Here is a 57,671-nt window from a genome sequence, read left to right on the forward strand (position 1 = left end):
GCTTTTGTCTTTTGCTAACCCTGTAATAATGACTTTCGTATCAAAAGTCTTGGCAATTTGTGCCACAAGCAAACCGATTGGACCAGGTCCTAATACTACTACGACATCATTCTTTTTGATGCTGCTCTTTGCCACCGCATGGTGTGCACAAGCTAATGCTTCGGTAATAGAAGCAGATAAATAATCAACATTTTCAGGCAGTTTATGAATACTGTTTTTATTTGCTATGATGTATTTAGTAAAAGCACCATCCTGCTGTGTTCCCAAACCTTTACGATCTTTACATAAATTATAATTTTTTGATTTACAATATTTACATTCACCACATATATAAAATGTAGTTTCTGAAGTTACGCGCTCACCCACATGGATATCGGTTACATTTTCTCCTACTTCTACTACTTCTCCGGCAAATTCATGACCTAATGTTACAGGAACCTTAACTTTATATTTACCTTCATAGGTGTGCAAATCAGAGCCGCATATCCCTGCATATTTGACTAAGATTTTCACTTGATCCTTACCAGCTTTTGGTTCTTCTTTGTCAACAATAACTAAATTCCCATGACCCAATTCTGTTTTAACTAATGCTCGCATTCTTATTCCTCCTCATTTCAAAAATTTATGCTAGATGACATCTTGAGCTAACATTTCTTATCACGAATCATAATTATGTTAGCTCAAGACAAGAATCACATTTAAACCGTGTCTATATTAATTAAATAGTGTGAAAATTTTGTATATCACATAGTGAATTACGTTACCACCTTGGTCAATACTAGAAATCGTCGTTGCACCCGCTGGCATTTTAAAATGAGCATCTACTGCCATTTGCGTATGGAATGCTGCAACATCAGTCGCCATGTATAATGACATTCCAATTACAACAGCTCCAACAAGAACCGAATGAACGATATTGCCTCTAGCTGCTCCTACGATAAAGCAGACGATAAAGGGAATGGTTGCCAAATCACCAAAAGGTAATACATTATTTCCTGGTAAGACAACTGCTAAGAGGATTGTAATCGGAACTAAAATTAGGGCTGTAGCGATTACGGATGGATGCCCAATTGCAACAGCAGCATCGAGTCCGATATAAATATCTCTATCGCCAAATCTTTTGCTTAAGAATTCTCTGGCAGATTCAGCAAGCGGGATAAGACCTTCCATTAAGATCTTAACCATTCGAGGCATCAACACCATAACGCCACCCATTGCTATACCAACTTTTATGGTCTGACCTGCTGGATATCCAGCTAGTGCACCTAGTACAACTCCTAAAAATACTCCCATGAAAAGTGGTTCACCAAATACCCCAAATCTTTTTTGAATGGTTTCAGGATCTGCATGTAAATCTTTAATAATTGGGATTTTCTGTACCAATTTTACAAGAGGAATACCAATTGCATAGGATACAGTACTACCAGTTGGAACAGAAATACCAGGTAGATCAAAATACTTTTCCAGCATTGGCGCTGTCCAGTCAGCAATTTTTAAGACAATAATTTCAAAAATAACTGCTGCTAGCAACCCTTGTACAAGGCTTCCAGTTGCTGAATATACAAAGGCTCCCATAAAAGTGAAATGCCAATAATTCCAAAGATCAATATCCATTGTTTTTGTAGTTTTGGTAACTAACATAATGACATTAACCAATAAACCTAATGGAAGAACAAATGCTGCAATGGGAGACGCCCATGCTATACTTGCAGCTCCTGGCCAGCCAATATCAATGATATTTAGCTGCACCCCAAACCTTGCTACCATACCTTGTGCTGCTGGTGCAAGATTCGAAACCAGTAAATCGACCACTAAAAAGATACCTGTAAAACCTACGCCAATCGTCAAACCAGAACGAAAGGCTTTACTTGCCGGCTGACCAAATGCTACTCCCAGCAAAAACACTGCAACTGGCAGAATGACCGTTGGTCCTAGCCCTAGAAAGGCCTGAAAAATTTGAACTACATCCATAATAATACCTCCTCAGCTTTTTATTATTTCTTAAGTTCTTCTAAGATCTGCTCTTTCAATTTATCTAATCCTATTCCAGTTAAGAAAGCTCTTGCATTAATGATTGGGAAGGGATATTCTTTGGAAACAATCGTAGTGGTAACAAGCAAACTTGCCCGTGATTCATATGCAGGAACTTCTGTCACTTTACATTGAACAATTTCAACTTGAATATTATTTTCTTTAGCCATCTTCTCAATGGCATCCGATACAACAGTAGATGTTGCAATTCCGGTCCCACAAGCTACTAATACAGTTTTTTTCCCTTTTTTTACTTCACTCACTTTATTCACCTCCCTTCACATTGTTTAAATTAAGTCGTTTACTTACCTCTTCTTTGATTTTCACTTCGCTTTCCTCGTTTGCTAAATATAACAGAATCTCTTCATCTTGAAAGATTCCCATTAAACTTTGCAGCATTTTTAGCTGGGAGTGACTATCATGCATCGCCAGCATAAAAATTAATTTCACAGGAGTTTTTTCTGTCTCCTCACCCATAATGCCAAAATCTACAGGTTCCTTTAGAACTCCAACACTAATGGCTGACTGGTTAACATGTTCAATATCTGTATGTGGTATGGCAACACCACAGCCCTTGGTCGGCAGCCCTGTTGCAAATTTTTTCTCTCTTGCAATAACGGCGTCGGCATAACTTTCTTTTACAAAACCTTTCTGATATAAGTTGGCTGCCATATGCTTTAAAATATCTGAACTATTTTCACCTTCTACATTTCTTATCACTAATGTTTCATCAAATTTAACATGATTCATGTAATAGAGCCTCCCTAATTTCTTCTTCTGATTTTGCTTGCTGCATTTGTGCAATAAATTTTTCACTTTTAAATTTGTTATATAAAAACCGTACTCCATCTTTACCATCAATATCTAAGGCCAATAAACAAATCAATGATACCGTGTTCTCATGATCCCAAGAAATCGGCACCGCCGCTTTGGCAATTACAATTACAGGATGATTTACATAACTGCTGTCAGCATGGGGCAAAGCAACTTCTTGATTAATTACATAACTCCCCATATTTTCCCGCTCCATAACAGCCTCATAATATCCTTCTTTGACATAACCTTCCGCTAACAGGCTGTTACAAATACGCTGCAGCACTTCTTCTTTCCCGCCTACTTCTGGCAGCATGATAAACTTTGCCTCTCGTACGACATGAGGAATCAGTCCGCTGTAACTTTTCATACGATAATGATTGTTACATTCAATTAAGTTCATAATTTGATTTTTTCCTGTTTCGTTAAATAATGCTTCTAAAGATAAGAAAGGAATGCCGTGGTATTTAGGATCAATACTGCCTATGATCGCAATGATTTCATAGGTATTGATGGTATCTTGGATTTGCTTATGAAGATCACGTTTTCCAATAACCCCCATATGGATTAATTCTATGTCATTTAGTTTTTCACCAAATATTTTCTTCAAATGACTTCCGCACTGAAGAGCTACCCCTTCTCCGGTCAAGCAAACGGTAATAATTGCTTTTTTACGTTTTAAAACTTTATGATCCACTCGCGTTTTCTTAAAAGTATAATTTAAATTTTCTACCGCATACACCACATCTTTAATATGGGATCCAGGTAAAATACTTCTGCGAATGGCTTCGATTACCATTACTGTATCCACACGGTCAATCGTCTCGATCTGGATACCTGTTCTTTCTGAAATGATTTCTCCAAATGTCAGTAAAGAACCCATATCCACCAGCATTAATACGCCTTTACCTTCGTCAGTTGCTTGTATGATCGTAGCTAAACGTTCTAACACTTCACTAGGATTCTCATCTAAGGTCATGACTACCGCTTTGCCATGATTCATATTTAGCAGCTTATTCGCAATTTCCAGCATGCCAACACTTACATTGCCATGAGTAACAACCAGAATACCAACTTTACCTTCTTTTTCTTGTTTATTTCCTCTAAGATAGAGTGCAATAAAACCAACTTCGTCTTCTGGCAAATGAATTCGATAGTATTTTTCAATATGTGCGATCATTTCTTGGGCTACAGCATATTCAATGCTGTATTTTCTTTTGATTTCTTCTAAGTTGGGGTTAATAATTTCTCTTCCTTGCTTAATACGCTGAAATGTAGCATTCAAATGAATGGCTAAACAATAGAATATGGAATGATCCATCTTTCCTAATGTCATTTCAGCAATTTTGAGGAGTTCTTCCACAAGGGAAATAATCTCAACTCCCACAACTTTAGCAATCTCATCAGGAGATAAAGGATGCAAATTATCTTTAACATGTTTGATAACATTCTGTAATTTGCGTTCAATCTCAATCCCGATAATACGATTAATTTCTTCTGTATTTATTCCTTGCTTTAGATATTCGGTATACGTTTTTTCGATATCGCTATAGAACTCTTTTGGAAAACTATAAATGTCATTTTCAAGCTCAGCGATTTTTTTATACTTTTTAGGGCTAAATCTAAAATCTTGCCAGACGAGGTTTTCAATTTCATCCCGCATACTTTTTATTTTCAAAAGTCCCTTTTTAACATGAAGATTTAAATCTCTCACATCAATTTTCACACAGTCTTCTTTATCCATAACGTAAGTTAAAAAGCTTTTGGCACAAGCTACTTGAATATCACTTTTTAGTTGTCCAATATTCCCATAACACTCATACAGCAGGTAGGATTTCATTACATCTAAAGCCACATGAATTGGTGCATTCATTCGCGTTGATTCATAACCAAAGAAATTCTTAACTAATTTCAATCTTTCATTTAAGGGCCGTTTACTTAAAGGCGGAACCTCAATGATCATGGGAATTCGCCTTTTAAAGGTTGCTAATAATGTAGTCTCAATATTTTCTGTAGTGGCAGCAATGAGCTGCACAACTGCTTTTCTAGTAAAATCAGACTCTCCTAACCTACGAAAGCACCCCTTATCGATGAGTTGAAACAGCATTTCTTGTCCTTCTGATGTAAGGCGATGTACTTCATCTAAAAATAAAATTCCGCCGTCTGCCTGCTCGATTAATCCTCTCTTATCTTGCACGGCTCCTGTATAAGCACCTTTTACGCTCCCAAACAGGTGAGATATTAACAGTTGTGAATTTTCGGCGTAATCGGCGCAGTTAAAAACAATAAACGGAGATTCTTTGGTCAGCCTGCCGCTTTCGATGGAGAATTTGTACATAGACTCTGCCAACTCGCTTTTGCCTACACCTGTTTCCCCTAATATCAAGCAATGCAACCCATTTGGCGGATACAACACTGCAGCTTTAGCTTGCTGTATTTGTATTTCTAAACTTCCTTTTCCACCAATCAGATTTTGAAAGGCTTGAATTTCCCGACTCTCTTCTTGCTTTTTATTACCATCTTCCAGCAGCGAAACCTCATCTATGATCTGTTTATTACCTCGCGAACCTCTGATTTCTTCTAAATATTTGACTACCAAGTAGCGAGATAATTTATATCCGCTATTTTGCAGCATCTTCGTCAGTTCACGGTAGGAAATATTCTCATTTTTTTGTAATATCTGAGATATTTCCTCGCAAATATAGATCTTCTTTCGTTCCCGAGAGTCTGCAATTTTTAGTTCCTTGCGCAGTAGCGTCATATATTCTCTGCTTACTAATAAACTTTCACCTAATTGCAGATCCGTTAGCGGTTCTTTTTTATTTTCTTTTAAAAGGATACTGCGGAGTTTATTTTTCACATCTAACCCTCCTGTCTTTTATTATTGCAAAAACCGTGCCAACTAGTGGTCAATTATGTTAGTGATGAGAGAGAAGCTTGGATAATAGTGAGTTAAATAGATTTTTCAAAGTGGAATCTAATCACACTTTTTGTGTTTATTTACTTTTTTTAAAAATTCACTTACGTTTTTTCATTTTCTTTCTTACACTTTTGTGAATTTTTAAAATACGTAAAAATAACTGAATTTTATATTTTTTCATACAATCTTAACAAGCATAAAAATGTTATTCATTCCTTAGCAGATAAAACGAATTGAACCACAAAGGCACAAAGTACACAAAGGGTTATTTATACATTGTGCTTTTGTGGTTCGTAATTCTTTTATTTTTCTGTTTACAAAACATATAAGCACTATTATAACAAGGAAAGAGGCTTTTCTTATTAAAAAAGCCTCTTTCCTTGTTACCATCCTTACCCTTCTTCTATAGTATTCTTTCGCCGCTCCATTTTAATAATCTCAATTAGATGACAAATTTCTTCATCATTTACATTCACAGTGAATTGTTCTTCCAGAGCGTTGCTTACTTTTTTTAACACTGAATATTCAAGAGGATGCTCAGCAATAAATGCAGCGGTTTCTGGATAACTGATTCCTGCATTAGTAAGCAAGCGTTCCACCATACAGGCAGAATGTACTAACATGCGTACCAGTCCAGAAGAAGAAAACTCCACTTGCAATTCATCTTCCAGCTTTCTAATGCAGATCATAAGAGTATCCATCACTTTACGCGGATTCACAAAAGTCAGAAATTCATCCAACATGCCTACAACCATACCACGCATCACTTCCCAGTCCATGCCCCTGTCTGTATAACGATCTGCAATATCAGAAGCCTTTAAACCATCCGTAAGCAGACGGCGCAGTTCACTGCCGGCTCCCCCCTGCATAAGCTCTTCAATGGCAATATGAGGTCTATCCTCCATTTGAGGATCAATACTACCTACACTAGCTACGATATCATAGGAATGCTGCAAAGACATCAAACGAGTTTGTAACATTTCCTGATTGCCAGCTTCTACAGCAATTACACGAATATTAAATAACTGCCATTGATTTAACAGTTTTTCTAATAAGCCCTTAATTTTGGCCGCTGCTCCCTGCCCTGTAAGGCAAGTAGTCAAAATAGCTTTATCTTTACCATTCATAAAATCAGTCGGGTTATTTGCCTGTACTACCGTTTGAACCATACTACGTGCTGTCCAAGCAGACCGATAGACAATATTAATATCATTTTTCGGTAATATGGCTTTATGTAATACATGAAGTACCATTAATGTACTTACCATTTCTACACTCTTTACCATGATACCCGTTCGATTCGTAAGAGCTTTCGCTACACCTGATAATGATCCCATATCAACCAGCAGAATTATGCCTTTCCCTTGGTCAATTTCTTTTGCCACCTGAACGGCTTTTTCTATTGCCCAATCCACATTGGCTTCCAGAGGCATATCAATTGCTTTGGCATGGGTAACTCCTAGCAGCTTATTTGCAAAATCGACCATACTGGTAGCAGTCGAATTACCATGTGTAATCACCAAAACACCAACTTTTCGTTCTTCCCTGCCTTGGCGGTCGTCAAAGGTTGCCAGCATTAAAGCAATAAATCCGATTTCATCCAACGGGATCAAGATGCCCATCTGTTCACCAATACACTGCGCCATTTTTTCTGCTACAATATATTCCTTAGGATGCTGCTCAGCCACAGATCTAACATTAGGATTTACAATGGGCAAACCGCTGCGAATTCGTTCTACCGTAGCAGCAATATGAATGGCTAAGGCATAATATAATCTACGGCTCAGTGCTTTTCCCATTTTTTCAGCTAAGCTGCAGGCTAGGTCAAAAACACTGAGAAATTCTTGTGGCAAAATACTTTGTAAATATTCCTGGGATATTTCCAGTTGTTCAGGACCTAATCGCTGGAAATAGTTTTCAAAATCCATCTCAATGCATTGAATAATCTCTGCCTGTCCAATTCCTTGGGACTTAAGAAACTGCATGCGCTCACTAATGGTCTGATAAAAATTCTTTGGCAAGCTCCGATCTGCCTCTTCATCCGCCGCTGTTCCATTTGGCTGAATGAACAACTCACTGCCTAATGTACATAAAATTTTGCTAGTCTCCAAACGGGCTTGAGGATCATAGACAATGGCTTGTTTGATCTTAGGCGGCAGCTCTTCGTAAACCAGACGAACAGGTGCAACCTTATCCCCCCGATGCAAGAAAGCTTTTGCACATATTAGCTGTAAGTCATTACGCAGCTGCCCAATATTTCCCTGGCATCGGTATAACAGCAATGCCCATAAGGCTTCCTGGCTTACAATCAGCTTTGATTGAATATGTACTGCTTCACGTGCCAGTAAAAATTTGATGAGTTCAAACCGTTCGTGTAATGGTCTCATGGATAAATCAGGCAGCGATATGACCACAGGTATACGGCGCAAGAATGTTTTTAATAATGCAGAATCTGGATTCTCGGTAGTAGCTGCGACTAACCTTATGGTAACATGGCGAATTTTATCAGTATCACCCATGCGGCGAAAATCACCACGGTCTAGCAGATAAAACAACATTTCCTGTCCTTCTGGCGGCAAGCGATGTACTTCATCTAAAAATAACATGCCCCCATCCGCTTTTTCCACTAAGCCTGCTTTATCTTTATCAGCCCCAGTAAAAGCGCCTCGTACATGACCAAAAAGCTGGGACATCAAAAGCTGAGGATTATTTGCATAGTCAGCACAGTTAAATACAATAAACCGTCCACCATGAGCAATTTTCCCCTGACTGCAGGCAAATCTGTACATATATTCAGCAAATAAGGTTTTTCCCACACCTGTAGAACCAACTAAAAGCGTATCTAAACCTTTTGGGGGATATAGAGCCGAAGCCTTTGCCTGCTCAACTGCGACTTTTAAACTATCTTGGGCACCTATTAAGCCATCAAACGAATCATAATTCTGAGCATTGTCATATAAGGCATTATCATTTTTCAGACTCGTGGTATCAGATACCTCTCCCGTCCTTCCTGATTGGGAAAATTCATTTGCAGCCAACTCTTCGATTTGCCGCTGGTGCCGTACCACTTCAGGAACCTTTCCCTTCAGGGCGGGATAGAGACTTTCTATCCATTTCACTGTGACATAATAAGTAGATCGACTTACTAATTTTACTACTAACTTCTCCCGATGTAAGGCATTTAAATCACTGCTGACATTACTACGAGAAAATCCCGCTAAAATTGCCACTTCTTCTGCTGTAAAACCTAATGGTTTATGCTGCTGCATCATATTCTTATCTAGTTTTTTCGTGCATAATTCATCTAAAATTTCTAAAATTTTTAATTGACGTTTCATTTTTCGCTCTCCTTTAAGACAGCATAAGCTAGTAGTCCGCCAAGACTAAAGCTATGGGATGAATATCGCGACAAGAGCACCATGGATTTAGGCTTGGTGGACTACTATTCATTTCTAGTACATTATAAAACGTTATAATCTGTAATACAAATTTTTTATGATTTGCTAATTCCAAAAACGCTTTGCGTCCTTTAAAAACATATAAAGCGAACCAAACCGCAGAGGCGCAGAGAACGCAGAGAAAAATTATGATTAGAGTTAGAATATCCCCCTCAGTGCACTCTGCGTCTCTGCGGTTCAATCATTCTTTCCTTGCTCTCTTTCACACCAAGCATCCTAATTATATTTTTTCACGTACAAAACTTATAAACTCTGATACTAAAAAAATAAAAGCATGGTTTTTATATACCGATGCTTTTATCGCTTTATCAGACGATCAATTTATGTTATTAGGACTCTAACTCTAACCCGCAGTTTCTTGTCTTTGTTACTTGGACAGTAATGTTGCCAGCCGAAATGTAGAGGTATCAATTGTCCGTTTATGCCCAATGGCATCAACTAAATCAATTGCAACAACTGCACCGTTCTTCGAACCGAATAATACATTGGATATACCGGAAATCAGGGCCATCACTGCATGTTCTGCTAGTGTACTGGCTAAAATACGATCAAATACACTCGGAGATCCTCCTCGCTGTATATGCCCCAATACGGATACGCGGGTATCAAGACCCGTATCCTTAGCAATCTTCTCACCAATGGTTACAGCACTGCCTACACCTTCTGCCACAACCACAATGCTATATTTCTTCCCTGCATCCCGCGACTTGCTTAACTTGGTGCATAGATCATCTAGATTAACAGTCATTTCCGGAATCAGTATCTGCTCTGCACCACCAGCAAGTCCAGCGGTCATAGCAATCCATCCTGAGTTTCGTCCCATTACTTCAAGAACCATTACCCGTCCATGTGAAGAAGCTGTATCCCGCAGCTTATTAATCGCTTCTACGACTGTATTAATAGCAGTATCAAAGCCAATGGTATAATCCGTCCCCCAAATATCATTGTCGATTGTACCGGGCAGGCCAACTACAGCAATGCCTAATTCAGATAACAATTGAGCACCTGTAAGAGATCCATCGCCACCGATAATAACTACACCTTCGATTCCTCGGCGTTTCAGATTTTCGGCAGCTTTTTGTCGTCCTTCCAACGTTTTAAAAATTTCACAACGCGCAGTTCCTAAAAAAGTTCCCCCCCGGTGCAGAATATCTCCTACTGAGCGAGATTCCAATTTTACCATGTTATCTTCATACATGCCTGCATAGCCATTGTAAATTCCCCATACTTCTACGCCTTCATGAATAGCTACACGAACAACAGCACGAATAGCTGCATTCATACCAGGAGAATCACCGCCGCTAGTCATGACAGCAATACGCTTTAACATCACACATTCCACCTCTTTCTTGCTAATTCTCCAGAAAGGGCGAAGACTGCGCTCCGCCCTGCTTTCCTTAGAATGTAATTAAATTTCAAATTGTAAGGCTATTTCTTCTAATCTTTTCTTAATATCAGATGCAGTACGCAGGCTTAATATATCATCAGCCCATTTTTGCGTCTGCTTTATGTCAAGTTGACGTATACGATGCTTCACTACAGGAACGGCACGCCCGTTCATGGATAATTCTGTTAAACCAAGTCCCACTAATAATGGAGTTGCTAAAGGATCTCCTGCCATCTCACCACACATACCTACCCATTTACCAGCTTTTTGTGCAGCTTTAGCAACATTGCCAATTAAGCGAACGACTGGCGGTTGAAAATAATCACTCAGATATGCTACATGTTCATTCATGCGATCTGCCGCCATTGTATATTGAACAAGATCATTCGTGCCAATACTAAAAAAGTCAACCTCTTCTGCCAATATATCTGCAATCGCAGCTGCTGCAGGGACCTCAACCATAATCCCTACTGCCACATCGCTTTTATAAGGAATTCCTTCTTGCGTTAATTCTTTAGCAGCTTCGTTTAATAATGCTTTTGCGCTTAACAGTTCATCAACGGTAGCAATCATAGGAAACATAATATGCAGATTTCCTGCTACACTTGCGCGCAATAAAGCACGCAATTGCGTTTTAAATACGTCCTGGTACACCATACACAAGCGGATGGCTCGTAACCCAAGGGCCGGATTCGCTTCTGGCAATCCGCCAATAAAAGGCAGCTGTTTATCACCACCAGCATCCAGAGTACGAATGACAATCTTTTTATCAGGCATTGCTGCAAGTACAGCTTTATAAGATTCTACCTGTTCTTCTTCAGTTGGCACACTGGTTTTATCCAGGAACAAGAATTCAGTACGAAATAAGCCAACACCTTCTGCACCTGCAGCAATTACTTTTTCCATATCCCCAGGTGTACCAATATTACAAGCTAACTCGATATGATGACCGTCTAATGTCTCGCTGGGCAGATGGCCAACAGATGCTAAAAGTGCAGCTCTCTCCTGCTCTTTTTTAATACGCAAGCGATAGTCATTTAGTATATCCTCTTCAGGATTTACTAAGACCTCTCCCACATGTCCATCAACAATCACATTATCTCCATTATTTAATTTCTCTAATGCACTGCCAACCCCTACAACAGCGGGTATACCTGCTGCCCTAGCCAAAATGGAGCTATGAGAAGTCTTTCCTCCTAGCGCAGTAATAAAACCTGATACATAATTTAAGTCAAGAGCAGCAGTATCAGAAGGCAGTAAATCCTGAGCTGCCAAAACTCCTGTATAGTTAACTTCTGCTGTACCACCCTGCAATATGCGTACTAAGCGTTTGCCAATATCCTTGATATCAGCTGCTCTCTCCTGCATATATTCACTATCAAGACCAGCAAACATCGCAGCAATTTCATTAGCTGCATCTTCTACTGCTGCTTCAGCGCTAGCCTGGTGATTGTCAATATGATTTAAAACGACTTCAACAAAAGAAGGATCTGTGACCATTAACTTATGAGCAGCAAAAACTTCTGCCTGCTGTTCTCCCATATTGATTGCTGTACGTTCTTGCAGTATCTCTAGTTCTTTTTCAGCAGCCTGCTGCGCTGTATAAAAACGTTCTTTTTCAGCTGGGGCCTGTGATGCATCTACCAAGCGACAGAAATCATGTACCGCCTCTTGCATATGCACAATTGTTCCAATAGCAATTCCTGCTGATGCTGCGATTCCTTTTATTTTCCACATAGTATCACTCTTCCCCAAATTTGTCATCCACTAATTTTTTCAGGGCTGCACCTGCCTCAGCAGCATCTGGACCATCAATTTTGACAAGTAACGTATCCCCTTTTTTTACCCCTAATCCCATAATACTAATGATGCTTTTTGCATTACCGTTTTTCCCATCTTTAAATATTAAAATGTTGGATTTAAAGGAAGAAGCTTTTTGTGCGAACATAGCCGCTGGTCTAGCGTGTAACCCCGCCTGATTTTTAATTTGTAAATTGAATTCCATGTTTTTTACACAACCTTTCTTTTTGTTAAATATATTATTACACTACAATAGCAGTGGATACCCCTTAATTTATCTCGAGCATAAGGTCTAGTGGAATATCATGAGGCAATAATTGAATCTGCAAATCAATACCATGTTCATGAAGCTCTTTAAAAGCCTGTTTATCAGTATCAGATATCGATACAGCTTTTGTCACCGGGGTTTTGCCTTGACTGAAACTCATCCCGCCAATATTGACCTTACTAATCGCTAAGCCATTTTCTACTAAATTCAATATAGTAGTTGGGTTGGTAGCTAATAAAAGTAACTTTTCTTCTGCAAAAGTGTCCGTTTTCAAGCTTTCTACCCCTTGAATCACATTTAAAACCGAAACGTTGATACCAGGAGGTGCTACGGTTTCGAGAAGCATCTTACGAATGAAATCTAACGCCACTTCGTCATCAATCACGACAATACGTTCGATTGGCATGGTCTTACACCACGCCATAACAATCTGACCATGAATGAGACGATCATCAATTCTTACTAATTCAATTCCCACCTAATCTCTTCCTTCTTCTATGGTTACTTCATGATATCGAAATTACGAATGCCATCATGACCTCCTTTTAAGGCGGCATTTGTTACATTCATCAATTTATCATTCCTGACAGGTAATATTTCTAACAGCATGGGCATATTTACACCTGCAACCATCTCAATCCCTGACTGCTGCATTGCCACTATAGCTGCTGCCTGATAAGGGCTTCCTCCTAGTAAATCAACGAATATGATAGTACCTTGACCAGTGTCTACGCTTCTTGCGGCTTCTTTAATGCGCAGCTGCAAATCAGCTGTATTTTCACCCGTTGTAAAATTAAGAGATATAACCTGTTCCTGTTTCCCTGCAATCTCTTCTGCAGTAGTAAGCAAGGCACTTGCGAAACATCCATGTGCAACAATTACCACACCAACCATCTTGTGCCCTCGCATGTATTTTTATATTTTTATCTTCTTAATATTCTTGCAATAATCATGCCAAAACCTGTCTTATTCAAAATAAAAGTTGTACTACAGCTATTTGACAGACAATTCCTAGCTTTTCCCCATAGAATGAATTGCTTTTGTTGTTATACCAAACAATACAATCGAACTTGTTTTGTTTGTGTTTTAACCGTGTTGTAATTGTGTGTTTATTTTGATTTATGTAACAATTCATACTATTTCCATCTATATCCATAAGAAAAACGCTACGCGTCCTTTAAAACATAGAAAGTAAACCGAACCGCAGAGGCGCAGAGAACACTGAGAAAAAAGCCTTATCTTGCAGATAAAGCCTTTTACAGGTTGAGGTAATGCTATTTTTTATAAACTTCCCAAGCTTCTGAAACTCTCTTACGATAGGATTCCAAACGATTAGCCAGTACCTTTTCTTCTTTACGTCCAGCTTCTATGGATAAATCATATAAACTATTATTCATAGCATATATAACCGCTTTCATCAAATCGAATATAGGATCTGGAGTTTTCTCACTACTTTCTGTCTTATCCTGCAGTTCTTTGATTAGAGTAATAGCAATGGCAACTTTTTCTTCTGGCAATTGCTGAATGAGTTCAACTAACTCAGCTTTAGAATTCATTTTATATTCTCCCCATTTCCCTTAGCTTATTCTTCTTCATTAAAATACACTTTATAAAAGTGCATACCTTTTTCATCATCAAAACCTCGTTCAATAAACTGCATATTGCCAGTCTCTGTTGTAGGGCTTTTTACTTTGATTTCAATTTCAGTATCTAGTTTAATCATATTTTTAAATTTCTTTTTTACGCTCTTTACTGCAGGAGTGGAAATCGTAAATCCTTCTGCAGGCACAAATCCTTGATTTGTCTCATAATTTTGTTTATGCTCTATAAACTGCTCAATTAATTCCGGCTCTTTTACAACAGATTGTACAAATTCTTCTAAATGAAATTGGTTATGTTTATCAAAATACGCGACTGCTTCATTGACAAACACTACCTGATCCTTTTTATCGGCCTGATATATTTCACCATAAATATTTTCTGCAAAATCTCTGCACACCTGCAAACAATTTTCCGTATGAAAGTATTCATCCTGCACATTGGTCAAGCGTAAGAATTCATCCTTCCAATATAAAGCTTGATTATCGCCTTTATTTACTGCATCAACAATGGCAACCCGATAGCCATCATCTGAATTGGCGTTAAAAATAATACATCCCTTATCCAGCTTTTTAACGTTGATCCCTTTATCACTGCCAATCATAAACTCATCTGCATATTTGGTAACTTTTAAGTAGGTTTCCTTTTTTTCTGTTTTAAAAATACCAATTCCATCAGCTTTTTGATCATTGATTATGCAATCTTTAAAATACGCCATATAGAATTCTCCGCCTTTAATTTGCGGATGAGAAGATTTCTCATACAGATGTTTTAAGATACTAATGGATTGTTCATAAAAAGTTTCAGGTTCTATAAAAATACTGCTTACATACATGTATAATTCGTTCAAATGAATATCTGTTTCATGGAAAAACTTATACAATACTTTTTCTTTAAAGGATGATAAAAAATATTTTAGCAACAGTTCCTCTACATTGCCATCTTTCATATCATAAGAACTTGGTGAAAGAAAAACACCTTCATCCCGCAACTTATTCCCTACTTTATGTATTACTAACTGCTCTAAACTCATACACGAAAAATCAAACAACCTATTTCATCCTTCCTGCTACTGACAAACTTAGTATTTTATTATTGTATCACACTTTTATACATTTTCAATCTACATTATGGCTGATAAAGATAAGAAGACCCGCTCTGTGTCTTCTTAGTACTCAGTGCTCTCTGTGCTCAACGTCCCAAAAGTTATAATTTTTGATGTTATAAGAAAGAAAACAGCCTAAATCTCAGGATAAGAGACTTAGACTGCTTTTGCTTATGATTCAGCAATTGTACCAAGTAGTACGACTTTTCCAGGATTCATAATGTTATTTGGATCAAAAGCTTCTTTCACTGTTTTTAGGACTTTCTTTTGTCCTTCAGTCATGTGCTTATACATGGCTGATATACGTTTTGCACCAATACCATGCTCCCCTGATAAGTTACCTTCAAGAGCATATACAGCATCATAGATTTCAGCTAAAACAGAATCTTTCAAATCATGCCAAGCATGTTCATCACGATCTTCACGCAAAATGGTGGCATGAATGTTTCCATCACCAGCATGTCCAGCACTAGGGATTTTGCACTCAAATTTTGCTGCAATTTTTTCAATCGCATCCAGGGCTGCAGGAATGTTTGCAATTGGCACTACAATATCTTCCATGCAATATACTGGGCTCAGCATACGAAGTGCTTCCGCATAGGCTTTACGTGATTTCCAAATGCGGTCTTGTGTCGAAATATTATCTGCTACGAATACTTCCAGCGCACCATTTTCTTTACATAGCTTTCCAATGGTTTCATAATCTTCTTGTACTTGCAGTTCAGTATTGCCATCCACTTCACAGATAATGTATGCGCCTGCATCACTAAATGGCAGCTTTTTATTCAAATACAATTCCGCTGCTTTAATCGACAAACTATCCATAAATTCAACAGCAGTCGGGATTATACCAGCAGTCATAATCTTAGGTACTACTTTGATAGCAGATTGCATATCTGGGAAAGGAACCAATAAATCGGCAACATATTGAGGCAATGGCATTAACTTCAGCCAGATTTTTGTAATAATTCCTAGCGTACCTTCTGAGCCAACCATTAAATGTACCATATCATAGAAAGTAACATCTTTTACGTTCTTGCCACCGTAAACAACGATTTCCCCATCTGGCATAACCACTTCTAAACCATATACATGACGTCCTGTTACACCGTATTTAATTGCTTTGTTACCACCAGCATTTGTTGCAACATTGCCCCCAATGAAGGAAGATTCTGCAGAACAAGGATCACCAGCATAAAAGAGATTTAACTCTTTCGCTTCTTTTTGCACTTCTCCTGTTGTAACACCAGGCTCTAAGACCATGAATAAATTTTCTTTGTCGATTTCTAGAATTTTATTCATTTTTTCTAATGATAATACCATACCACCATGGAGTGGAACAGCACCTGCTGCAAGTCCAGAACCGCCGCCTCTAGGCGTAATGGGGACCAATTCACGATTTGCCAGCTTCACAACTTCAGCAATCTGCTGGGCATTTTCCGGTTTTATAACAACTTCAGGCATTTTCTCCCAAAGTTTATCAGATGTTTCATCACGAGAGTACATTTCCATTTTTTCTTCATCTACAACTACGTTGGCTTTACCTAGAATTGCTTCTAATTGTTTAATAATGTTCTCTGTTATTTTGTTAAATTGCATTACTACCCCTACCTCCTTATGCACTCGCTTTTATTTTTTTGACTGTTTCAATCAGCATAGGCATCACTTCAAATACATCGCCCACAATACCGAAGTCGGCCACTTTGAAGATTTGTGCTTCAGGGTCTTTATTGATTGCCACAATAACATCCGAGGTCTGCATACCTGCTAAGAATTGAATTTTACCTGCTATACCTGCAGCAATAATTAGTTTAGGAGACACGGTCTTACCAGATAGGCCAACCTGATGGGGATACGTAGACCAGCCAAGCTCAACTGCATCACGAGTAGCACCCACAGCAGCTCCCATTAGCTCTGCCAATTCTTCTATTAATTTGAAACCTGCGGCATTTTTCATTCCCTTGCCACCGGCAATAATGATATCTGCTTCTTCAATACTTACTGCTTGCGTAGTATCGATTATGAACTCCAGGAACTTTTCAACTGTCATTGTTGTTGCACCTGCATAATTTTTAACAATGATTTGACCGGTTCTAGAAGTATCTACAGGAGATTGCTTGGCAGATCTTGGACGTACGGTTGCCATTTGTGGACGTGTATCAGGCGTCTTAATGGTAGCCATAATATTGCCGCCAATCGCTGGACGAGTTTGTAATAACAGCTTTGTATCAGGATCGACAGTAAGTTCTGTGCAGTCAGCTGTTAAACCAGTATTGGTTTTAGCTGCAACTAAAGGCATTACCGTACGGCCCGTAGTTGTTGCACCAGCGATGATAACTTCTGGTTTTTCTTCATTCACTAAACGAGTAATTGCATTACTGTAAGGCTGGGTTAAGAAGTTCTTGAAAATAGGATCTTGGATGAAAAATACTTTATCAGCACCACGAAGAATGACTTCGTCCATATTCTCAATTTCATCACCTAGTAGTACACAGGCAAGTTCACAGCCAAGGTCATCGGCAATGCCCCGTCCCCAAGTTAAGAGTTCAAAAGTAACGGCTTGAATTTTACCATCCCGTTGTTCACCTAGTATAAATACACCCTTAAAGTCGGAAAGATTCTTAGCTTCTGCTATGCTGCAATTTACATACATTGACATCTTTATTGTTACCTCCTTTTATAAAACATCCTTTTGAACTAAGAACGACATCAATTCATCAATTGGCTGCATTGTCGCATTGGCTTTAACCATAATCGTATCCCGAGATAGTTTAGGGCTGAAAATTTTAACCACGCGAGTTGGTGATCCAGTTAGACCAAGCTCACTTTTATCAAAACCAAGTTCGGCATTCCCAAGCATTGGAACTTCAACTTTCTTTGCTTTCAACTTACCGTCTAATGTAGGGAATCCTGTATCACTAATATCTTTATTTACAGAAACTAATACTGGGAAAGTAACTTGAACTCTTTCAAAACCACTCTCAACAGTACGTTTAACAATAACACCATCTTCTAACACTTCTAAGGCAGAGACATAGGTTTGGGCAGGGACCCCTAGGTAGTGAGCAATCATGGCGGCGGTCTGACCAGTTTCGCCATCAGTAGCCCGCTCTCCACAGAGAATCATATCAAAATCGCCGGTCTTCTTGATAGCTGCAGCAATAACTTTGGCTGTTGCAATGGTATCGGAACCAGCAAACTCTCTGCCTGATACTAAAATCCCATCATCAGCCCCCATTGCAATTGCTTCTTTGATTGCTTTCATTGCTGAGATTGGCCCCATGCTAACAGCAGTGATTTTGACATCAGGATAGGTATTCTTAATTCGAATTGCCTCAGCCAATGCATTTTCATCTAAGGGGTTAATAATCGTATCTTTACCAGTACGCACCATGACACCGGTTACAGGATCTAATTTGACCGAATCAGTTCCGGGAACCTGTTTGACAAGAACTATAATTTTCAAATAAATACACCTCCTATTATATTCTGTGAAATTACGGGGAATTTTACACTTGCATATATATTTCCACAATATTGTTTAAATATTGCAAAAAGCCAAAATAAACTGTATTTAGTGAATTTAGTATTTAATCGGACAATTCTTGTTTTTTATTTTACAACAGAAAATACAGGAGGTAAAATCTTTTATAGTAATCGAACCCATGCGTTTTAGCTATATGTAATTGTGAAGTAATTCTCATGTAGAATGTTACTTTTTTAACTTACTTAATTCTAAATCGTTACCATTGCCGGAGCCTGATCCTTACTCACTTTCCAGCAAAATCAACTTTGTTCGGTGATTTCACAATCTAAAAAATGGTTGTTTTCTGTTTTCCAGAAAACAACCATTTTTCACATATTACGTGAAAATTAAATTTTGTTAATCATAATATTTGTGAGTGTAAGAGTCGTATCCTCAATACTTTTTCGAATGTCTGGCAAGCTTTGCTTAAATTCACTAATTGCTTCCGTATCAGGAAAGATGACTCGCAAATCTAATTTATTTTCTTCATATAAACGAAATACGCTATCCACAATACCAATATTTTGCGTATCCACACTTACTCTCATCCATGTCTCAAATTGTCGTTTTGTACCCTGATTATTATTTTCTTTTTCTTGATGATAAATATGAATATGAGTAGGGTAGGATGTTCCATCGGCAAAATAGAGTGGTACGGAAAAGGACAATGTTTTATGATCGACTTGTCTTTCCGTCTCACCGGCGATTGATTTATACAGAGAATGAGCTAATTCTTTTATGATACTTGCCGACCTTTGCAAATTTTGTGAATCCGCATTTTGCCATGGCTCAGCTCCTGCAGCTTTTAATAACACCCATATTTTCGATAATTCAGGCAGTTTACTTTTAGCTGCCATATCCTGCAATGCTTGGGGTATATTTTGCTCCATGGTCTTTGTTAGTTGCTCTAATCCAGACTGAGCCTTCTCCAATAGTTTCCCTTGATTGAAAGACAGCTGTTGATTAATCTGCTTCATAAGTGTTGTTAATTGCTCAATCGTTGTAGTGGCCCCTGCTAATTGCTTTGCAACTTGCGCCAGTAAATCTGCTGCTGGAGATGCCAAAGATTTCGCCGTCATATTTTCGGCCAAATTTGATACAAGGTTTTTGACTTGTTCCGATATTTTTCCGTTTAATAGCGCTGCATTCTCAAGAGTTTTACCTAAGGTCACTAGACTTTGTTCTGTTATCCCCTGCTTAATGAGCTGCTGCACCGCTTTGCCAATTTCCGGCGGCAAACTTTGCCCAAAAGCTTCTAGCTTTGCAGCCACCGCACTTTTGTCAGGCGATGCTTTCATCTCCTGTAGAAGATCCTCTAATGCATTTGCAGCTTGCTGAAGAACCTTTGGTGCAATATCCTTAAATTGCTGAGCATCCACCGCTTTTGCAACTGACCAGATCTCAGGTAGATCGGGCAAGCCGCTTTCTGCTGCTTGCTGCTGTGTCAGCGGTATCTTACTTTCCAACATTTTCATCAATTGGATAACAGCCTTCTGGTCATTTTCCGTAAGCTGACTCATATTCTCTGGCATAATTTGCTGCAATAATTGTTTTGCGATCTGTTTTACATCACCTTGTGATAAACTGCTGCTCCCAGTTAACTGTTTAGCTAGCTGCAATATTATATTTTCTTGGCTATCGCTGCCGAATTGCTGCAGTTTTTTTGAAGAGAGCTGCTGTAAAAATTGTTCTACAGCCTGCTTAAGATTGCTTTGAACCAAAACCGTTCCTTCTTTTGCTAATAACAGCAATTGATTGGCTAATTGATCAGGGGACATTCCATCTTGCCCTTTTAGAAATTCTGCTACTTTATTTAAAAAAAGTTTTATATCTTGATACTTATCCTGCTGCAAGGTTAGAGCTAATTCTAAGCTATTTCCTAAGTTGTGGAGCTGCTCTGCGATATTTTTTTGTGCTTTTAATAAGTAATCCATCCCCTGGGATACATCTTTTGTTGACGACATTTGCTGCAAAAGCTGCTGGACGATTTTCTTTATATCCTCTGGCAATGATTGCAGTAATTGTTCCCGATTTTGCAGTGATTTTGCTAAGTCCGCCAGCTTTGTCTTTATACTATCTTCTAAATTAACTTGAAAATCCTTTTGTACCAATTGATTGCTACTCGATAATTCACTCACTTCTTGAGATCGTTGAGCATTCCCTACTTGAGCAGTTTCTGTAACCTTTCCAGGCGTCTGAGGAGTCTTCCCGATTTCCATGTATCCACCTCTATTTCAGCATCCATTATATTATAATACCAGTATACGGTAAACGACTGTAGAATCCTAGTCTAAAATTGCGAAAACCCTAAAGCGTCTAAGAAAAAAGCCTTTTGAACCGCGAAGACACAAAGATCACGAAGAACACTAAGATGAATATTCCGCCCCGTCTTTTAAAAAGATAAAACATTATGGAGGCATAAAGAAAAGATCAATATCCCTTCGCGTTCTTCACATTTCTTCGTGACCTTCGCGTTTATTATTGCTTTTTATCTTTCTCTATTTATAAAAAAACCAGCCTGCAGGATGAATGCAGGCTGGTTTATAACTACAAATTGATCTACGATATGATTAGCTTAATTTTCTTTGAGGAACTTTTCTCATCACAGCAATTGCCACAGCAAGAAGAACAATAAAGATGATTACGCCAATCATAAAAGTATTGGAGTAAGTCTTAATTAGTTCAATTGCTTGTGGACCGTAATAAAAGATCAAGATTCCCTCCAAGAGAAATCTTTTTCCTCTTCCAAATACGGAAGCGATTAAAAAGACTACCATATTAATGCGAAAGACACCGGAACTAATGCTGACAAATTTATAAGGAATTGGTGCCAGAGCAGCAAGAAAAATAGCCCATCCCCCATACTGCTCCAGCCAGCCGTTAATTTTCTCTACGTATTTATTTGGAACATATTTTTTTACAGCAATAATCCCGTACTTATTACCAATAAAGTATCCAACAATTCCACCTAATACTGAACCGACAGTCGCAATGATCGAATAATAAATCGCTTTTTCAGGAACTGACAAAGCCATAGGGACTAATAGCAGGTCAGGTAAAATCGGTGAGAAAATCGATTCGATAAAGGATATGATAAAGAGTCCCAATACCCCAAAATTCTGAAAGAATACTATTAATTGTTCCACTACTACACCTCAATAAAAATATACGTTATAGAAGTATTATATACTAAATCCAATTAGAATGTATATAATACGCATTATTTTCCTAAATTCTATTACTCATTTTTCTCGATTTACGATATACTATAGACTTAAACTATTTGTACATCATACATGAAGAGGTGATACTGATTGCAAAACCTACTAAAAACAGCAGGGCAAATATTCTTATTATGGTTTATTTATTTTATCAGTACGTGGACAGTAGAGTTCTTTCACTTGCCAATACCAGGCAGTGTGCTGGGCATGCTTCTTTTATTTGCGCTGCTCTCTGGGGGAATCATTAAAGAACAATGGCTTGCTCTCGGCGCAAATCCATTACTTAAACATTTGTCTTTTTTCTTCATTCCTATCGCTGTCGGACTCATGGAATGGGGAGATTTATTTACTCAAAAAGGACATCTTCTCTTCTTGCCTTTAGTTATCAGCGCTTTAGTCGCTTTAATTGCAACTGGAATTGTCGTTCAACTTCTAACTAAATCTTGCGAAAAAGAGGGAGGAGCGGACTAATTTGCCTACTACAATGTTGATTTTTCTTACGATTCTTCTTACTGTTATATTATATCTCATTAGCCGAAAAATATTTTTACACACTAAAAATCCCATATTCAATCCAGTATTATTAAGTACTACAGTCATTATAATTGTTTTCCATTACACAGGCATTACCTTTGAACAATACACACCAGGTAAAGATATTATGACCTTTTTGCTGGGTCCTGCTACCGTGGCCTTAGCTTTGCCTCTTTATTTAAATCGCGCAGTACTGCTCCAAGCCTTGTTTCCAATACTATTTGGTATATGCTTTGGCGCTCTGGCAACCCTGACAACAGCTGTTTTACTGGCAAAATTTAGTGGCCTTGATGCTCTTATCGTTGCATCCATCGCTCCAAAATCCATAACAGCTCCTATTGCGATTGAGATTTCTCGCCTAACCGGCGGCGATCCAGCTATTGCTGTTGCCTTCGTAGTCTTTACAGGCACCTTAGGTTCTATCATTGGACCTAGTCTTCTTTCTTCCTGTAAAATAACAAATCCAATCGCCAGGGGATTAGCCATGGGAGTTACTTCTCATGGGCAAGGTACGGCCACCATTCTCCAAGAAGGGGCACTTCAAGGCGCTATGGCAGGAGTAGCCATGGCTGTAGCCGCTATCTTCATTTCTTTTATCGCCCCTATATATATTCCTTGGCTAGTTCATTTATAAAGAAAGAGGCAGCTAGTGAAGCGTCCTGCTTCTCCTAGTTGCCTCACTCACTTATTGTTACCAATCCTTATAAAGAGTAATTAGCAACTAATTCCTTTACTTCTGCTTCTTTCTCTTTTATAAATTCATCAAAACCTATACACTTTGAATTTACTTTTAAATTAGCTAAATCCACCAGAAGGCTTGCTATTTTTTCAGCAGGCACATCTCCATATACATCTCCAAATCGTACTGCACCAGGACCGACTATTCCATTAAAAGACATCGCATAGGTTGGAATTACTCCTTTTTCCGTACGACCTCTTTTTCCAGTAAATCCAATTAACCCCTTTTGATGTTGTCCACAGGAATTATGACAGCCCGAGATAAATGCCCTTGGTAATGCAGCCTTAATATCCTCTGGTGCATCCTTAAAAGTTTCCAGAATGCTGTCTAATAACTCATGAGAATTATTAAGTCCAAAATTACAAATCGTAGGTCCTACGCATGCAACTGTATTTTCTATATTAAATATAGATGAAAATTTAGACGTTATCGCAAGTACATTCTGCACGTCTTTTTCTTTTACATCTCTTACAAAAAGCCCTTGCGTTAAGGTTACACGTATTGATGTCTTATAATCTAATTTTGTTAAGAAAGCCAATAATTCATTTAGATCATGGGTAGTAATTGTCGCTTTTTTAGGGTGAATATATACAGAATAGTATCCTGCTTGTTGTTGTGGGAATATTACATTCTTATATTGCTTATCCCATGGAAATTGTTTCTCCTGGGTAGTTTGCACGTTTTCTTCTTCAGAATCAATATGAAGTGCTAAGTCCTGTCCGGATTTTTTTAATTCATCCAATTCTTTTCTAAACATCTTAATAAACTCTTCTTCTCCCAATCTTAAAAGAACAAATCGCAATCTAGCCTTGTGTCTGTTCGTTCTATCGCCTTCTCTTGCGAAAACTCTTTTCATTGCTTCTACATAATATAATGCTTCTGTATCCACAATAAAATCCTCAAGCTTTATGCCCACTTTAGCATTGCCACCAAGTCCACCGGCCCCATATACTTCAAAGCCTCTTTTACCATCAACGATTTTAGCAATAAACCCAATATCAGCTATGGTTGCATTCGCAGTGTCTTCTAAACTATTTGAAAATGCAATCTTATATTTTCTTGGTAACTTAAGATTAACAGGATCTGTCATCATGAAATTCGTAACAGCCTTAACATATGGAGTGACATCAAAAATCTCATCTTGTGCGACTCCGGAAAGAGGCGAACAGGCAACATTTCTTACACCATCACCACCCGCTCCTCGTGTAATTAAGCCGCATTGTAACAAGTCATCCAGCACATTGCCTAAATCCCCAACTTTTACGGAATGAAGTTGAATGTCCTGTCTTGTTGTAAAACGCATATCAACACCGTATTTCTCAGCAATCTTGCTTAACCCCTGCAACTGATTTGCAGTTGTTACTCCACCAGCAATTCTGGGTCTTACCATATATGTATCTTTGGGTCCTTCTTTATAAATTCCCATAATAGAACTAAAGGCTTTCAAGTTTTCTAATTTGCCTTCATGATATTGCTGTAACTTTTCTTTAAAGTTCTCAACACTTTTTAAAATATCTTCTGTAATTGTTATCATATCTGATTACCTCTTTTATCCGTATTCTTATCCCATGGAATGATTATAACAACTTAGTATTGACATTTCAAGAAAAATACAGGTACTAAGTGATCTATCCAACTGATCTTTAATTATATTATCTTATACTTGCTTGCATCTGGATTTAAACTGCAAGGTAAAAAAAAGTACGCAGAATACCGTATTCTGCGTACTTTTTATTACATTTACTCTTTACAAAACATAACCAATATTTTATTGCAAAGGGGTACGTTCTATAGGAAAATTTACAGAACTAGAACTAAGTGAGGATTGTTGCTCCAACAGTTTCTCATTATTCCTTTCTTTTAAGGAAACACGCCAGGCTGTGAGTGCCAATAGAATTCCCAGTGAAGCAGCTGTTAGATCGACACTGACAGTCATCCAATCGTTGCGAGCGATTGCTGGTAATAAACCGACGTTAGTTGTGAGTGCGTTAAGCGCTGGCAATCCGATGCAAAGTCCTGCTGCGATACGCAGCTGTTCGATCCAGGCACGTAATGGAGGGCGTAAAAATGCATGAAACAACGTAATGAGCCATACGCTGAAAAACGCTGTTATTTCGGCGTCAGCCCGTTCTTTGATGTCAAAGGGCAGTAACCGGTTAGCCCACAAATAAGCAATGCAGGCAATGATAATACCGATAATAGCCGTAATGTTCAGTCCCTCAATGGCACGATACATCCATTGAGCCATCTGACTATTACGGGCATAGCGGCTGCGGCGTTTGATGGTAAAAAATATCAGGCCGGCGGCAATCATGATGCAACTAATCAAACCAGCGGCAAAATACAGCCAAGCTATGGGATATCCGCCAAATCTGGCAATGTGTAAACCGACCAGTGAACGATAAATATGAACATATTTACTCCAGGTTGTCTGGCTGCCAAGCAATTCACCGGTAACCCCATCAAAAATAGCTCTATTGCTGATTGCAACAACGGTGTCATCAATCGTTCTAAAAAAAGTAACTACCGCCTGCTGGTCACCGGGATTACTGACTCGGATGAAGGAGATTTTTCCTTTTCCCAGTTCTGCCTCAGCTAGTGGCAAAAGACTGGTCAACGGTACTAATTCTCTCGGCAGATTGGCACGGGGACGTTCAAAATTCTTAGCTGCAACAGATTGCGGTCCTTTCCAGGAACTACCGTACAATACCTGAGGAACTACAGGCAGCAGCATTAAAAAGGTGACAGTCAGTCCCGTATAAGTAATTAAAAGGACAAAGGGAAGGGTGAAGACTCCGGTCATGGTATGAACATTCAGCCAGTTTTTTCGCCAACGAAGACGGAAAAAATCTTTGAAGACCTGTCGGCGGATGGCTATACCGGATACAAGTGCAGCCAGCATGACCATAGAAGCTAACGTAACCAGCCATAAGCCGACCTTGCCGCTGTGCAGCTCAAAATGAAAATGAGCAAGGAAGTGACCACCCTCAGTCTCCGGCGTCTTAATGATTGCCCCACTTTGAGGGTTCAGATGCTTCTCTACTGCTTTTTTGCCTTTTATCCAGGTAATTTCCAGATCCTGGTGACGTTGTTGCGGTAAAGCAATCATCCAGGTGTCCGCCTTTGGCGAAAGCTGCCGCAGCTTTTTTTCAGCCGATGCCAGCGCCTGAACCGGCTCAACCTCGCTGATCCTCACATTAGGCTGCATCCAGTGGGTCAACTCTTGTTCAAATACGGCTAACGTACCGGTAAAAAAGATAACAAATAACAGCCAGCCAAATACCAGGCCACCCCAAGTGTGTAATTCACTCATCCCCCGGGTAAAGCTTCTCTTTTCTTTTGATTGATTCATATAACTTCTCCTTATCTTACCCAGGCAGCAACTAGCGCCAGGAACCCGCAAGAAAGCGTAACGACAAGTAAATTCCGCCAAGCGCGCTGGGCAGTAGGAGCGGCAAAGGCCCAGAGCAGTGCCCCAGTGTAAAAGAGAGGGGGAAACAACACACTAAAAAACAAGGCATCCGCTTTTGCCCAGGGCAGCAGCAATACCAAAGCCGCCAACATGCTGGAGGTAAGCGCATAGCCGCCGAAAACGGCGGCTAGAATGCGCAATATAGTTTGAGTTGTATTATCGGTACCGGCAAAAAGTTCTCTTAGCCGTTTAAAAACCTCAAGTGTAGTGGTATTCATGGTTAAATACCTCGTTTATATCTGGAAGGTTGCTGATAATTTAAAGGTGCGAGGGCCGCCCAAAGTGGCATAATTCTCGTTACTGAAACAACCTGCCCAGTAGTGTTTGTCAAATAGATTTTCGACGCTGGCACGATATGTGACTGGAACATTATTGATTGTGGTTTTATAACGCGCACCTAAATCATAGCGTACCCAGCTTGGGATTTTTATGGTGTTCGCATTATCAATGTATTGGGATCCGGTGTATACCGCCAGGAGAGAAAGGGTTAAATCTTTGTTCCACGACGTGTCCCACTCGACGCCGGCATTCATCGTCCATTTAGGTACGCCAAAAGGTGTTTTTCCTTTATTTGTGCTTATGCGTGAACGAACCAGTTCGCCATCAGTATAGGCAATTCCGCCCAAAACACGGAAATTTTTTGTTATGCTGCCAAATGTATTCCATTCAATGCCACGATTTTTCTGTTCGCCGCCATAGGAATAAATGTTATCAGTAGTCATATAGCTTGGCATTTTGATTTGAAAAAAGGCCAGGGTATTGGCGAAATTTCCTTTGTCCCACTTGACGCCAATTTCCTGTTGTTTGGTTTTATACGGCGCCAGTACTTCATTTGCATTGTCATACGTTGTAGCAACCACAGTTCCAGGAGAAAGTGCTTCAATATAATTGGCATAGAGAGAAACCGATTCTCCCCACGGTTTGACTATGAGGCCGACCATCGGTGTAGTGGCGTCAGAGTCATAAGTGGTACTTGAAGTCGGGGTTCCGGTAGCAGCGGTATTGGAGTATTTATAGCTTGTCTGTTCCACATTTTGCCGCCGTACCCCCAAAGTTAACTGAACTTTATCTTCGTCAAAAGAAAGCGTATCGGACAGAAGATAACTGGAAAGTTTAGTAACGAGTGTCTTATTACCCTTGGCTGGCGACGCCACGCTATTAAAGTAGTCGGCGAGTGAGACAGGGTTATAAATATTCGTTGGATAATTACCGCTGCCTTGGTTATAAGCATTGGAATAATCCGTATCCTGGAAGCTTGCACCTAAAACAAGTTGATGCTTTACCGAACCAGTCTGGTAAGCACCGCGCAGTCCAAAATCGGATGAAGTGGTGTCAGTCCAGAAGTTTTGCTTGAAGACATTCCGGGCCGTTGCCGTTCCATCGGACTTTAAATTCAAAACATGATTACCGTTGATGAAGCCGGTTGCGTTGGCTGATAATTTACCGATACCGGCATAAGCAGTTAAATTGTCCTGGATGTCATATTCACCCTTGAATAGGACACCATTATTCCGTGTCGTCCCTGATGTCCCCTTGTATGCATTGGTTGAACCGTCGGGAGCAGATTCTACGTAACCGTTGGCTAGGTAATACATAGAAGTAGCTCCGTTATCATAATTTTCCTGCGAGCCGTATGCATCCATGGACAGGCGCCATTTGTCTTTTTGGTAGTCTACCCCGAGAGAGCCCAGTAACCGTTCTTTGGATTGTCCGTCAACTTCAGTATCACCATCTGCATAAACGCCGTTGAAACGAATACCCCATTCTTTATTTTCGCCAAACCGACGTCCAATATCAATATGGCCACCTAAGTGGGACGAAGAGGTATAGCTGGTGGTAAAGTTAGTGATGTCCTCCTCGCCGGCGCGTTTGGGCACCAAATTGATGGCGCCGCCTACCGAAGTGCTTACACCACCGTAAAGAAAAGAACTGGGACCTTTAAGCACTTCCACCCGTTCTAAGAATTCAACCGGAACATGGTATTGCGGCGCCAATCCCTGCATACCGTTAAAATAGAGATGCTGATAATTTACTTCTAAACCTCGGATCATATAGTTTTCATTGCTATGCCCAGCAGAGGTGGTGAAGCGGATCGATGGATCATTAATGAGAACATCGTAAAGTGTGTCAGCCTGTTTATCTTCCATAGTCTGGGCAGTATAACTGGTAACGTTAAAGGGTGTATCCATAAAATCCTTATTGCCTAGAATTCCGAGATTGGCTCCACGGGCAACCTGACCTCCGGCGTAAGCAGGAGGAAGAGCCTGACTGCGATCGGCTGTAACTTCAACTCCTTCCAGTGTAAATTCACGCTGTCCGACGGTTGTTTCAGTAGAAGCAGCTTGTTCTTCGGCGGCTTGCTCGGTGGCAGGGGCGGGTTCCTGTGTTTCTTCCGCCGCATAGGAAACTATCGGTGCATGCCAGACTAGACTACTGCCGATTAAGGCATATAGCAGGCTTTTTCTGGTACGGGACATTTTTTTCATTTTCTTCGACTCCTTTACGTGCACTTTACTCTGGGTGGACCTGATATGTAGTTATAATTGCTAAGCATCTAATCTAAATGAGGATTAATCTCAATGCTTATTAAATAGAATAGCAAGTACAAGTGCAGGAGTAAATGGATATATTTCCAAGGAATCCTGGATTTTTTCCAAATAAATTATTCTCCTGATAGAAATTCTCTAATGAATAAGGTTAGATAAATCATTGACAATCGCTGGATGAAAAAGCTATAATTGATAATCGATATCAATTATAGCACAGAACTAATTATCTTTCTAGGAAAAAGGGAGGCAACCCCTAAATGAATGTAAATATTAATGAACTGGCCCATTATTATGCCACAATCAATATTAGTATTATTGATGTAGCCAGAACTGTCGTGCCTCCTGGCGGAAGATGTTTTGGCCGATATACTCCCCCGTTTTCAGGAATTGTTTTTCCATTGCGCGGGCGGGCCCGGATGTTCTTCAACGGTGTTCCTTATGAGATGGAATATGGAAAAGTCTTTCATGCCGGTCCAAATATGTCATTAGATAAAGAGGTGCAGGGACGATCGGAATGGGCTTTTATGGTCATACATTATCAGACTGATGATAGTGCAGCTGATTCTTTTCCTTATGCTTTGGCTCATTTTGAGTTGGAGGCTGGCTATAACACGCGCATCAATGATCTGCTGCATCGACTATATACGATCTGCACAACTCCGGGAAAACTGCCAAAACTGCGAGCTAAATCATTATTTCTCAGTATTATGGATGAGATTCTAACCAGTGCTGACAACCGGCGCAACGAAGGCGGACAGGAAATTGTAGAACAGGCCATCGAATACATTCACAGTCATTACATGGAATCCCTTACTGTGCCAATGCTTGCCGGACACTATGCTCTAAACAGCAAACAATTTGCCTATTTATTTCAAAAAAATACAGGGATGGGACCAAATGAATATTTGATTGATTACCGGATACGCCGCGCAAAAGAACTATTATCCACTACAGCTTGCTCAGTAGCAGAAATTTCGGCTTGCGTAGGCTATTCTGACCCATATTATTTCAGTAAGCTTTTTAAGAAACGTACGGGCTTTTGCCCCAGTGTACTGCAAAGCTGCTTAAAAGAAAACATCGGCTAAGTATAAAAAACGGCATCACTAAACAAATTTGTCTAGTGATGCCGTTTTTCATTTTCATTTACTTATAACTTAAACTTACTGATGATCTCATTGAGTTCTTCTGCCATTTTTGCTAAGGATTCAGCATTATGATTGATCTCATGCATACTGGCACTTTGTTCTTCGGATGCAGCGGCTACCGTTTGTGCACTTGCTGCAGTTTCTTCTGCAACACCACTAATATTTTGGACATTCCCTACCATTGTTTGGGTTCCCTTTGCTGTTTCCTCAATTGTATGCGTTATTTGTGCAACTACTGTTTTTACCTTATCAAGCTTATCAATAATCACTTCAAACCCTCTTTGAGTGTTGAATGTTACTTGTTTTCCTGCTTCCACCTCATGGTTTCCTTCACTTACATGCAGGACAGCATAATCAATGTCCTCTGTCATTTTTTTAATAATTTCAGCAATGTGGTGTGTTGCATCAGCACTTTGCTCCGCCAGCTTCCGAACCTCTTCTGCAACTACTGCAAAACCTCTTCCTGCTTCACCGGCACGAGCAGCTTCAATAGCAGCATTCAACGCTAATAAGTTGGTTTGACCTGCAATGCCTTGAATGACTGTAACGATTTCCCGAATGTTTTCAGACCCTTTTGCTAAGGAATTTGCCGCCTCTGTAATACTGATCATTGATTTTGCAACAGTATCATTCTGTGTAACGATCTGAGTCAGTAAATTCATCCCTTGGCTTGCTTCTTCAACAGCATTTTGAGTGTTCGCATTCACTTCATAGGCGTTCGAATTCATTTCCTCAGTACTTGCAGAAAGTTCCTGAATCGTAGCGGACATCTCCGTTATATTTGTAGTATTCTGAGCTGACCCACTCGCAACTTCCGCTATGGTATTGGACACAATTTCTGCTGCACGCAGCTGTTCTTCTACTGTTGCACTTAATTCTTGACTAGATGCTGCCAAAGATTCAGAGTTTTGGCGTATTTGTCCCACTAGTGAGCGCAGAGCATTCTTCATTTGGGCCATTGCAGTAACCATATCACCTATTTCATCATTAACAGCAGCATGCTGCTCAGCAGTTGTTAAATCGAAATGACTGATTGCATCCATTTCATTCCGAACACGACGCAAGCGTTTCGCCATATACCTACTGTACCAGTATGCTAAACTACAAACGAACAGTATAACAAGCATACTTAAAATTCCAACCAAATTCTTAGTATCTTTTTGTTCCTGCATAAGTTTAACCGTTGATTGTTTTAAATATTTTTCTTCTAAATCAAAGGTTTTATCAAATTGCAGGTCTATCTGCTGTGATAAATTTCTCCCTTCCGCAAGCAACGTATCGAAGGAAGGACTGTTAGCTTTTCTTGCATCCATAAGCTGTCCCATTTTAAGACTATAGTCATCCATCATCTTTTCTAGTTTAACAGCTTCTGTTTTCACTTCTGGATTTTCCACACCAGATACAAATACTTTTAAGTCTTTTACGCTATCTTCAAATTCTTTTCTGGAATTTTGCTCATAGCTGCTAATCGAGTAGGCCATAAAACCTCGCAATTCAGCAATACCAGTATGCATACCATCCTGTGCCTTCGTGAGTAAGAGCATATTTGCGGAAGTATGTGTAATTAAATTTTCATATGTATCACTTGCTGTCGAATACTGATATGCTGTATATCCAAGCAGTATAAGCAGAAAGGAAATAGAAGTGAGGAACATACCTCCTAATTGTGCAATAATAGGTATTCTACGCATAAAATAACTCCTTTACATTTTAATTGTTGAGACGGCTGCATAAACTCTTTATCGCATCTCCTTCCATAAAAAAAACCAGATTGTTACATGAACTGTAATTCATATAGCAACCTGGCAGACATAGATAAAAATCGTTAGTCCCATAGCTTTGCGTCCTTAACTTTCGCTAAGTTTGCCGATCGTTCAATGGTATTGAATTTATGTATTAATAATTCTCCTCAAACCTCCAAAATCCTCTAAATTAAGACAAATTTTTCATCTTATTATTAAGCTCAACACCGAATTGAAGCAGGCTATAAATCAAGAAAAGAACATACAACTTCACTCATTGTATGTTCTTTCTTAAATGTCTTTTCGTTTTATGGAATACTTTTTCCAGCCTAAGACATCGTAGCCTTAACCCTCTCTTCTTGAGACATATCTGCTAAGTTTTTTACCTCAGTCAAATCCAATCCCAGGGTTTTGGCAATCCGTTTACCATAATCTTCATCGGCTTTGTAGAATAATGCAGTTTGTCGAAGCTGAATTCTTTTTTGAGCCTGCCCTAAATTACCGCATATATTAGAAATTAGGTTGCTTCTGTCAGTATCACTCATGACCCGACGGTATAATTCACCAGCCTGAACAAAATCTACATCTGACAAAACAAATGGATGTCTGTCCACTAAGCCTGTTACATCGATAGCAGGTACTGCATATTGAGCATCAGGTTCTGGACCATCAAAAGAATTAGGATAATAGTTCGGTCCCGCACCACCATTGCCGTCAATATTCATGACACCGTCCCGCTGGTAGTTGTTGGTAAGACCAGCTTTAGATGCATTAATGGGGATCTGATGAAAATTGGCCCCCAGTCGATGTCGCTGTGTGTCAGGATAGCTGAACAACCTTCCCAACAGCATCTTATCTGGTGATACCCCAATACCGGGAACAAAGTTGCCAGGAGCGAATGCTACCTGCTCAACTTCTGCAAAGAAGTTTTCTGGGTTTCGATTTAGCACCATTTTTCCTACTGGAATCAACGGATAATCTGCATGATACCAAACCTTTGTGATATCGAATGGATCGAATTTATAGTTCTTAGCATCGTCTGCCGTCATAATCTGAACATATACTGTCCATGAAGGATATTCTCCTGCTTCGATGCTGTCATAGAGATCTTTAGTTGCCCGATCAGGGTCTGTACCTGCTAATTCAGTAGCTTCTGCATCTGTAAGAGTCTGGAAACCAAGGTCTGCTTTAAAATGCCATTTGAACCAACAGTGTTCGCCGGCCTGATTGTAAAACATATAGGTATGGCTGCTGTGCCCGTCCATATGACGAAAGCTTTTAGGTGTGCCCCGGTCAGAAAACAAAATTGTCACCTGATGAATGGATTCCGGAGTAAGGGATAGAAAATCCCACATCATATCAGGATCTTTTGTATGTTTCGCTGGATGCCTTTTTTGAGTATGTATAAAATCAGGAAACTTGATAGCGTCCCTGATAAAAAAGACCGGAGTATTATTACCTACCATATCATAATTTCCCTCGTCGGTATAAAACTTCACAGCAAATCCACGTGGGTCACGCCGCAGAATCAGCAGATCCCTTTTCACCGCCAACGGTAGAAAAGCGCACGAAAAGATCTGTTTTCTTACCAATTTGCGAAAGGAAGTCAGCCCTGGTAAATTGCGTAATATCATGAGTAACTTCAAAATAACCGTGAGCTCCGGTTCCTTTGGCATGGACTACTCTTTCTGGAATCCTTTCCCTATCGAAATGTGCCAGCTTTTCAATTAGATGAGTATCGGACAAAAGTGTGTAGTGTGAGCTGCCAGTGGTAATGGAGTTTTGATCATCAGCTACAGGAATACCAAAATTTGTTGTTAATTTTTTCTTATTACTATCAACCATTAGCTTCACTCCTCCTCATATAATGTTAAAGAACGACTTATTTAGGGAAGAACCTTCTAACTTTTTCAGCATCAGCCTCCTTTCCTAGCCCAGTTACTTCAATACCTAATTATTGGCACTAAGATTATTTTTCTTAAAATACTTATTCTCCAAACATAACATTATTCCTTTATTTATAATCAATTATTTTTAGCTATTTCGCAGAGTCAAGGGACGGTTCCGAGACTCACTTTGTACGCTGAACCATATTTCTATCTACATCCAATAACTTAGCAATTTGACGAATTGATAGGTTTGATTTTCGTTTCAGTGTGTTAATAAGATCTCGCCGTAAATCTTCCTTCTGGCGATTTTTCAGATCACTACTATTGATATTATGTTTGACTAGAAAATGCATAATCAATTCTTTTGCTTGATTTTCAGTTTGAATCGCTTTCTCTTCTACATTCTCTTCTTGTAAATCTATGAACTTTCCATCATCCTGTATTTTTGAGTAGTCTATAAAAAGCTTCGTTGATTTCTCGATATCATCTGAAAACATTTCGAGTATAAAACGCTTATCGATACTATTGTTTTGATTTTTTGTCTCTGTAAAAATAAAATAGCTACTCCATTTGTATTCTTCTATCTTTTTAACTATCCCTGCTTTGACTGGATTGTTATGTATGTATCTTACTGCCGACAATAGATATGCATCATTTTCAATTCCTTCGCTCTTAAATCGATCTTGAAAGAGATGTCCCGTTCGAACGTATTTTTTATTGAAATAGTAGGCGTAGCTTATATTAATTCTTTTCATAATCCGTCCGATTTCATCGCTACCCTCATTGATTAGGAGATGTACATGATTGTCCATTAAGCAATAAGCATATATAGCAAATTTTCGATCCTTATTTTTTTCACTTAGAATCTCTATAAAACGGTTTTTGTCTTCCTCATCAAGAAAGATATTCTTTCTTGCATTTCCCCGGATCATCACATGATAGATTTTACTTTCACTTAATTGCCTACTTTGTCGTGGCATGCAAATCTCTCCCTCTTTGGTTTTAGGGACATTGTATCACTTATATTTTAAAGAGTCAAAGAACCGTCCCTCCGACTCTTAGCTTAAGAACAAGGATATTGGCGTTAAACATCTAATTAACTTACTATCATAATACGAGGAGGCATACTATGTTGATTTATGCTCACCGTGGTGCCCGGAGTTATGCCCCTGAAAACACTATGTCGGCCTTTCGCCAGGCTATCATCTGTAAAGCAGACGGCATTGAACTGGATGTGCAGGCAACGAAAGACCATCAATTGGTCATTTGTCACGACCATACTATTGATCGTACCAGCAATGGTTCCGGCTGGATTAAAGACTTAACGCTAGCGCAGCTCAAGTCATTCGACTTTGGCTCTTGGTTTGCTCCTTCCTTTGCCAACGAAGCCATCCTTACTTTTCAAGAATTTTTCGCTTGGTATGTTACTACCCCTCTGCTGTTAAATATTGAAATCAAAAATGGTCCCGTTATTTACAAAGGTATAGAAGAACAACTTATCAACATTATGAAAGCCAATAAGAATACTCCTCAGGATTTTGATCTTTACAATCGCATTATCATCTCTTCTTTTTATCATCCATCTTTAGTAAAAATAAACAAGTAGATCAACAATTTAAAACTGGAGTCTTATTTGCTGACCGTCCCGTTGATGTTCTCAGCCTAATTCAACAAACAAACGCCGATTATCTGCATCCACATTGGCACTACCTCGAAGAGAATTGGATCGAAGCAGCCCATGAAGCAGGTATCGGCGTTAACAGTTATACAATTAATACCCAAGAAGAATTTGATTTTAGCTGTGCCAACCATATTGATGGACTTTTTAGTGACTTTCCCGATCGCTGGTCATAAACCCCGCTCTAAGGTAAGCAGGCACTGACCTGTTTCTTTAGCAAAAATGTGAAGAATGCCTCTTGCCGGTGTCACAAATACTGTTTGACCAAGTTGCGGCAGTATTTTAGGCACCGGAATTTTTATAGCTGCTTTATCCTGCCCTACCAGCAAGTGGACAATTGCCTCAGAACCAATATTTTCGATTAATGCTACGATACCTGCGATCGCACTTTCATTCTTCTCGGCAAGCAGCGATAAATTTTCTGGACGCAAACCAAGATATACTTCTTCTTCAGTTAGACATTGACCTACTAACTTAAATTTCAAAATCATGACCTTTAAAAATCTGTCTCCTCTCTTTTGTAATGATAACGCCGCTTAAAACTGCATCGGTGGTGCACTGATAAGAGTCAACGAACCGTCCCCCGACTCTGAACGCCCATGCTGGGCGCACAACAAAAAGCACACACAACATTCATTCGTTGTGTGTGCTTTTCTTGATATATCCTCAGCAATTACTGCGCTTTCACATCTACTTCAAACATGCGATTCCAAGGGAAGGATACTTCTATTTTTTCCAACGGGAACTCACTTAAATTTTGCTGAGCAAAATTCTGCATGCGTTTGGCAGCATCTTGGGTAAGGGTGGGGCGCATTTCATTTAATTGTACATTGTTGATTCCTTGAGGGATTAATACTTCATTCATCAGATCGCTGCGCACATTGGCTTGATACGCCCAGTCATCTAAAAGACGAACGGCAATGAGATTATTTTTGTCGCCAGCTGCCATTCGCTGAGCAAAAGCAGCTTGTCCAATGGTATAACCAATAGTGTTGCTGGCTGTATTCCAGCCAGAATAAGATTCTAGCTGAGACGCCAATTTACTATCAGTCATTTCCTTCATAAAGGCATTATCAGAACCATTGGCAAAAGAGATATCTGCCACCGCTACTTTTCGGCCAGCTTCTAAATAGCTTTCAATCTGTTTTACAAACGCAAGGGTTCCCTTGCTGGCTTTTGTTTTATTTGATTCCATGCCTGCTTCTCTGGTCCAGCCATCTACTGGTGTATTGACTGCCAAAATCATATCAGCTACTTTATCCGATAACAAAGGTACAAAACCAGCAGCAAACAAATGATCTCTTACATTTTTGCCAACAGGAGTATCTTCATAAGAAGGAATGGTCTTATTACCAACACCTTGGGTATAGATCACAGAGACGGAAGGTATGGTAAAGGTCAGATCATTGACAGCTCTTGTCAACATGAGCATTCCTAACTGATCTGCACCGGGAAAAGAAGAGTATTTACTGGCAGATAAATCGGCTGTTTCTTTCCCTAGCCATCTGGACTCCTGATGAGATCTTGACAGCGGGGAGCAATCATCACGACCGATCAGCAAGTAATTAAAGATATTTTGTTTTGCTGCAGAAACAAGCTGTAAATTTGCTTTAAAGTTCTTTTCCCGCCTGTTTACCCAATCTTCCATAATATCTTTCGGAACTTGCGCATTTAATGTCTCTAATTCTTTCTTTTCTTTTTTACTTAACTTCTCCATTTCACTTTTATCTTGGAGAGCGTGAATGCGGAAAATCGCTGGTCCATAGGTCTCGTAATATGCTGGTTCTACCCCGCCGCTGGAAGCATGGGGACTGCGCATAATCGTACTAAATACATATAAGCGTACAGAAGGATTCAGTTCCTTTAGTTTTTGAAAATTTGCCACTCTTTCCAGCAGCACTTCCTCACTGATTTCATGAGTTCTAGAAGCAACCAGTCCACCATAGATCAGTGCATCGGCCGATACTACGACTCCGTCTGCTTCTTTCGCATGAGCAAAAACCCATTCCCATAGTTGGTCAGGATTTGCACTTCTCGTTCTGGCTGCAAGAGAGTCTTCCGGTGGAACTAGAATATCAAATCCACCCTTTTTTACGGTATCGACTACGTATTCATAACTTACAGGGCGATTGTCAAAGGGGACATACATGAGGGTCTGAGCATATCCCGGTACATGGATAAAGAATAGCAGGAGAAAAATTGCTGTTACAATACCTTTTTTATTATTCATGTTCATCCATCCTTTCTTTTGCAAAAATAGCTGCTAATGATTGTTCTTTCGCTGGAGCAGTTAAATAGTTGTACCTCATGACCTCGATGTTCATATCAGCAATATCTGCTGGCGCATCCACAAAGGAAATATTGTTTTGAGCAAACCGCACATAGTTCGAAGTAAACTCGCCAAAACACACATTGATCGGATTATGATATGCAGCAATCTCTTTTAATTCCTGTCTTAGCGCCTGGGTACAGTAATAATTGCCAAGAATATAGGGATAAGAAATTAAAGCCAGATTGATCACAGCCGCTCCTGCTAGAATCCCTCCGAGATAACGAATTGCTTTTTTCTGATTGGACCAAGCAATGAGTGCAAGGCAAATACAGGCGAACCAGATTTGCGGCACATATCGTGCCCACCAAGATTCCGGATTGATGAGTGCTGATATCATAATACTCACGACCAAACCTACCCCATAAACTGTATCCTTCTTGGGAGACCAGAATAATAATAGCAAGATAAGACTACTAATCACCAGCATACCGCTAAACCAAGGACCAAATCCTCCAATTCGAATATCCGCGCCATAAATGAAAGGTCTAAGCTCTTGTGGAGTAACACGAAAAGGAGGCTTTACCACGGGTTCTTCCATATCAAACTGATTCGTAGCCATAGAGAAATTAGCAACATATAGTTTCTTTATTCCACTCATTTGTAAAAAACCCTTTGGGGAATTACTGGTCATAATATCCATCGACTTTGATCCTGCACCATATAAGGGATAAAAAGGATGTCCATAAAATAGGCTATTGGTTATGTATGGATTATAGCCCAGAACACAAATCCCCACAATGAAAGCGATAATTGCTGTTTTCCCAAGGTCCCAACAGCTTTCTCGTCTTTTTAGCAGCCATAGCCACCCACCTAGTAACCCCATACAGGCAATGGCATATACGATACCGGTAAATTTTACATTTACCAGCAAAGCAATGCTCATGATAAAACCAGCCAAAACAAATATATCATACTTCCTGATCATTTGGTAAGACAGAGCCAGTAAGCATAATAATAAAGATGCCAATTGTCCATCGATGTAAAAACTTAGGGATTGATAAATGCTTACCGGATTAAAAGCCAATAGCAAGCTAAAAAATATAGCTTGGTTGACACTATATCTCTGGCTATTTTGTAACGCAGAAAACGTTAATAGAAAAGACGCTGCGATTAATAGAAAATTGAAGGCTTTGCTCTGTTCGATTTGCCCTGTTACCGTATATAAGACCGCTTCATAGATCCATGGCCCTTTTGCATAGTGATTGAGTAACATGGCGGACTGGGACTGCTCTTTTGTCAAATACTGCTGAAAGGGATTCCAATGATTGACCAGCTGTAAGACGGCTTCTTGATGATACACCTGCCCATCATAGGATATATCATAAAACATACCACTTATCAGGATAAATAAGTACATTAGCAATACAGATAGACTCCCTATACTAAGGAACCATTTCCATTGGTTTTCTTTTTTATAAAACTTCCCAGCACTAAAAATAAAGAGAAAACTGCCAGCAGCTGACAGCCATAAGTGAATCGGTAATAAAGATACGCCCATTCCAAATCCAATAGCCGACAGCGCTAAAATAAAGAACATAAAGGACAATAAAGTTAGCCCTGCTATAAAAGGAAAGCTTCCTAACATATATTTCCTCCCAACTGAATTGTCACACACGATGAAAAAGAAATGCCAATACAAATCCTACGACAAGGCCTCCCAATACTTCAATGAAAGTATGCCCCTGCCGCTCCCTTAATGGTTTTGCATTTTGATGAGGTACGATATGTTGATTGATCATCACAGCCTGTTTTCCTAATGCCCGCCGGATCCCCATTGCATCAAACATAGTAATCATAAGCACTGCTACCCCCAAACTAAATATTGGCTGATTAATTCCTTCTGATAAACCAATAAAAAAAACGGTACTGCTAATGACAGTCGTATGGGTACTTGGAAATCCCCCATTACCAATTAAAGTAACGGCCTCTTTGCGAAAATGAATATAATTTATGATAAATTTAACTGTACCTGCTGCAAACCAAGCAATAACAGGTATTACGGCATATTTATAATCCAATGTAACATCCTCCTAGGATCTGGCTACTAAGGTAATACCTGCTATAATAAAGAGCATTCCACCCATCCTTAGCCAGTTTATGGGTTCATGAAAAATAAAATAGGAGGCAATAAACACTAGAATATAGCCTAAACTTACCATAGGATAGGCATAGCTAAGTTCTACTTTTTTCAAAGCCATAATCCATAGTATTGTGCTAATACAATACAAAAATAGTCCCAGCACAATCGGCCATTTTATTTTTTCTATTATTGTAACACCAGGATTTTGAACCATTTGCATGGCACCTAATTTAAAGGCAATTTGACCTACTGCACCAATGGTTACGGAGATGAGAATTAATAGTAAATCTTTCATTTATATATTACCTCACTACTAAATTTCATTGGGATTTTTACTCAAAGTAATATAAAATAGTCACAACCATAACAGCGAACAATAAAACAGTGCCTAAAATATGACTATCTTCTACCAATACTTTTTCGGGTCTTCCCCCTTGTCCTTCTATATGAATTAAATACAAATAGCGAAAAATTCCATACATGACGAGAGGAATGGTCCACATTAGATGAATAGTATGGCCTGATGTAAAGGTAAATAAAGAATAGCTCATAATCGCCGCTGTAGTAACAATACTATTTAATTGATCCAATAATGCAGGAGAATATTGTTCTAATACCTTGCGGTGTTCACCTTTATGATGACTAAGCAAATATAGCTCATGTCTGCGCTTGCTGATGGCTAAAAATAAAGCCAATAGCATGGTGCAAATTAAAAACCAGGGAGTAAAAGAAACATTAATAGCTAATCCTCCCCCTATGGCCCGCAAAACAAACCCAAAAGCAATGACCATAATGTCAATGATCACAATCTGTTTTAACTTCACAGAATATGCTACATTCACCACAAAATATCCGAAAAGTAACAGGCTAAGCCAAGGCTCTGCTATAAATGCAGCTATAAGTGAACCGCATAATAAAACACTAGCAAATACTAATGCACCCAACGGATGTAATCTGCCAGAAGCAATGGGACGATTGCATTTCTCCGGATGTTTGCCATCGGCTTCTCGGTCAATATAATCATTTATAATGTAAACACAGCCTGATGTCGTACAAAACAAAATGAAAGCAACAGCCGATTGTACCAACATATCCACAGATACGGTTTTAATGGAAAAAATCAACGCAGCAAACACTAACAAATTTTTTGTCCACTGTTTCGGACGCAATACCATTAGATAGGGCAAAACCTTGTCCCCAGCTTTATCTTTCTTTATTATTGTCTGCTCTAAAAGGTTCATTTATAAAACGCTCCATCATATATCTTCTCTATAATACCCGGAATCTCCCCTGCCGGATCATTGGACAAGTTACCTGTTACTTTACTTGCCAAATAACTCACATCCGCTTTTGTTAAAGAAAAATCCGTCAAACTAGGATTTATATTTATACTTTGCCTAAATTGGCGATAAACATTCATAAATTCCTTCTTATTAGAGCATCTGGTGCCATGTAATGCTTCTGCAATATGATTGAATTTCTCTTTGGAAATCTCATAGGTCAAATCCAGCCAGCTTTCAAAGAGAGCCATTAATCCGCTGCCATGACTGCTGTTGGTTTTTACACCGATCGGATACTGTAAACGGTGAGGCAGACAAGTGCTGGAGTTAGCTAGATTGAATCCCATCAGCATACTGGCATACATCATATAAGTACGTGCAGTACTATTTTGACCATCTGTTAAGGCCTGAGGCAAATATTGTCCTACCAATTGTATCGCTTGTAGCGAATTGCTGCCAACCAAAGGACTTAGCCCACTTTTTGATATATAGGTCTCTACCCCATGAGCAAATACATCAAAACCTGTCTCTACTGTAGTTTCAGGTGATAATGACATTGTCAATTGTGGGTCAACGATAGCAATGGCAGGAAAGAAGCCTTTATGACGGAAGCTAGTCTTCGTACCAGTGCTCTCGTCGGTTAAAATAGCCGCCCAATTGGTTTCAGATCCTGTACCTGCCGTAGTCGGAATCGCTACAAGAGGAATGTCAACATGAGTAATCGGTAACTGGCCTAATAAATAAGGCTCCACTTTTTCTCCTGTGGATAAACCAAGAAGAATACCTTTCCCAGCATCAATGGCGCTGCCGCCGCCCAGGGCTACTACAACCTCAGGCTGCCAGCCGGCAAATTTTTCAACACAAGCATTGACTTCGCTAGCCAGAGGGTTGGCACTAATTCCTTCATATACCATAGATTCAATGCCCAAAGCAGCAAGACCATCTACTAGCCTCTTGGTGAAACCATATTTATTCATCGCATACTTCCCTGTAACAATCAGAACCTTTTTGCCAAGGGTTTTAATATAATCGGGAGCTTTTTCAAACTCACCACAGCCAAAGAATATTTTAGTTGGCATATAATAAGTAAAATGCACAGCATTCAACTCCTATTTATTTATTAACTCATTCATTACTATACTAAAAATATCGTATAGTGAAAAGCAAAAGTTTCAATTGCATATAAGAAAAAGGCTGACTCGTCCTTAAAACGAATCGAACCACAAAGACGCAAAGGACACAAAGGGTTTATTTATAACTTATATTTTGTGCTCTCCTTTGTGTGCCGCTAGCGGCGGCATTGTGCCTTTGTGGTTCATTATTTTTTACAAAAAACTCTGGTAGAATAGCATACACTATTTTACCAGAGTTTTAGGTGTATTATATATTGGCAAGCAGCTGCTGCAACACTTTGTATTTGGCACCATTATAGATTTGATCGAAATCTACAATATACCACTCACCATTTATTTTTTCCAGGCCCACTGGCTTAACACTCATTTTGACAGTGTTTTGCTCCTGAATTGTTACAACAACAGCTGCGTAATTACTTTCCTGTGCAACTTGCTTAATGGATACAATATTTGTATTCTTAATTTCTTGAATTCCGGATTGTCCCTTCATAAACTTTAACACGGTTTTAGGATCATTCTTAGAAGCATTTGATACATATAAACCAGCTTCTGACATACGGTTATTCTTAGCTGCGTCAAAAAAAGTGGTTACCGTTTCTGTCGTACTCAATCCAGCTACCCGTTTAACTCCTGATGAACCGCCACAACCTGCCACTAGTATCACAAGGATTAACATACTAACAGTCAATAGTACTCTTACATTTTTCTTAAGCATTCCTTATTCTCCTTCTGCATAAACTAACATAAACTAGTTATGTATACTTGCATCTTATCATAAAAATAGATTTTCGTCAGCCATATTACAGCTTCCTTTTTATGGTTTTTTCAAAATGCTATGAAAATCATCTACTGGCAAGAACAAGGATATCTGTGAAAAGTACCAGACTTTGGGCTTATCTGTACCTATGCTCCCTGATGTTACGCAATTCTCTTTCATGACGTTGATTTTCATGTTTCTGCCGTTCACGCCATTGCTTTCTCGTCTCATGGGGTCGACGCTTCATTTCTCGTTCGTGCCGTTCATTCTCAAGACGTTCTTGCCTCTGTCTTTCTCTGTCCCAGCGTTCACGATCATGTCTATCACGCCCTTGATCATGCCTGTCATATCCTAGTTGCATAGGAGTAGGATTATTTTGTAATGGCGAAGCTTCTATTATCGATGCACCAAAACCAACTTGCATGATACCAACCATAGAGTATATGGCTATTTTTTTTACAATTCCTTTCATGAACTCTCCTCCTCGTATGTATCTCTTAATTATTTGTTAGGATATAAAGCAATGCAATTCCTCCGAGTGTCCTCATGACTTCTTCATGATGATCTTTTTCCCTTTCCTGGCGTTCCTTCCATTGCCACTCTTCTTCATGATCACGCCGTTCCATTTCTCTTTCATGGCGCTTTCTTTCTTCCTCTATTTTACGATCCCGCTGATCTCGGTCATTCCAATGCTGCTTATGGCTTCGCTGCTCATGTTTAGGTGATGCTTCAATTACTGACGCCCCTATACCAAGTTGCATAATCCCGATTAGTGAGTAAATGATTCCTTTTTTAACAAAGCTTTTCATGAAAACCCCTCCTTAATTTGATAATCTTATTATAATTTGGAAATGTGACAAAATTATGACTGGTTAGTCATAATTTACATTTTATTTTTTTGCAACAGTATGGATCATAACTTTTTTTCTATTTTGCCTTATTACTGATATTCTCCATTGCTTTCAATCTGACACCTCCTATGTGTAGTTAGCATATAATGTAATAATCAACAACATGATCATAATGGGAGGAATCGTCATGGGCTTTGGATTCAATGGAAATAATAATGGCTGGGGCGGCAGCTGGTTTATCATCATCATCATCATCCTTTTGTTATTTTGGTGCTCATTTGATAATTGGTAATCCTTATTAAATCAATTCCCGAATTACGTCTCTTGCAGCCACGTTTCACCAAGACGTGGTTTATTTTTCGCATAAAAAAAGCACCCTAAGGATGCTTTTTTTATTATAGAATCATTTAGCTGAGTCTAATTTGCATTTCAGAATAATCGTCAAATTGATCGACAAGACCCTCAAGGGCTTTTTCAACATTTGCAAGATTTATGGTTGACGGGTTCTTTGGATTTCCCAGATGAATATCGAATCCAAATACCTGCTTATTATCAGCATGATAGACTTTATTATTATTGATATTAATATTAGATATTACTTTATTTTGAAACAATCTGTGAGCTATTTCTTTAAATAATTCCATATTGGTATTATCAGGATCTTTCGTGACAAGTTCAATCGTGAATATTTTGTATGTTTCATCACATGCAGTACACATTTATTAACACATCCTTACATTCTTTCTTGTATACTTCGCTAAAATAATACATGAATCCTTTAAGATTTCCTATCCATTTCAACAATATGAAAAATGCTGTTGGGTTTTTAAAAAATAAAACCTTTTGAACCGCGAAGACGCGAAGAATATGAAGAGCACGAGGGCCAATATATCCGTCATCTAAATAAATCACTCTTATGTCTCAGGAATCATATTATGTATAAGATACATTTCCATGCTACTCATGTAAGGCAGGAGGCGATACTTATGGATTATCGGGATTGGAAAGACCCTGAAATTGAGGATTGGGAAGAAGACCCTGAATCTCGGGCAAAAACGTATCATTCAACTATTGGAGCTGGGTTTGGCATAGGCTGCAATCCTCGTCATACTTGTTCTCCCAGACTTTGCTGGCCTGGACAAAGCTGCTGGCCACGGCAAGGCTGTTGGCCAGGACAAGGCTGCTGGCCACGGCAAGGCTGCTGGCCACGACAAGGCTGCTGGCCACGACAAGGCTGCTGGCCACGGGAAAGCTGCTGGCCACGAGAAAGCTGCTGGCCGCGAGAAGACTGCTGGCCACGACAAGGCTGCTGGCCACGAGAAGGCTGTTAGCAGCATTAATGATGACACACTAACAAGAGCTAGGAAATTCGTAACCTTACGAACTCCTGGCTCTTGTTTTGTCATGATCAAACTTTATAATACTAGCTTAGCTGAACCCGTGTCCTTATGTTTTGCCACTGTCAGTATGCTATACCAATTGCACTTTGTATTCTCTCAGCCAAGTGTCCACTTGAATCAGATAAGCAAATAACTGAACGTTGGTCATAAGCTGCCCAAACCAAGGTATATTTGATATTTCCGCATTAGGCTGAGCCATTGCACGAACTTTATCCACATCCACAATCCTTCGCAATGGCGAAGAAGTATCATCTAAAATCTGTAGGACCCATTGGCGTACAGCATTCAAATAAGAAGGATTATGTGTTTTTGGATAAGGGCTCTTGCGTCTCCATAAAACATCTTCAGGTAAAATACCTACCAGTGCCTGCCTTAAAAGACCTTTTTCTCTGTCATGGAAATTTTTCATATGCCATGGAACGTTCCATACATATTCAACGAGTCTGTGATCGCAATATGGAACCCGGACTTCCAAGCCGGAGGCCATGCTCATACGATCTTTACGGTCAAGTAATGTAGGCATCCAACGTGTTAGACTTAGGTAAAATATTTCTCGCATACGCGCATCTTTTGCATCCTCACCAGGCAATCGGGGCACTTCAGCTAATGCTTCATGATAGCGTTCCTGTAAATAATCATGAGCCCTTGTTACTGATTGCATTTCAGGAGACAGCCACTGCATACGCACATCTAAATTAGGCGACCATGGAAAGCAGGAGGCATTAATCATATCTTCCCGATAAAACCAAGGATAGCCACCAAATACTTCATCGGCACATTCGCCAGATAAGGCAACCGTAGCACCTTTTTTTATTTCACGGCAAAATAGATATAAAGAGGTATCTACATCAGCCATACCCGGTAAATCCCTTGAAATCGTAGCCTGGAGCAGACTCCCTGCTAATTCAGGCGTATCCAGTATAATATTATGATGACGAGTATCAAAGAATTCGGAAACACGCTGTACCCAAGGAGCATCCGCATTAGGCTGGAAACTGTTTGCTTTAAAATATTGCGCATTATCAAGATAGTCGACAGAATAGGTATGAATATCCCCTAGTCCTTTCTGGCGATATGTATTGCATGCCAGCGCTGTTAATGCACTAGAATCAAGTCCGCCTGACAGTAAGGTACAAACGGGAACATCAGCAACTAATTGACGTTTTACAATATCCTGCATCAACTCTCGTACGGTGCCGGCAGTGGTATCAAAATCATCTGGATGAGGCATACTTTCCAACGCCCAGTATTGACAAAGATACATGCCCTTTTCGCTATACAGCATACTGTGTCCGGGTCGCAGTTCTGCTATATTACGAAATACACCATGCCCTGGTGTTCGGGCAGGTCCGATAATAAGTACTTCTGCCAAGCCTTCGCTATCGATTTCAGGTTTAACCTCTGGATGGGCCAACAATGCCTTTAGTTCTGAACCAAAAATAAATTTACTGCCTTGTCTCGTATAAAATAAAGGTTTGACACCGATACGGTCGCGAGCAAGAAATAAAGTCTGCTCCGCTTCATCCCAGATACCAAAAGCAAAAATACCGTTAAATTTTTCTACACAAGAAGGACCCCATTCTATATATGCCGTCAACAAGACTTCCGTATCACAATTGGTACGAAAGATATATCCTAGAGATTCTAAAGCTTGCCTTAATTCAGGCGTATTATACAATTCTCCATTATACGTTATTGCATAGCGTCGCTGCCCTCTATCTCGAATCATGGGCTGTGCTCCATTTTCTGGATCGACTACACTAAGACGCCGATGCCCAAATGCTGCATGTTTTGTTAAATACATACCTGATGCATCAGGTCCACGAGCTGCCAGCGTTTCCATCATGTTGGCCATAATATGACCCTCATTTTCAAGGTTTCTTTCCCAATCTATCCATCCTACAATTCCACACATACGTTATCCATCTCCTTTGAGAAAATAAAGCACCTTCGCTATATGTCGACCACAAGATAATATATGAATTAAAATAGAAATATGACACGGAAAAAATAATAATTGTGATAGTTATCACAGAAATAGGATAAATTAACCTGTAGACTTAAGCTAAGAATAATAAATGAAGTGGAGGATTACACATCATGGAAAAGAAATACATCAAAAATATCGAATTCAGCAAGGCATTAGAAATGGTAAATCTAGTAGAATATCAAGATGGCCGCGTCGTCAGCCTTACCTTGGTACAAAATGATACGCTAACCTTGACATTGTTTGCCTTTGCCAAAGGCGAGGCGGTGAGCACTCATTCTGCACCTGGAGATGCTATGGTATACATTTTGGATGGCGAAGCCTCCATTACCGTTGGAGAAAACAAGTTCATTGCGACTAAAGGTCAAACTCTGGTCATGCCTTCTAATATTCCCCATGGTTTAGACGCTACAGAGAATTTTAAAATGATGCTTATTTTAGTAAAAGGGTAAATAACTACTTCTTTGTATTCTATTTTCATTGCGAACATAGTGAAGCAATCTCCGGGCAAGCAGGGGATTGCTTCGCTAGCGCGCATTTTTTCTCTGTGCTCTCGGTGTTTAACGTTCTACTTGCATTTCTTCTTTTTATTGCCTTTTTATCATCAATTGATTACACTTGTTATATTAGAGGTCATACCTTCAGTTTTTTATAAGGAGATTCTTATGTTGCCTGATCCTATTATTATTAAAAGCCGTCTTGAAGAATTGGATTTTGCTCGCGGTTTGGCAATACTACTAATGATACTCTTTCATCTTATCGTAGATCTAAAGGATTTGTATGATTATAATCTAGATTATCTGGGAGGATTTTGGTACTGGGAAGGAAAACTATCGGCTATCGTATTTATCTTCCTTTGCGGTTTGAGCAGTACCCTCAGCCGTAACAGTGTGCGTCATGGCATCCACATTTTTATCTGGGCGATCCTACTAACGTCTATTACCTATTTTTACAATCCGGATTTTTATATTCGCTTTGGTATCTTGCATTTTCTTGGGATCAGTTTACTCTCGTCGCCTCTTATCGCTTCTTTGAAAATTAGATGGTTATTACTGTTAACGATTGTTTCATTTATTATGGGTCTGGTTGTTACGGCAAGCTTCACAGCATCTCCATACCTTTTCCCTTTGGGTTTGCAGACTCGTACTTTTACATCGTTGGATTATTATCCTCTATTTCCTTGGTATGGAATTTTTGTCATTGGAATTTTAATCGGCAAGTTATTTTATAAATCCAGACAGTCCTATGTTTCTATACCTCTTCCCAAAGTAATTACTTGGCTGGGACGACATTCTTTAGCTGTCTATTTGATCCATCAGCCAATACTATTGGCGATTTTATACCTACTACATAAAAAGTAAGAGATGAAGATTTGCTTATCACGCAACTCTTCATCTCTCTTTTTATTTAAGTGCTTTTTGTAAGTTTACTAAATTCTCACCCATGATGGTCAAATAGTTTTTGCCATCTTTCATTTCTTGCTCTGTTAGGCTTTCAATCGGATTCAAGACGAGTAATTCCGCCCCTGTTTCCTTTGCAAGAGTCTGCGCTAATTTAGGGCTCGTTACGGTTTCAAAGAATATATATTTCACTTTATGTTCACGACAAAACTCAGTGATCTTTGCCATTCGATCTGGTGTAGGTTCTGCATCAGGAGAAAGCCCCATAATACCTAACTGTTCAAATCCATAGCGATTTGCCAGATAACCAAAAGCTCTATGGCTCGTAACAATTTCTTTACGGGTAATTCCAGCTAAAGCCTTTTTATATTGCTCATCAAGTTCAGCTAACTTTTTATTGTATGTTTCTGCATTTTGTTTGTAATAGTCAGCATTTTTTTCATCAACTGTTACCAGTGCTTGCTCGATGGTTTTAATCTCTTGCTGAGCTGCTATTGGATCCAACCATGCATGAGGATCAAATTTATGTTCATCATGGGAATCACCATGCTCATGACCGTGTTCTTCCTCTTCCTCCTCTTCTGCATGTTTTGCTTCCAGCTTCTTAACATCTTTACTTACTTCTACAGGAAGAGCATCACTTAATACATCTTTATGTAGCAATTTTTCAACTGGCTCAAAATCGGCTCCATGATAAGCGAAAATTTTCGCACTCTTAATTTGAATGATGTCTTTCGCTGTTGGTTCCCAGTCATGTGGTTCTGCCCCTGGAGGTATCAGCATAACCACATCCACCTTATCTCCGCCTACCTGTTTTACAAATTCATACACAGGATACATAGTAGTAACCACTTTTATTTTCTTAACTTCTGGCTCTGCTGGCTTTGCAGCATTACTACCACATCCCACTACTAAAAGTAAAACCAAAAGGCACATGATAACATTTACAAACCTTCTCCAATTCTTTATCATCTACGACTCCCCTTAATAATAATATTCTTATCTAATAAATAGTACCATATAATAACATCCTTGTCTATCTTTGTTAATCATTATTTCTTTTCTTATGCTTCATAAAAAGCATAATCTATTTTTCATCTTTTATTTTACGCTTTACAAGTATATAATAATAGATATTTAACATTATATCTTTTCATTACAGATACTTGTATCCTACGAATAGGAGGATTTTATTTTGCAAATTATTAAAGGTCTTATTGAAAAACATTATGATTCTATCGTTTCCTTACGGCGTCATTTTCACACATATCCTGAACTCAGTGCCCAGGAATATAATACACAACAAAGGATTCTGGAGGAATTATCAGCCTTAGGACTTGCGCCGCACAAAATCGCAGGAACAGGAGTTATTGCCAAGCTGCAAGGAGCTCTTCCTGGCAAGACCATTGCAATCCGGGCTGATATTGATGCACTAGAGCTGCAGGATGAGTGCGGCAAACCCTACCAATCGCAAACCCCAGGAGTATGTCATGCTTGCGGTCACGATGGTCATACGGCCATGCTGATTGGAGCAGCCAAGACATTAGTAGAATTAAAGGATCGTTTAGCTGGCACAATCATTTTCTTATTTCAGCCTAGTGAAGAATGTTTTCCCGGGGGCGCAGCTCCCATGGTGGAAGAAGGCGCTCTTGCAGATGTTGATGCTATTATTGGAACTCATCTTTGGCAAAGTCTTTCTTCCGGAACCAGCGGCATTAGCTATAACCGCATGATGGCTTCTCCCGATTCCTTTACCATTACGATAAAAGGCAGAGGCGGCCATGGATCGATGCCCCATCAAACGGTAGATGCTCTCTTAGTCGGCGCGCAAGTCGTAACGGCATTACATACCATTATAAGCCGCAATATTGACCCCTTGGAGCAAGCAGTCTTATCCATCGGTTCCTTCAAGTCAGGCGATACCTTTAACATCATTCCTGATACAGCTACTCTGATTGGTACCGTACGTTCCTTTACTATGGAAATCAAGAAAATCGTTTTTGACCGTATGGAGCAAATTGTCAGCGGTATCTGCCTAGCCGCAGGTGCTACCTTCCAGATTGAGAAAAACCTTGGCTTTCCCCCTGTCATCAATAATCCCCAAATTGCAGAAGTATTTGCAAATGCCAGCGTCGAGACCCTTGGCGCAGAAAATACCTTAACTATCGATCCTGTAATGGGCGGTGAAGATTTCTCCGTTTATCTGGAGAAGGTCCCTGGGGCCTTTATCTTTATTGGTACAGGTAATAAAGATAAAGGTATTATCTATCCGCAGCATCATCCTAAATTTGACATCGATGAGAAAGCATTGGCTTACGGAACAGAGATAATGGTACGTACTGCCATGAAACTTTCTTCCTCCAATGAAAATTTAAAAAGATAAAAAATGAACCGCAGAGGCGCAGAGAACCCAGAGAGAGTATATCAATACTTTTTCTCTGTGTTCTCTGCGCCTCTGCGGTTTTAAAGAGGTCGCCCTACTATTATATTCACGCAGAAAAGAAAACTACTCCCGTACTTTTTCCATCAGCCATACGCCGATTCCACAAAAGGCAGTAATGTATGCTGCCATAATGAACAGGGAGAAAACAGGAGTTTCTCCGCCTGAGACAATCGCCCGTAAGGCATGACTGGCATGGGTCAGCGGCAGAAATTCAATCAGCCAGCGTAACACTGTCGGCAGATGGTCCGGAATAAAAAACGTAGCGCATAAGAAAGACATCGGCAATAATACATAGGTATTAAAATTAGCCATATCTTCATGAGTATCCATCACCATTGCAGCCACGAGTCCCATAGATGCAAAGACCAGACAGTTTAACACTAATGCGACTGCAAACCAAATAGTAATCAGCGCGTGCGCCCCAAAGGCAAATGCTAACAGGATAATAATTAAAGATGATAATAAGCCGCGTAACGCACCTGACGCGACTTTTCCAATCACAAAAGATACAGAAGATATAGGAGCTATTAGATATTCTTCCAATGTTTTATGATATACCCTACTCATATTGAGAGGACTCCCCACTGAATTAAAACTGATATTCATCGAATTCAAGGCAATAATGCCAGGTACAATAAAATCTAAATAACTGCCTTGATTGACCTGAATGCTCCGTCCTAATCCCCAGCCAAAAGCCACCAGATATAATATAGGTGAGACCATTCGAGACAAAATAAAGCGGCCAATGCGTCTTTTTAGCACTAGCCAATCTCGCCAAAAGACTGTCCAAATATCATATAACATTATCCTGCCACCTTCCGCCCAGTCAATTCTACAAATGCATCTTCTAAGTTGGTCTGACGCAGGGTAGTTGTTGTTACTAATGTAGCAGCAAAGGCGGAAGCCTCATTGCGATCAGCGAAGAATTTTGTTTTTGTGCCCTCTTCATCTGTCCAGTCCACTGCATAGGAACCAAGTCGCTGACACAAGGCTATCGGAGTATCCATGGCAATTAATTTTCCCTTCTCCATAATCGCAACCCGCTGGCATAAATTTTCAGCCTCTTCAATATAATGAGTGGTCAGCAATACAGTAAGTCCCTCATTCTTCAAGTGGCGTATCAGATCCCAAAGACGGCGGCGTACTTGCGGATCAAGCCCTACTGTGGGTTCGTCTAAGAAAAGTACTTTGGGCTGATGCAATAACGCTCTGGCAATCATTAAGCGCCGCTTCATGCCGCCAGAAAATTTCTGCACCATCTCATGAGCTCGATCTTCCAGCTCTACAAATTTTAATAATTCTTCAATCCGTTGGTTACGTACCTGAGGCACCATATGGTGAAGTCTTCCATGAAGCTCAAGATTTTCCCAGGGTGTTAAATCACTGTCTAAATTAAAATGCTGAGGGACTACCCCAATGACAGATTTAATGTGCTGCTCCTGATAAGAAGCCTCACAGCCATCAATAACAATCTTGCCTGCTGTCGGCCGTGTCAGCATGGTTAGTACACGAATGGTAGTTGTTTTCCCTGCACCATTTGGTCCTAATAAGCCAAATATCTCCCCTTTGGCAATTGTTAAAGATAGATTATCTACAGCGGTGCGTTCACCAAACTTCTTACTAAAATTCTCAATGTGAATCATGTACTATCCCCTACTTCTCCTATTTATCGATGTCAGCCCCCGGATCATTACCATTGGTTTTCCGGATGAATCAAAGGATATTTCGCTTTCAACCTTAAATACTTCTCGCAGAGTATGCTCTGTAATGACATCGGCGGGTTTACCCGCTGTAAAAATTTGTCCCTGCTGCAAAACGGCAACATAATCTGAATATCTGGCTGCATGGTTGATATCATGCAGCACCATCACAACAGTAAGTTTATGCTCATGATTAAAAGCAGCTAGCAATTCCATGATTTCTAGCTGATGGCAAATATCAAGATACGTAGTAGGTTCATCCAATAATAGGATTTCCGGCTTTTGTGCTAAAGCCATGGCGATCCATACCCGCTGACGCTCACCGCCAGAAAGAGTACTTACCACTCGATCAGCCATTTGTGTAAGGCCTGTCTGCAGCAAAGCCCAGCTAACACAAGCCTCATCTTGCTCTGACTTTCCTCTCCACCAGCTTTGATGGGGAAATCGCCCAAATTCAACTAAATCTCTTACTGTTAAATCACTGGGAGCCTGAGGGGATTGAGGCAAAACAGCCATTTGCTGCGCGAGCCTTTTTCCGCTAAGCTGAGCTAAATTCTGACCGTCTAAATAAACAATTCCTTTATTAGGTTTTATATTTCGTGATAAGACATTCAATAAGGTACTTTTACCTGATCCATTAGGGCCTAAAATCGAAATAATTTTTCCTTCTTCAATTGCCAGAGAAAGATCTTTCAAGACCATTTTATCATCAAAACTAACAGCTAATGCTTCTGCTTTCATAATGGACATTATGCATCCCTCCTTAGCAGGTAGAGAAAGAATGGCGCACCGACAAAGGCCATAATAATCCCTACGGGAATTTCAATTGGAGCAAATGCCACTCTAGCCAAGGTATCGCTTAGCGTAACAACCGCGACTCCCAATAAGGCCGAGGCTGGAAGAAGATAGCGATAATCCGAACCAACCAACAAGCGGGCTGCATGGGGTACAATCAATCCTACAAAGCCCAATAGACCAACAACACTGACAGCACTTGCCGCCATTAATGCTGCCACTGCAGTCAGTGCAATACGGGATACTTCCACATTGAGACCTAACCCTCGGGCAATTTCATCTCCAAGATTTAGAATATTAAGCCGCCTGGCACCCAATATAGCTAAGATTCCACCAATCATCGTATAGGGCAAAATAATATCAAGATGAGGCCAGCTGCGAGCTGATAATCCCCCCACCATCCACATCAATGCTCCATGAACCCGATCACTGTAAAATACTAATAATGCAGAAATAGCTGAATTCAAAAAGGCCGATACAGCTACCCCTGCTAAAATAATACGTACTGGCCGAATGCCGCCTTTCCAAGCCAATATATAAATAAAAATAGCCGCTAGCATAGCGCCAAAAAAGGCAAAGGGAGTCACTAAATATTCTTTATGAGGGAACAGCACCATAATGCTTACGCCAGCTAAACCAGCTCCTGATGATACCCCAATAATGTGAGGGTCAGCCAGGGGATTTTTCATAACGCCTTGCAAGATCGCTCCAGCTAAAGACAAATTAACACCTACCAATGCGCCTACTAAGGTTCTTGGTAATCGGATGTTCCAAATCACTTGTCGATTTGCTCCTGGATTATCAGAAAAAATAGCTGTTATAATTTCATTCAGGCTAATGGACAGTGCTCCTACACTCAAACTGAGGGCAATCCCTCCCAGAGCAAGAAATAGGAAGATAGCCAAAATAAATACTCTCCATTCACTCCGATCACGTGTACCTTTATATGAGAAAATCTTCTTATTTAACATTTCCATAAACCTCAGGATACATTACTTTTGCCATATATGCTACTGATTCATGAAAACGAATACCAGGATTGAGTTGGAATAATTCTGCAGGCAGAAAAAATACTTGTCCTGTTTTTACTGCACGTAAACCACCCCAAGCCGGATTACTTTCAAGATCAGCTTTCATTCTTTTTTCAATTTCAGCCATATTTCCCATGGTAACAACCAAAATAGCATCTGCGTCCCCTTCTACTAGTTTTTCTAAACTATAAGGAGTGGTTTCACTATCACCAGCGATTGGCGTACTACCTGCCGCAATGTTTTTGAGTTTCAAAATGGCAGCCACATTTCCTGCAATGCTATGCTCAAGTTCTACAGTAACATTTTTGGCGGTGGCATGCAATATAATCACTTTTTTACTTTGGTTTGGCAACTTAGCTGTTACCTCATTGATACTGGCTTGCATAGCAGCAAGCAGTTTTTCGGCCTGCTCCTCTGTGCCTGCAATTTCTCCAAATAACTTAACTTTCGCTAAAATATCATCATAGGTTTTCATTTTCAATATCATCACAGGGATCTTACTGCTTTCAAATGTTGGAATTAATTTATCATGAATTCCCTGAAAGCCAATTATTAAGTCTGGCTGAAGAGTTAATACTTGCTCAACATTTACATTATAAATAAAACCTACTTCTGGAATCTCCTGCTGAGCGGGAAAGGTCTGCGGTGTTTTAGAGCTCGGTCTTCCAGCTGCTTTGCCGCCAACCCCATATAATACATCTAAAAAAGAGGTGGATAACACAACAATGCGTTGTGGTTTCTGTCTCAATACTACATTGCGCCCTGCATCATCCGTCATTTGCAGATAATGATCTGGAGATTTTGTTGTTGATTTTTCTTGGGTTGAAGAAGCACATCCTGCCACGATTATACTCATTATACTTAGCATGCAGACTAAATATGTCAATTTCCCTTTCACGACTCGCTCTCCTTCCATACATATAACAAATAGGAAAGGCCGGATATACTTGATCCGGCATCCCCTCTTAAATACGGTCTTAACTATTATTTTAAACCATTAATGGCATCACGTACATGCTGTACATAAATATCTTGGATTCCAGTATTTTCACCTAAACCATGAACATAGGTTTCCACTTGATATCCATCTGCAAGGAACGTATTTTTCCAAGAATCATCTTCATCCCCAGCCATATCGTTATTGGCATGATCACCAGCAACTAACATGAGTGGCATCAAGGTAATTTTTTTAATGTTTCTTTCTTTTAGTAATTTTTCAACATCTTGAAGATTAGGATGATCCGTCTCTTCTACTACGCCGATAATCACATGTAAACCAGCTGCATCAAATTGATCTTGTAAGGCTTGGTAAGCTGGGTTATGCTGATGTGGTGAACCATGTCCCATAAATACCACAGTTTTACCTTGCAATTGCAATGCAGGAAGTTGTTTTTTAAGAGCATTTACAGCAATGGCGAAATCATTGGGTTTTCCATTTTCACCATGAAAGAATAACACCGGACGACCTATAGAAATTGTATCAAAAGCCCCATTGAACTTTTCAACAGTAGCTACAACTTTTTTATCATACTCTTCACCTGGTGTCAGATGAGTTGTTTGTATAATAACTTCTTTATAGCCATCTTTTTTTAATTGGTTTAATACGGTTTCCAAATCATTCACATGAATGTTGCTATTTTCCGCCAAACGTTTCATAACAATTTTGGAAGTAAAAGCTCTATATACATCATATTCAGGAAAAGCTTGAGCAATACGTTTTTCTACACTCTCAATATTTAATTGACGAGCTTCTGCAAAAGTAGTACCGAAGCTTACCACCACGATGGCTTTTTGACTTTTGGGTGCCTCTTGGGCACCTGCATTTGATAAGCCAAATACACTAGCGCCCAATAATAAGGAAACACTTAATGCAAAACTCATAGCTATTTTATATAAATTCATTTTCATCTGTACAACTCCTCACTCAGTTTTCTATGTGCATTCCTAAGTCTTTGGGAGAAAAGTATTACACTTAACCAAGTTTACGTTTCTTAGCCAAAATGGTAGATAAATAGTTAACACTCTTAGCGTCAACTTCCTCTAAATTATAGCTAATTTGTTCATCAGGCAAACCACAGCGACTAATCATAACAGCATTTTCACCAAAACCATGCTGTTTTAATTTCGCTACAACTTGTCCAAAATTTTTGTAAACCTTCATTAATACAACATTATCTACGACTCCCAATATAGCATCTAACTCTTCTTCTGACATCGTAGCAGGAATAATGCTAAGTATATCATTTCCCTCTGCCAGCGGCTGACCTAATTGACTGCCAATCGCACAAAAAGCCGGAACGCCAGGTATGGTTTCAATAGCATAGCCAGAGTCCTTTAACAAACGATATACATACATATAAGTGCTATAAAACATAGGATCACCTAATGTTAAAAACACAACCTTTTTCCCAGCCTGCAATTCTGCCAGAATACTATTTTTATTGTTTTCCCATGCATTGGCTAGCGTAGCAGCATCATTTACCATCGGGAAAACCAACCTCAATATCTCAACATCTGCTTTCAAATAAGGATGCGCAATCGATAGTGCTGTACTACCTTCTTTTTTTTCTGTTTTAGGAGCAATTACCACATCCGCGTTTCTTATC

55 protein-coding genes and 1 riboswitch (2 of these 56 running past the window's edge) are annotated in these 57,671 nt (G+C 39.6%); of the genes, 9 read left to right on the forward strand and 46 right to left on the reverse strand.

Annotated elements, in window-relative coordinates; genetic code table 11:
• The 18 genes from FR7_RS16920 to FR7_RS17005 all read right to left on the reverse strand — a co-directional run.
• Positions 1-597 carry the 5' portion of a zinc-binding dehydrogenase gene (locus FR7_RS16920; protein ID WP_007933602.1) on the reverse strand. The gene continues 432 nt to the left of window position 1, outside the view, so the window shows 597 of its 1,029 coding nt (coding positions 1-597); its start codon is at positions 595-597; its stop codon lies off the left edge, out of view.
• A 117-nt stretch (positions 598-714) separates the two neighbouring features.
• The gene (locus FR7_RS16925) at positions 715-1,971 is read right to left on the reverse strand and encodes a PTS galactitol transporter subunit IIC (RefSeq protein WP_007933603.1); all 1,257 of its coding nucleotides are present in this window, start codon (positions 1,969-1,971) and stop codon (positions 715-717) included.
• A gap of 23 nt (positions 1,972-1,994) precedes the next feature.
• The gene (locus tag FR7_RS16930) at positions 1,995-2,294 is read right to left on the reverse strand and encodes a PTS sugar transporter subunit IIB (protein WP_007933604.1); all 300 of its coding nucleotides are present in this window, start codon (positions 2,292-2,294) and stop codon (positions 1,995-1,997) included.
• A gap of 1 nt (position 2,295) precedes the next feature.
• Positions 2,296-2,781 (reverse strand): PTS sugar transporter subunit IIA, encoded by a 486-nt coding sequence (locus FR7_RS16935; RefSeq protein WP_007933605.1) that lies wholly within the window; start codon positions 2,779-2,781, stop codon positions 2,296-2,298.
• Positions 2,768-5,704 carry a sigma 54-interacting transcriptional regulator gene (locus FR7_RS16940; RefSeq protein WP_007933606.1) on the reverse strand — a complete coding sequence of 979 codons (2,937 nt, stop codon included), beginning with the start codon at positions 5,702-5,704 and terminating at the stop codon, positions 2,768-2,770. Before FR7_RS16940 ends, FR7_RS16935 begins: the two co-directional genes overlap by 14 nt.
• Before the next feature lie 452 nt (positions 5,705-6,156).
• The gene (locus FR7_RS16945; protein ID WP_007933607.1) at positions 6,157-9,102 is read right to left on the reverse strand and encodes a sigma-54-dependent transcriptional regulator; all 2,946 of its coding nucleotides are present in this window, start codon (positions 9,100-9,102) and stop codon (positions 6,157-6,159) included.
• A gap of 487 nt (positions 9,103-9,589) precedes the next feature.
• Entirely contained in the window at positions 9,590-10,552 is a 963-nt protein-coding gene (gene pfkA, locus FR7_RS16950) for a 6-phosphofructokinase (protein WP_007933608.1), read from the reverse strand.
• Between the two features lie 78 nt (positions 10,553-10,630).
• A complete protein-coding gene (gene ptsP / locus FR7_RS16955) occupies positions 10,631-12,364 on the reverse strand; it encodes a phosphoenolpyruvate--protein phosphotransferase (protein WP_237769544.1) in 1,734 nt (577 codons plus the stop codon).
• Positions 12,351-12,614: an HPr family phosphocarrier protein gene (locus FR7_RS16960; protein ID WP_007933611.1), complete on the reverse strand. Its 264-nt coding sequence runs from the start codon at positions 12,612-12,614 to the stop codon at positions 12,351-12,353. The genes ptsP and FR7_RS16960 overlap by 14 nt, the downstream gene beginning before the upstream one ends.
• A gap of 64 nt (positions 12,615-12,678) precedes the next feature.
• On the reverse strand, positions 12,679-13,155 hold the full coding sequence (locus FR7_RS16965; RefSeq protein ID WP_007933613.1) for a PTS sugar transporter subunit IIB: 477 nt from the start codon (positions 13,153-13,155) through the stop codon (positions 12,679-12,681).
• Positions 13,156-13,178: 23 nt separating this feature from the next.
• Entirely contained in the window at positions 13,179-13,571 is a 393-nt protein-coding gene (locus FR7_RS16970) for a PTS sugar transporter subunit IIA (protein ID WP_007933615.1), read from the reverse strand.
• A 380-nt stretch (positions 13,572-13,951) separates the two neighbouring features.
• Entirely contained in the window at positions 13,952-14,233 is a 282-nt protein-coding gene (locus FR7_RS16975) for a hypothetical protein (protein ID WP_007933616.1), read from the reverse strand.
• 26 nt (positions 14,234-14,259) lie between these two features.
• Positions 14,260-15,327, reverse strand: coding sequence for a nucleoid-associated protein (locus tag FR7_RS16980; RefSeq protein ID WP_007933618.1), 1,068 nt, complete (start codon positions 15,325-15,327; stop codon positions 14,260-14,262).
• 225 nt (positions 15,328-15,552) lie between these two features.
• Positions 15,553-16,980 (reverse strand): FAD-binding oxidoreductase, encoded by a 1,428-nt coding sequence (locus FR7_RS16985; RefSeq protein WP_007933619.1) that lies wholly within the window; start codon positions 16,978-16,980, stop codon positions 15,553-15,555.
• 16 nt (positions 16,981-16,996) lie between these two features.
• Complete coding sequence (locus FR7_RS16990) at positions 16,997-18,040, reverse strand: electron transfer flavoprotein subunit alpha/FixB family protein (protein WP_007933620.1); 1,044 nt, start codon at positions 18,038-18,040, stop codon at positions 16,997-16,999.
• Positions 18,041-18,058: 18 nt separating this feature from the next.
• A complete protein-coding gene (locus FR7_RS16995; protein ID WP_007933621.1) occupies positions 18,059-18,847 on the reverse strand; it encodes an electron transfer flavoprotein subunit beta/FixA family protein in 789 nt (262 codons plus the stop codon).
• A 407-nt stretch (positions 18,848-19,254) separates the two neighbouring features.
• On the reverse strand, positions 19,255-21,126 hold the full coding sequence (locus FR7_RS17000) for a hypothetical protein (RefSeq protein WP_007933622.1): 1,872 nt from the start codon (positions 21,124-21,126) through the stop codon (positions 19,255-19,257).
• A 351-nt stretch (positions 21,127-21,477) separates the two neighbouring features.
• Positions 21,478-22,053 carry a YqaA family protein gene (locus FR7_RS17005; protein WP_007933623.1) on the reverse strand — a complete coding sequence of 192 codons (576 nt, stop codon included), beginning with the start codon at positions 22,051-22,053 and terminating at the stop codon, positions 21,478-21,480.
• Between the two features lie 168 nt (positions 22,054-22,221).
• On the opposite strand from FR7_RS17005, the gene FR7_RS17010 reads away from it, so the two are divergent.
• Both FR7_RS17010 and FR7_RS17015 read left to right on the forward strand, forming a co-directional pair.
• A complete protein-coding gene (locus tag FR7_RS17010) occupies positions 22,222-22,599 on the forward strand; it encodes a CidA/LrgA family holin-like protein (RefSeq protein ID WP_007933625.1) in 378 nt (125 codons plus the stop codon).
• A 1-nt stretch (position 22,600) separates the two neighbouring features.
• Positions 22,601-23,296 (forward strand): LrgB family protein, encoded by a 696-nt coding sequence (locus tag FR7_RS17015; protein ID WP_007933627.1) that lies wholly within the window; start codon positions 22,601-22,603, stop codon positions 23,294-23,296.
• A 67-nt stretch (positions 23,297-23,363) separates the two neighbouring features.
• On the opposite strand, the gene FR7_RS17020 is transcribed toward FR7_RS17015, so the two are convergent.
• From FR7_RS17020 to FR7_RS17035, 4 genes are all read right to left on the reverse strand, one after another.
• Positions 23,364-24,935, reverse strand: coding sequence for a nitrite/sulfite reductase (locus tag FR7_RS17020; RefSeq protein ID WP_007933629.1), 1,572 nt, complete (start codon positions 24,933-24,935; stop codon positions 23,364-23,366).
• A gap of 234 nt (positions 24,936-25,169) precedes the next feature.
• Positions 25,170-26,804, reverse strand: a complete 1,635-nt coding sequence (locus tag FR7_RS17025) for a PepSY-associated TM helix domain-containing protein (RefSeq protein ID WP_237769545.1) — start codon at positions 26,802-26,804, stop codon at positions 25,170-25,172.
• Complete coding sequence (locus FR7_RS17030; RefSeq protein ID WP_007933633.1) at positions 26,765-27,091, reverse strand: hypothetical protein; 327 nt, start codon at positions 27,089-27,091, stop codon at positions 26,765-26,767. Before FR7_RS17030 ends, FR7_RS17025 begins: the two co-directional genes overlap by 40 nt.
• Positions 27,092-27,106: 15 nt before the next feature.
• Positions 27,107-29,359, reverse strand: a complete 2,253-nt coding sequence (locus tag FR7_RS17035; RefSeq protein WP_007933635.1) for a TonB-dependent receptor — start codon at positions 29,357-29,359, stop codon at positions 27,107-27,109.
• A gap of 320 nt (positions 29,360-29,679) precedes the next feature.
• Between FR7_RS17035 and FR7_RS17040 the strand changes: the two genes are divergently transcribed.
• Entirely contained in the window at positions 29,680-30,507 is an 828-nt protein-coding gene (locus FR7_RS17040) for a helix-turn-helix domain-containing protein (protein WP_007933637.1), read from the forward strand.
• 62 nt (positions 30,508-30,569) lie between these two features.
• On the opposite strand, the gene FR7_RS17045 is transcribed toward FR7_RS17040, so the two are convergent.
• The 4 genes from FR7_RS17045 to FR7_RS17060 all read right to left on the reverse strand — a co-directional run bounded on the left by FR7_RS17045 (position 30,570) and on the right by FR7_RS17060 (position 35,178).
• Positions 30,570-32,258, reverse strand: coding sequence for a methyl-accepting chemotaxis protein (locus FR7_RS17045; RefSeq protein WP_007933639.1), 1,689 nt, complete (start codon positions 32,256-32,258; stop codon positions 30,570-30,572).
• Between the two features lie 102 nt (positions 32,259-32,360).
• Positions 32,361-32,445: riboswitch (cyclic di-GMP riboswitch) on the reverse strand.
• Between the two features lie 193 nt (positions 32,446-32,638).
• Entirely contained in the window at positions 32,639-33,808 is a 1,170-nt protein-coding gene (locus tag FR7_RS17050; protein ID WP_071524652.1) for a catalase, read from the reverse strand.
• 16 nt (positions 33,809-33,824) lie between these two features.
• A complete protein-coding gene (locus FR7_RS24560; protein ID WP_007933642.1) occupies positions 33,825-34,154 on the reverse strand; it encodes a catalase in 330 nt (109 codons plus the stop codon).
• Positions 34,155-34,380: 226 nt separating this feature from the next.
• A complete protein-coding gene (locus FR7_RS17060) occupies positions 34,381-35,178 on the reverse strand; it encodes an REP-associated tyrosine transposase (RefSeq protein WP_007933644.1) in 798 nt (265 codons plus the stop codon).
• Between the two features lie 149 nt (positions 35,179-35,327).
• Between FR7_RS17060 and FR7_RS24485 the strand changes: the two genes are divergently transcribed.
• The gene (locus FR7_RS24485) at positions 35,328-35,804 is read left to right on the forward strand and encodes a glycerophosphodiester phosphodiesterase family protein (RefSeq protein ID WP_007933645.1); all 477 of its coding nucleotides are present in this window, start codon (positions 35,328-35,330) and stop codon (positions 35,802-35,804) included.
• 59 nt (positions 35,805-35,863) lie between these two features.
• Complete coding sequence (locus FR7_RS24655) at positions 35,864-36,052, forward strand: glycerophosphodiester phosphodiesterase (protein WP_420191764.1); 189 nt, start codon at positions 35,864-35,866, stop codon at positions 36,050-36,052.
• Here the strand turns inward: FR7_RS24655 and FR7_RS17070 are convergent.
• From FR7_RS17070 to FR7_RS17120, 11 genes are all read right to left on the reverse strand, one after another.
• Positions 36,047-36,367 carry a TOBE domain-containing protein gene (locus FR7_RS17070; RefSeq protein WP_007944332.1) on the reverse strand — a complete coding sequence of 107 codons (321 nt, stop codon included), beginning with the start codon at positions 36,365-36,367 and terminating at the stop codon, positions 36,047-36,049. The genes FR7_RS24655 and FR7_RS17070 overlap by 6 nt on opposite strands.
• Positions 36,368-36,549: 182 nt before the next feature.
• Positions 36,550-38,106 carry a DUF4127 family protein gene (locus FR7_RS17075; RefSeq protein WP_007933650.1) on the reverse strand — a complete coding sequence of 519 codons (1,557 nt, stop codon included), beginning with the start codon at positions 38,104-38,106 and terminating at the stop codon, positions 36,550-36,552.
• On the reverse strand, positions 38,099-39,793 hold the full coding sequence (locus FR7_RS17080; protein WP_007933652.1) for a hypothetical protein: 1,695 nt from the start codon (positions 39,791-39,793) through the stop codon (positions 38,099-38,101). The genes FR7_RS17075 and FR7_RS17080 overlap by 8 nt, the downstream gene beginning before the upstream one ends.
• 22 nt (positions 39,794-39,815) lie before the next feature.
• A complete protein-coding gene (locus tag FR7_RS17085; RefSeq protein ID WP_007933659.1) occupies positions 39,816-40,226 on the reverse strand; it encodes a divergent PAP2 family protein in 411 nt (136 codons plus the stop codon).
• Between the two features lie 12 nt (positions 40,227-40,238).
• On the reverse strand, positions 40,239-40,583 hold the full coding sequence (locus FR7_RS17090; RefSeq protein WP_007933660.1) for an SMR family transporter: 345 nt from the start codon (positions 40,581-40,583) through the stop codon (positions 40,239-40,241).
• Between the two features lie 37 nt (positions 40,584-40,620).
• Entirely contained in the window at positions 40,621-41,529 is a 909-nt protein-coding gene (locus FR7_RS17095) for a decaprenyl-phosphate phosphoribosyltransferase (protein WP_007933662.1), read from the reverse strand.
• Positions 41,526-42,647 carry an iron-containing alcohol dehydrogenase gene (locus FR7_RS17100; RefSeq protein ID WP_237769546.1) on the reverse strand — a complete coding sequence of 374 codons (1,122 nt, stop codon included), beginning with the start codon at positions 42,645-42,647 and terminating at the stop codon, positions 41,526-41,528. The genes FR7_RS17095 and FR7_RS17100 overlap by 4 nt, the downstream gene beginning before the upstream one ends.
• 301 nt (positions 42,648-42,948) lie before the next feature.
• Positions 42,949-43,416, reverse strand: a complete 468-nt coding sequence (locus FR7_RS17105; protein ID WP_007933666.1) for a hypothetical protein — start codon at positions 43,414-43,416, stop codon at positions 42,949-42,951.
• A gap of 178 nt (positions 43,417-43,594) precedes the next feature.
• Positions 43,595-43,930 carry a hypothetical protein gene (locus FR7_RS17110; RefSeq protein ID WP_007933668.1) on the reverse strand — a complete coding sequence of 112 codons (336 nt, stop codon included), beginning with the start codon at positions 43,928-43,930 and terminating at the stop codon, positions 43,595-43,597.
• Between the two features lie 25 nt (positions 43,931-43,955).
• Positions 43,956-44,267, reverse strand: coding sequence for a hypothetical protein (locus tag FR7_RS17115; RefSeq protein ID WP_007933670.1), 312 nt, complete (start codon positions 44,265-44,267; stop codon positions 43,956-43,958).
• A 449-nt stretch (positions 44,268-44,716) separates the two neighbouring features.
• The gene (locus FR7_RS17120) at positions 44,717-45,028 is read right to left on the reverse strand and encodes a hypothetical protein (RefSeq protein ID WP_007933672.1); all 312 of its coding nucleotides are present in this window, start codon (positions 45,026-45,028) and stop codon (positions 44,717-44,719) included.
• A 267-nt stretch (positions 45,029-45,295) separates the two neighbouring features.
• Between FR7_RS17120 and FR7_RS17125 the strand changes: the two genes are divergently transcribed.
• Positions 45,296-45,640, forward strand: coding sequence for a hypothetical protein (locus FR7_RS17125; RefSeq protein ID WP_237769547.1), 345 nt, complete (start codon positions 45,296-45,298; stop codon positions 45,638-45,640).
• A gap of 139 nt (positions 45,641-45,779) precedes the next feature.
• On the opposite strand, the gene asnB is transcribed toward FR7_RS17125, so the two are convergent.
• Positions 45,780-47,624, reverse strand: a complete 1,845-nt coding sequence (asnB, locus tag FR7_RS17130) for an asparagine synthase (glutamine-hydrolyzing) (protein WP_007933677.1) — start codon at positions 47,622-47,624, stop codon at positions 45,780-45,782.
• A gap of 185 nt (positions 47,625-47,809) precedes the next feature.
• On the opposite strand from asnB, the gene FR7_RS17135 reads away from it, so the two are divergent.
• Together FR7_RS17135 and FR7_RS17140 are read left to right on the forward strand one after the other, a co-directional pair.
• The gene (locus tag FR7_RS17135) at positions 47,810-48,148 is read left to right on the forward strand and encodes a cupin domain-containing protein (RefSeq protein ID WP_007933679.1); all 339 of its coding nucleotides are present in this window, start codon (positions 47,810-47,812) and stop codon (positions 48,146-48,148) included.
• Between the two features lie 213 nt (positions 48,149-48,361).
• On the forward strand, positions 48,362-49,057 hold the full coding sequence (locus FR7_RS17140) for a heparan-alpha-glucosaminide N-acetyltransferase (protein WP_007933681.1): 696 nt from the start codon (positions 48,362-48,364) through the stop codon (positions 49,055-49,057).
• A gap of 42 nt (positions 49,058-49,099) precedes the next feature.
• Here the strand turns inward: FR7_RS17140 and FR7_RS17145 are convergent, their stop codons facing one another.
• The gene (locus tag FR7_RS17145) at positions 49,100-50,068 is read right to left on the reverse strand and encodes a metal ABC transporter substrate-binding protein (RefSeq protein WP_007933684.1); all 969 of its coding nucleotides are present in this window, start codon (positions 50,066-50,068) and stop codon (positions 49,100-49,102) included.
• Between the two features lie 223 nt (positions 50,069-50,291).
• Between FR7_RS17145 and FR7_RS17150 the strand changes: the two genes are divergently transcribed.
• Positions 50,292-51,479 carry a M20 metallopeptidase family protein gene (locus tag FR7_RS17150; RefSeq protein ID WP_007933686.1) on the forward strand — a complete coding sequence of 396 codons (1,188 nt, stop codon included), beginning with the start codon at positions 50,292-50,294 and terminating at the stop codon, positions 51,477-51,479.
• 123 nt (positions 51,480-51,602) lie between these two features.
• On the opposite strand, the gene FR7_RS17155 is transcribed toward FR7_RS17150, so the two are convergent.
• The 7 genes from FR7_RS17155 to cobI form a co-directional block, all read right to left on the reverse strand.
• A complete protein-coding gene (locus FR7_RS17155; protein ID WP_007933687.1) occupies positions 51,603-52,343 on the reverse strand; it encodes an ABC transporter permease in 741 nt (246 codons plus the stop codon).
• On the reverse strand, positions 52,343-53,182 hold the full coding sequence (locus FR7_RS17160) for an ABC transporter ATP-binding protein (RefSeq protein ID WP_007933694.1): 840 nt from the start codon (positions 53,180-53,182) through the stop codon (positions 52,343-52,345). The genes FR7_RS17155 and FR7_RS17160 overlap by 1 nt, the downstream gene beginning before the upstream one ends.
• A 3-nt stretch (positions 53,183-53,185) precedes the next feature.
• Complete coding sequence (locus FR7_RS17165) at positions 53,186-53,989, reverse strand: ABC transporter ATP-binding protein (protein ID WP_007933695.1); 804 nt, start codon at positions 53,987-53,989, stop codon at positions 53,186-53,188.
• Positions 53,989-55,005 carry a FecCD family ABC transporter permease gene (locus tag FR7_RS17170; protein WP_007933697.1) on the reverse strand — a complete coding sequence of 339 codons (1,017 nt, stop codon included), beginning with the start codon at positions 55,003-55,005 and terminating at the stop codon, positions 53,989-53,991. Before FR7_RS17170 ends, FR7_RS17165 begins: the two co-directional genes overlap by 1 nt.
• Positions 54,995-55,921, reverse strand: coding sequence for an ABC transporter substrate-binding protein (locus tag FR7_RS17175; protein ID WP_237769548.1), 927 nt, complete (start codon positions 55,919-55,921; stop codon positions 54,995-54,997). Before FR7_RS17175 ends, FR7_RS17170 begins: the two co-directional genes overlap by 11 nt.
• A gap of 128 nt (positions 55,922-56,049) precedes the next feature.
• Positions 56,050-56,973, reverse strand: coding sequence for a sirohydrochlorin cobaltochelatase (locus FR7_RS17180; RefSeq protein WP_007933699.1), 924 nt, complete (start codon positions 56,971-56,973; stop codon positions 56,050-56,052).
• A gap of 64 nt (positions 56,974-57,037) precedes the next feature.
• Positions 57,038-57,671 carry the 3' portion of a precorrin-2 C(20)-methyltransferase gene (gene cobI / locus FR7_RS17185; protein WP_017531173.1) on the reverse strand. The gene runs 74 nt beyond the window's last position, so the window shows 634 of its 708 coding nt (coding positions 75-708); the start codon falls outside the window, past its right edge — the gene reads right to left on this strand; it ends in the stop codon at positions 57,038-57,040.

Source organism: Pelosinus fermentans DSM 17108 (assembly GCF_000271485.2).
Taxonomy (GTDB): Bacteria; Bacillota; Negativicutes; order DSM-13327; family DSM-13327; genus Pelosinus; species Pelosinus fermentans.

What these genes read in the sequence shown, in the direction of transcription:
- FR7_RS17035 (WP_007933635.1), bottom strand. Translation starts at nt 29,359, where the DNA reads ATGAAAAAAATGTCCCGTACCAGAAAAAGCCTGCTATATGCCTTAATC.
- FR7_RS17175 (WP_237769548.1), bottom strand. Translation starts at nt 55,921, where the DNA reads ATGAGTATAATCGTGGCAGGATGTGCTTCTTCAACCCAAGAAAAATCA.
- FR7_RS17095 (WP_007933662.1), bottom strand. Translation starts at nt 41,529, where the DNA reads ATGAACCTTTTAGAGCAGACAATAATAAAGAAAGATAAAGCTGGGGAC.
- FR7_RS17165 (WP_007933695.1), bottom strand. Translation starts at nt 53,989, where the DNA reads ATGTCCATTATGAAAGCAGAAGCATTAGCTGTTAGTTTTGATGATAAA.
- FR7_RS16970 (WP_007933615.1), bottom strand. Translation starts at nt 13,571, where the DNA reads ATGGTTGGTGTGGTAATTGTTGCACATGGATGTTTCGCAAGTGCCTTG.
- FR7_RS17110 (WP_007933668.1), bottom strand. Translation starts at nt 43,930, where the DNA reads ATGAAAGGAATTGTAAAAAAAATAGCCATATACTCTATGGTTGGTATC.
- FR7_RS17160 (WP_007933694.1), bottom strand. Translation starts at nt 53,182, where the DNA reads ATGATTCACATTGAGAATTTTAGTAAGAAGTTTGGTGAACGCACCGCT.
- FR7_RS17120 (WP_007933672.1), bottom strand. Translation starts at nt 45,028, where the DNA reads ATGTGTACTGCATGTGATGAAACATACAAAATATTCACGATTGAACTT.
- asnB (WP_007933677.1), bottom strand. Translation starts at nt 47,624, where the DNA reads ATGTGTGGAATTGTAGGATGGATAGATTGGGAAAGAAACCTTGAAAAT.
- FR7_RS17115 (WP_007933670.1), bottom strand. Translation starts at nt 44,267, where the DNA reads ATGAAAAGCTTTGTTAAAAAAGGAATCATTTACTCACTAATCGGGATT.
- FR7_RS17180 (WP_007933699.1), bottom strand. Translation starts at nt 56,973, where the DNA reads ATGAAAATGAATTTATATAAAATAGCTATGAGTTTTGCATTAAGTGTT.
- FR7_RS24560 (WP_007933642.1), bottom strand. Translation starts at nt 34,154, where the DNA reads ATGGTTGATAGTAATAAGAAAAAATTAACAACAAATTTTGGTATTCCT.
- FR7_RS17045 (WP_007933639.1), bottom strand. Translation starts at nt 32,258, where the DNA reads ATGCGTAGAATACCTATTATTGCACAATTAGGAGGTATGTTCCTCACT.
- FR7_RS17090 (WP_007933660.1), bottom strand. Translation starts at nt 40,583, where the DNA reads ATGAAAGATTTACTATTAATTCTCATCTCCGTAACCATTGGTGCAGTA.
- FR7_RS17155 (WP_007933687.1), bottom strand. Translation starts at nt 52,343, where the DNA reads ATGTTATATGATATTTGGACAGTCTTTTGGCGAGATTGGCTAGTGCTA.
- FR7_RS16985 (WP_007933619.1), bottom strand. Translation starts at nt 16,980, where the DNA reads ATGCAATTTAACAAAATAACAGAGAACATTATTAAACAATTAGAAGCA.
- FR7_RS16975 (WP_007933616.1), bottom strand. Translation starts at nt 14,233, where the DNA reads ATGAATTCTAAAGCTGAGTTAGTTGAACTCATTCAGCAATTGCCAGAA.
- FR7_RS16990 (WP_007933620.1), bottom strand. Translation starts at nt 18,040, where the DNA reads ATGTCAATGTATGTAAATTGCAGCATAGCAGAAGCTAAGAATCTTTCC.
- FR7_RS17070 (WP_007944332.1), bottom strand. Translation starts at nt 36,367, where the DNA reads ATGATTTTGAAATTTAAGTTAGTAGGTCAATGTCTAACTGAAGAAGAA.
- FR7_RS17105 (WP_007933666.1), bottom strand. Translation starts at nt 43,416, where the DNA reads ATGCTTAAGAAAAATGTAAGAGTACTATTGACTGTTAGTATGTTAATC.
- FR7_RS17135 (WP_007933679.1), top strand. Translation starts at nt 47,810, where the DNA reads ATGGAAAAGAAATACATCAAAAATATCGAATTCAGCAAGGCATTAGAA.
- FR7_RS17040 (WP_007933637.1), top strand. Translation starts at nt 29,680, where the DNA reads ATGAATGTAAATATTAATGAACTGGCCCATTATTATGCCACAATCAAT.
- FR7_RS17125 (WP_237769547.1), top strand. Translation starts at nt 45,296, where the DNA reads ATGGATTATCGGGATTGGAAAGACCCTGAAATTGAGGATTGGGAAGAA.
- FR7_RS16945 (WP_007933607.1), bottom strand. Translation starts at nt 9,102, where the DNA reads ATGAAACGTCAATTAAAAATTTTAGAAATTTTAGATGAATTATGCACG.
- FR7_RS17000 (WP_007933622.1), bottom strand. Translation starts at nt 21,126, where the DNA reads ATGGAAATCGGGAAGACTCCTCAGACGCCTGGAAAGGTTACAGAAACT.
- FR7_RS17145 (WP_007933684.1), bottom strand. Translation starts at nt 50,068, where the DNA reads ATGATAAAGAATTGGAGAAGGTTTGTAAATGTTATCATGTGCCTTTTG.
- FR7_RS17100 (WP_237769546.1), bottom strand. Translation starts at nt 42,647, where the DNA reads ATGCCAACTAAAATATTCTTTGGCTGTGGTGAGTTTGAAAAAGCTCCC.
- FR7_RS17140 (WP_007933681.1), top strand. Translation starts at nt 48,362, where the DNA reads ATGTTGCCTGATCCTATTATTATTAAAAGCCGTCTTGAAGAATTGGAT.
- FR7_RS24485 (WP_007933645.1), top strand. Translation starts at nt 35,328, where the DNA reads ATGTTGATTTATGCTCACCGTGGTGCCCGGAGTTATGCCCCTGAAAAC.
- FR7_RS17080 (WP_007933652.1), bottom strand. Translation starts at nt 39,793, where the DNA reads ATGTTAGGAAGCTTTCCTTTTATAGCAGGGCTAACTTTATTGTCCTTT.
- FR7_RS17170 (WP_007933697.1), bottom strand. Translation starts at nt 55,005, where the DNA reads ATGTTAAATAAGAAGATTTTCTCATATAAAGGTACACGTGATCGGAGT.
- FR7_RS16935 (WP_007933605.1), bottom strand. Translation starts at nt 2,781, where the DNA reads ATGAATCATGTTAAATTTGATGAAACATTAGTGATAAGAAATGTAGAA.
- FR7_RS17020 (WP_007933629.1), bottom strand. Translation starts at nt 24,935, where the DNA reads ATGATAACAATTACAGAAGATATTTTAAAAAGTGTTGAGAACTTTAAA.
- FR7_RS16960 (WP_007933611.1), bottom strand. Translation starts at nt 12,614, where the DNA reads ATGGAATTCAATTTACAAATTAAAAATCAGGCGGGGTTACACGCTAGA.
- pfkA (WP_007933608.1), bottom strand. Translation starts at nt 10,552, where the DNA reads ATGTTAAAGCGTATTGCTGTCATGACTAGCGGCGGTGATTCTCCTGGT.
- FR7_RS16925 (WP_007933603.1), bottom strand. Translation starts at nt 1,971, where the DNA reads ATGGATGTAGTTCAAATTTTTCAGGCCTTTCTAGGGCTAGGACCAACG.
- FR7_RS17075 (WP_007933650.1), bottom strand. Translation starts at nt 38,106, where the DNA reads ATGAATAATAAAAAAGGTATTGTAACAGCAATTTTTCTCCTGCTATTC.
- FR7_RS17060 (WP_007933644.1), bottom strand. Translation starts at nt 35,178, where the DNA reads ATGCCACGACAAAGTAGGCAATTAAGTGAAAGTAAAATCTATCATGTG.
- FR7_RS17030 (WP_007933633.1), bottom strand. Translation starts at nt 27,091, where the DNA reads ATGAATACCACTACACTTGAGGTTTTTAAACGGCTAAGAGAACTTTTT.